Annotated in this window: 46 protein-coding genes; 26 read left to right on the top strand and 20 right to left on the bottom strand. The window is 40.8% G+C overall.

Annotation, left to right across the window (positions count from 1 at the left end; translation table 11 throughout):
- Window positions 1–169 precede the first annotated feature (169 nt).
- Both DFQ04_RS04400 and DFQ04_RS04395 read left to right on the top strand, forming a co-directional pair.
- On the top strand, window positions 170–475 hold the full coding sequence (locus DFQ04_RS04400; RefSeq protein WP_133553060.1) for a DUF2752 domain-containing protein: 306 nt from the start codon (window positions 170–172) through the stop codon (window positions 473–475).
- Window positions 468–845 carry a TM2 domain-containing protein gene (locus tag DFQ04_RS04395; RefSeq protein WP_133553058.1) on the top strand — a complete coding sequence of 126 codons (378 nt, stop codon included), beginning with the start codon at window positions 468–470 and terminating at the stop codon, window positions 843–845. The genes DFQ04_RS04400 and DFQ04_RS04395 overlap by 8 nt, the downstream gene beginning before the upstream one ends.
- Window positions 846–906: 61 nt before the next feature.
- On the opposite strand, the gene DFQ04_RS04390 is transcribed toward DFQ04_RS04395, so the two are convergent.
- Window positions 907–1,611 (bottom strand): hypothetical protein, encoded by a 705-nt coding sequence (locus DFQ04_RS04390; protein ID WP_133553056.1) that lies wholly within the window; start codon window positions 1,609–1,611, stop codon window positions 907–909.
- A gap of 47 nt (window positions 1,612–1,658) precedes the next feature.
- Here DFQ04_RS04390 and DFQ04_RS04385 point away from each other — a divergent pair, with 47 nt between their 5' ends.
- Together DFQ04_RS04385 and DFQ04_RS04380 are read left to right on the top strand one after the other, a co-directional pair.
- Window positions 1,659–2,180 (top strand): HEAT repeat domain-containing protein, encoded by a 522-nt coding sequence (locus DFQ04_RS04385; RefSeq protein ID WP_133553054.1) that lies wholly within the window; start codon window positions 1,659–1,661, stop codon window positions 2,178–2,180.
- 116 nt (window positions 2,181–2,296) lie between these two features.
- Window positions 2,297–2,857, top strand: coding sequence for a hypothetical protein (locus tag DFQ04_RS04380; RefSeq protein ID WP_133553052.1), 561 nt, complete (start codon window positions 2,297–2,299; stop codon window positions 2,855–2,857).
- Here the strand turns inward: DFQ04_RS04380 and hrpB are convergent.
- The 4 genes from hrpB to DFQ04_RS04360 form a co-directional block, all read right to left on the bottom strand.
- A complete protein-coding gene (gene hrpB, locus DFQ04_RS04375) occupies window positions 2,841–5,327 on the bottom strand; it encodes an ATP-dependent helicase HrpB (protein WP_133553050.1) in 2,487 nt (828 codons plus the stop codon). The genes DFQ04_RS04380 and hrpB overlap by 17 nt on opposite strands.
- Before the next feature lie 65 nt (window positions 5,328–5,392).
- Window positions 5,393–5,905 (bottom strand): DUF2911 domain-containing protein, encoded by a 513-nt coding sequence (locus DFQ04_RS04370; protein WP_133553048.1) that lies wholly within the window; start codon window positions 5,903–5,905, stop codon window positions 5,393–5,395.
- A 132-nt stretch (window positions 5,906–6,037) separates the two neighbouring features.
- Entirely contained in the window at window positions 6,038–7,186 is a 1,149-nt protein-coding gene (locus DFQ04_RS04365; RefSeq protein ID WP_133553046.1) for a Gfo/Idh/MocA family protein, read from the bottom strand.
- A 144-nt stretch (window positions 7,187–7,330) separates the two neighbouring features.
- Window positions 7,331–8,470, bottom strand: coding sequence for an MBL fold metallo-hydrolase (locus tag DFQ04_RS04360; protein WP_243739631.1), 1,140 nt, complete (start codon window positions 8,468–8,470; stop codon window positions 7,331–7,333).
- Window positions 8,471–8,657: 187 nt separating this feature from the next.
- Between DFQ04_RS04360 and DFQ04_RS04355 the strand changes: the two genes are divergently transcribed.
- Together DFQ04_RS04355 and DFQ04_RS04350 are read left to right on the top strand one after the other, a co-directional pair.
- Complete coding sequence (locus DFQ04_RS04355) at window positions 8,658–9,116, top strand: (2Fe-2S)-binding protein (RefSeq protein WP_133553044.1); 459 nt, start codon at window positions 8,658–8,660, stop codon at window positions 9,114–9,116.
- Between the two features lie 2 nt (window positions 9,117–9,118).
- A complete protein-coding gene (locus DFQ04_RS04350; protein WP_133553042.1) occupies window positions 9,119–11,281 on the top strand; it encodes a xanthine dehydrogenase family protein molybdopterin-binding subunit in 2,163 nt (720 codons plus the stop codon).
- 76 nt (window positions 11,282–11,357) lie between these two features.
- Here the strand turns inward: DFQ04_RS04350 and DFQ04_RS04345 are convergent, their stop codons facing one another.
- The 4 genes from DFQ04_RS04345 to DFQ04_RS04330 form a co-directional block, all read right to left on the bottom strand.
- Window positions 11,358–13,388: a glutamine--tRNA ligase/YqeY domain fusion protein gene (locus tag DFQ04_RS04345; protein WP_133553040.1), complete on the bottom strand. Its 2,031-nt coding sequence runs from the start codon at window positions 13,386–13,388 to the stop codon at window positions 11,358–11,360.
- 196 nt (window positions 13,389–13,584) lie between these two features.
- Complete coding sequence (locus DFQ04_RS04340) at window positions 13,585–13,932, bottom strand: hypothetical protein (protein ID WP_133553038.1); 348 nt, start codon at window positions 13,930–13,932, stop codon at window positions 13,585–13,587.
- Window positions 13,933–13,954: 22 nt separating this feature from the next.
- A complete protein-coding gene (locus tag DFQ04_RS04335; RefSeq protein WP_133553036.1) occupies window positions 13,955–14,686 on the bottom strand; it encodes an SDR family oxidoreductase in 732 nt (243 codons plus the stop codon).
- A complete protein-coding gene (locus tag DFQ04_RS04330; protein ID WP_133553034.1) occupies window positions 14,683–15,300 on the bottom strand; it encodes an NADPH-dependent F420 reductase in 618 nt (205 codons plus the stop codon). Before DFQ04_RS04330 ends, DFQ04_RS04335 begins: the two co-directional genes overlap by 4 nt.
- Window positions 15,301–15,411: 111 nt before the next feature.
- Here DFQ04_RS04330 and DFQ04_RS04325 point away from each other — a divergent pair, with 111 nt between their 5' ends.
- Together DFQ04_RS04325 and DFQ04_RS04320 are read left to right on the top strand one after the other, a co-directional pair.
- Window positions 15,412–15,762, top strand: coding sequence for a winged helix-turn-helix transcriptional regulator (locus tag DFQ04_RS04325; protein WP_133553033.1), 351 nt, complete (start codon window positions 15,412–15,414; stop codon window positions 15,760–15,762).
- A gap of 15 nt (window positions 15,763–15,777) precedes the next feature.
- On the top strand, window positions 15,778–16,938 hold the full coding sequence (locus DFQ04_RS04320) for a cysteine desulfurase family protein (RefSeq protein ID WP_133553030.1): 1,161 nt from the start codon (window positions 15,778–15,780) through the stop codon (window positions 16,936–16,938).
- On the opposite strand, the gene DFQ04_RS04315 is transcribed toward DFQ04_RS04320, so the two are convergent.
- The 3 genes from DFQ04_RS04315 to DFQ04_RS04305 are packed head-to-tail and all read right to left on the bottom strand — an operon-like array spanning window position 16,927 to window position 19,904.
- Window positions 16,927–17,520, bottom strand: coding sequence for a nucleotidyltransferase family protein (locus DFQ04_RS04315; protein ID WP_133553028.1), 594 nt, complete (start codon window positions 17,518–17,520; stop codon window positions 16,927–16,929). The genes DFQ04_RS04320 and DFQ04_RS04315 overlap by 12 nt on opposite strands.
- Window positions 17,520–18,635 carry an XdhC family protein gene (locus DFQ04_RS04310; protein WP_133553026.1) on the bottom strand — a complete coding sequence of 372 codons (1,116 nt, stop codon included), beginning with the start codon at window positions 18,633–18,635 and terminating at the stop codon, window positions 17,520–17,522. Before DFQ04_RS04310 ends, DFQ04_RS04315 begins: the two co-directional genes overlap by 1 nt.
- Before the next feature lie 9 nt (window positions 18,636–18,644).
- Complete coding sequence (locus tag DFQ04_RS04305; protein ID WP_133553024.1) at window positions 18,645–19,904, bottom strand: sterol desaturase family protein; 1,260 nt, start codon at window positions 19,902–19,904, stop codon at window positions 18,645–18,647.
- A gap of 152 nt (window positions 19,905–20,056) precedes the next feature.
- On the opposite strand from DFQ04_RS04305, the gene DFQ04_RS04300 reads away from it, so the two are divergent.
- The 4 genes from DFQ04_RS04300 to DFQ04_RS04285 are packed head-to-tail and all read left to right on the top strand — an operon-like array spanning window position 20,057 to window position 23,615.
- Window positions 20,057–21,571 (top strand): M20/M25/M40 family metallo-hydrolase, encoded by a 1,515-nt coding sequence (locus DFQ04_RS04300; protein WP_133553022.1) that lies wholly within the window; start codon window positions 20,057–20,059, stop codon window positions 21,569–21,571.
- Entirely contained in the window at window positions 21,571–22,716 is a 1,146-nt protein-coding gene (locus DFQ04_RS04295; protein ID WP_133553020.1) for a DUF819 family protein, read from the top strand. Before DFQ04_RS04300 ends, DFQ04_RS04295 begins: the two co-directional genes overlap by 1 nt.
- A gap of 3 nt (window positions 22,717–22,719) precedes the next feature.
- Window positions 22,720–23,136 (top strand): DoxX family protein, encoded by a 417-nt coding sequence (locus DFQ04_RS04290; protein ID WP_133553018.1) that lies wholly within the window; start codon window positions 22,720–22,722, stop codon window positions 23,134–23,136.
- Window positions 23,136–23,615, top strand: a complete 480-nt coding sequence (locus DFQ04_RS04285; protein ID WP_133553015.1) for a hypothetical protein — start codon at window positions 23,136–23,138, stop codon at window positions 23,613–23,615. Before DFQ04_RS04290 ends, DFQ04_RS04285 begins: the two co-directional genes overlap by 1 nt.
- Window positions 23,616–23,673: 58 nt before the next feature.
- Here the strand turns inward: DFQ04_RS04285 and DFQ04_RS04280 are convergent, their stop codons facing one another.
- Entirely contained in the window at window positions 23,674–26,730 is a 3,057-nt protein-coding gene (locus DFQ04_RS04280) for a VPS10 domain-containing protein (RefSeq protein ID WP_133553013.1), read from the bottom strand.
- Window positions 26,731–26,913: 183 nt separating this feature from the next.
- On the opposite strand from DFQ04_RS04280, the gene DFQ04_RS04275 reads away from it, so the two are divergent.
- The 8 genes from DFQ04_RS04275 (at window position 26,914) to DFQ04_RS04240 (ending at window position 37,673) form a co-directional block, all read left to right on the top strand.
- Window positions 26,914–27,654 carry a glucosamine-6-phosphate deaminase gene (locus DFQ04_RS04275; RefSeq protein WP_133553011.1) on the top strand — a complete coding sequence of 247 codons (741 nt, stop codon included), beginning with the start codon at window positions 26,914–26,916 and terminating at the stop codon, window positions 27,652–27,654.
- Window positions 27,655–27,749: 95 nt separating this feature from the next.
- Complete coding sequence (locus DFQ04_RS04270; protein WP_133553009.1) at window positions 27,750–29,072, top strand: sugar MFS transporter; 1,323 nt, start codon at window positions 27,750–27,752, stop codon at window positions 29,070–29,072.
- The gene (locus DFQ04_RS04265) at window positions 29,060–30,214 is read left to right on the top strand and encodes an N-acetylglucosamine-6-phosphate deacetylase (protein ID WP_133553007.1); all 1,155 of its coding nucleotides are present in this window, start codon (window positions 29,060–29,062) and stop codon (window positions 30,212–30,214) included. The genes DFQ04_RS04270 and DFQ04_RS04265 overlap by 13 nt, the downstream gene beginning before the upstream one ends.
- Before the next feature lie 9 nt (window positions 30,215–30,223).
- Window positions 30,224–31,561, top strand: a complete 1,338-nt coding sequence (locus tag DFQ04_RS04260) for a Gfo/Idh/MocA family protein (RefSeq protein ID WP_133553005.1) — start codon at window positions 30,224–30,226, stop codon at window positions 31,559–31,561.
- A gap of 3 nt (window positions 31,562–31,564) precedes the next feature.
- A complete protein-coding gene (locus DFQ04_RS04255; RefSeq protein WP_133553003.1) occupies window positions 31,565–32,683 on the top strand; it encodes an acyltransferase family protein in 1,119 nt (372 codons plus the stop codon).
- Between the two features lie 54 nt (window positions 32,684–32,737).
- Window positions 32,738–33,739 (top strand): Gfo/Idh/MocA family protein, encoded by a 1,002-nt coding sequence (locus DFQ04_RS04250; protein WP_133553001.1) that lies wholly within the window; start codon window positions 32,738–32,740, stop codon window positions 33,737–33,739.
- A 56-nt stretch (window positions 33,740–33,795) separates the two neighbouring features.
- Window positions 33,796–35,988: a S9 family peptidase gene (locus tag DFQ04_RS04245; RefSeq protein WP_133553000.1), complete on the top strand. Its 2,193-nt coding sequence runs from the start codon at window positions 33,796–33,798 to the stop codon at window positions 35,986–35,988.
- A gap of 53 nt (window positions 35,989–36,041) precedes the next feature.
- The gene (locus DFQ04_RS04240) at window positions 36,042–37,673 is read left to right on the top strand and encodes a M1 family metallopeptidase (protein ID WP_133552998.1); all 1,632 of its coding nucleotides are present in this window, start codon (window positions 36,042–36,044) and stop codon (window positions 37,671–37,673) included.
- A 51-nt stretch (window positions 37,674–37,724) separates the two neighbouring features.
- Here DFQ04_RS04240 and DFQ04_RS04235 read toward each other — a convergent pair whose 3' ends face one another.
- The 6 genes from DFQ04_RS04235 to DFQ04_RS04210 all read right to left on the bottom strand — a co-directional run bounded on the left by DFQ04_RS04235 (window position 37,725) and on the right by DFQ04_RS04210 (window position 48,159).
- Window positions 37,725–38,609, bottom strand: coding sequence for a glycoside hydrolase family 17 protein (locus DFQ04_RS04235; protein ID WP_133552996.1), 885 nt, complete (start codon window positions 38,607–38,609; stop codon window positions 37,725–37,727).
- A gap of 6 nt (window positions 38,610–38,615) precedes the next feature.
- The gene (locus tag DFQ04_RS04230) at window positions 38,616–40,961 is read right to left on the bottom strand and encodes an MFS transporter (RefSeq protein ID WP_243739630.1); all 2,346 of its coding nucleotides are present in this window, start codon (window positions 40,959–40,961) and stop codon (window positions 38,616–38,618) included.
- A 36-nt stretch (window positions 40,962–40,997) separates the two neighbouring features.
- On the bottom strand, window positions 40,998–42,263 hold the full coding sequence (locus tag DFQ04_RS04225; RefSeq protein ID WP_208110501.1) for a glycosyl hydrolase family 17 protein: 1,266 nt from the start codon (window positions 42,261–42,263) through the stop codon (window positions 40,998–41,000).
- A 24-nt stretch (window positions 42,264–42,287) separates the two neighbouring features.
- Window positions 42,288–44,042, bottom strand: coding sequence for a glycoside hydrolase family 3 protein (locus DFQ04_RS04220; protein ID WP_133552994.1), 1,755 nt, complete (start codon window positions 44,040–44,042; stop codon window positions 42,288–42,290).
- A 20-nt stretch (window positions 44,043–44,062) separates the two neighbouring features.
- The gene (locus DFQ04_RS04215; protein ID WP_243739629.1) at window positions 44,063–47,497 is read right to left on the bottom strand and encodes a hypothetical protein; all 3,435 of its coding nucleotides are present in this window, start codon (window positions 47,495–47,497) and stop codon (window positions 44,063–44,065) included.
- Between the two features lie 185 nt (window positions 47,498–47,682).
- Complete coding sequence (locus tag DFQ04_RS04210) at window positions 47,683–48,159, bottom strand: hypothetical protein (protein ID WP_133552990.1); 477 nt, start codon at window positions 48,157–48,159, stop codon at window positions 47,683–47,685.
- Window positions 48,160–48,298: 139 nt separating this feature from the next.
- On the opposite strand from DFQ04_RS04210, the gene DFQ04_RS04205 reads away from it, so the two are divergent.
- Both DFQ04_RS04205 and DFQ04_RS18475 read left to right on the top strand, forming a co-directional pair.
- Entirely contained in the window at window positions 48,299–50,317 is a 2,019-nt protein-coding gene (locus DFQ04_RS04205; RefSeq protein WP_133552988.1) for a M13 family metallopeptidase, read from the top strand.
- 288 nt (window positions 50,318–50,605) lie between these two features.
- Complete coding sequence (locus DFQ04_RS18475; RefSeq protein ID WP_133552985.1) at window positions 50,606–53,227, top strand: LuxR C-terminal-related transcriptional regulator; 2,622 nt, start codon at window positions 50,606–50,608, stop codon at window positions 53,225–53,227.
- Between the two features lie 97 nt (window positions 53,228–53,324).
- Here DFQ04_RS18475 and DFQ04_RS04195 read toward each other — a convergent pair whose 3' ends face one another.
- A complete protein-coding gene (locus DFQ04_RS04195) occupies window positions 53,325–54,152 on the bottom strand; it encodes a hypothetical protein (RefSeq protein WP_133552983.1) in 828 nt (275 codons plus the stop codon).
- A 534-nt stretch (window positions 54,153–54,686) separates the two neighbouring features.
- Between DFQ04_RS04195 and DFQ04_RS04185 the strand changes: the two genes are divergently transcribed.
- From DFQ04_RS04185 to DFQ04_RS18295, 4 genes are all read left to right on the top strand, one after another.
- Window positions 54,687–55,226 (top strand): HdeD family acid-resistance protein, encoded by a 540-nt coding sequence (locus tag DFQ04_RS04185; RefSeq protein WP_133552979.1) that lies wholly within the window; start codon window positions 54,687–54,689, stop codon window positions 55,224–55,226.
- 51 nt (window positions 55,227–55,277) lie between these two features.
- A complete protein-coding gene (locus DFQ04_RS04180; RefSeq protein WP_133552977.1) occupies window positions 55,278–55,856 on the top strand; it encodes a peptidylprolyl isomerase in 579 nt (192 codons plus the stop codon).
- A 73-nt stretch (window positions 55,857–55,929) separates the two neighbouring features.
- Window positions 55,930–57,282: a metal-dependent hydrolase family protein gene (locus DFQ04_RS04175; protein WP_133552975.1), complete on the top strand. Its 1,353-nt coding sequence runs from the start codon at window positions 55,930–55,932 to the stop codon at window positions 57,280–57,282.
- Between the two features lie 10 nt (window positions 57,283–57,292).
- A partial coding sequence (locus tag DFQ04_RS18295; RefSeq protein ID WP_166637248.1) for a hypothetical protein occupies window positions 57,293–57,671 on the top strand: 379 nt, incomplete at its 3' end.

Here is a 57,671-nt window from a genome sequence, read left to right as displayed (position 1 = left end):
GGTGAATAAGCCGGGATTATTAAGTTTTTTAAGCAAATAAACTGACTTTAAGCGTTCGTTATCGTACACTTTTTTGTTCGTTTATCATCCAAGGATTTTTTAGAAAGGCCCAAATTAGCCGTTTTAGGGCACATTGGTTTGCTGGCACCTTTTTCGTACTTTCCTTGGCATGAAAGAAATCAGCAAATGGATTCAGCAGGTTCCGCTGGAATTGATCTTCTGGATAGGTAGTTTAATCGCCATCCTGACCATCAATCCTGAAGCTAGTCAGCATTTCAGCCTTTGTCCTTTGGATAATCTGGGATTTTCCTGGTGTCCTGGTTGTGGGTTGGGAAGATCGATGAACCTGTTGGCAAGGGGAGAGATTCAAGCCTCTTGGTCGATGCATCCACTGGCAATGCTAGCATTTGCTGCAATCTTTCACCGTATCTGGACTTTAATTAAACACCTAAAAACAACACACAATTATGGCTAATGTATTGAGACACCTTCCAGAATTGGAAGGAATGGAACTGGGATATATCCAGGGATTGATGAAAAACATGGATGAGGATCAAGCTTCTTTATTTGCTCAAGTGTATCGGGCAAGAAGAAAAGACTCCCAAATGATATTAATCCTTACCCTGATTGGTTTCTTTGGATTTGCTGGATTACATAGATTTATCCTAGGTCAAGTTGGATTGGGGATCCTTTACATCTTGACAGTCGGTTTGTGCTTTATTGGTACCATCGTGGACTTGGTGAATTACAAAAGCTTGGCTTATGAATATAATGTGAAAATGGCTCATGAGACTTTAGCCATGATCTCTAATCATTTCCCAAGTTCTGGGTCTACCACTGCTTAACACAACTTATATTTTACCACTAACCCCACTTTGGCTCTGGATGACGGAGCCAAAGTTTTTTTTACCAATCCTCTTCTTCAGGTTTGTTTAGTCTCGAGTTAGTAGAAAACACTTTTTTCCCTTCCTCTGAAAAAATGATGTGAAAATCCGAAACAATGCTTCCGGCAATTTTCAATTCCTCAAATGATCCTGAACTCAAATGAAATGGCAACTCGATCAAATTTTTTGAATCTGAGGCAAAAGGTGGGGGGAGTTCGGATGAAAAGAAATACGCCCAGAGCGTTTTTGAGCAACTAATCCCCCAATGGCTTATTGGATAAGCTTCATGGTAAGAATTTAATCGCTCGTTGATTTCTTCAAAAAAGCGTTCTGTTTCAGCCAGTCTTATTCTCGATCCGGCTCTTGATTTTCCTTTGGTTTTCAGATGTTTGATTTGGGATTTTCCTTGCTTTTGTCTGACCATGTATGCTCTGAATACGCGGTGATCCAAGAGCGTTCCCCGGTGAAAATATCCCACCGCAGCTTGTCCTGCTTTGATAATTCCAAGCGCAAAATGGGGATCGGGATTCTCTTTTAAACCTTCTTTTTCTTCCCATTCCCAATTCCAGGAAAGATAAATTTTGGCCAGCCAAATATCCCCAGATTCAATAATCAATTGATGTCGAGAGGGCTCATAGTAAAAATTCAAATCCTTTTGCCTAATTTCTTGAAGCAATTGAAAAAGTGCCTCTCGAGATATTTTTTCAGTTTCGGGAATTCGAATCATGTTGGGGACCAATTCGGCCTATCTTTGTACAAATTAAGTTTAAAAACATGCAGGATGAAATTCAAAAGTTATTCGATAGAATGACTGACCCCAAGGAATCGGAGGCCTATCACTTTGCGGATAAGCTGGGTTCTTTGGCTGATGAAGAAATAAAGGATAAATTAATTGAGCTGGTAAAAGGGGAGGATTGGGAAGTTTCTTATTTGGCTTGCAGAGCACTTTCCAAAACCAAGTTTAACGAAGAAGCCTTAGACGCCATTTTTGAGAAGATTTTTGATAGAAATAACAAGGCCATTCAAGGTGCTTTTGTCCAGATTTTGGAAGAGTTTGATTTGAATAATCGGTTTGTGGATTTGTTTAGAGTGTATCTCTTCGGGAATTTCAAAGCATCTACCTTGGCAAAGGATTACCTAGACGGCATAGAATTTGACATTACTCCAAGGACAATCAAAAAAGCTGAAAAGCATTGGAATCATTACTTGCACAATCCTGAAGATGAGGGAAGCCTTGCCATCAAAAAAAGTGAAGTAGAACCGATGTTTAAGGAATTGAAAGATTTATTTGAGTGATTAAATAACAAAAAAGACTTTTCTTCATTTTATATATAGGTATGAGAAAATTAAATGTAATAGGGCTGCACAATTTGTTTTTGAATGAACATGGGTTCAGATTCAACTTGGCTAAAATGGCCTTTACAAAAAATTTCTCAGAAGGACAGCAGGTGGTTTTAGTGGATTTTGTAAAGTATCCTGACGAAAGCTATTTGGAGTATAGAATCGGGACCAGAATAAATGCAGTAGAGGAGTTGATTCAAAAATTTATCCCTGCAATTTCCGACCATTTCGAGCGCTCAATTACCTTGCTTCTCAAGCCAAGCGATATTTCTGAAACCATTCCTGAGCGATTTGCTGTCACCAATGAAGAAGAGATTCATCAAGCCATCAAAAAGATCGAAGAATTTTTTCTGAATTATGGATTTGACTGGTTAGACCAAATGAGTTATCCGGAGGTTTTAGAGGACTATTTTGCTAGAAGTAAAGAGCAGATTTTTCAGTCCAACCATTCTGTTTACAATTCCTTTAGAGGAGCAGTTTTGGCTAAACTTTATAATCCTGAGGATTATCCGGTATTAAAGCAGGTTTATTTGGAGCAAATCCAAACCAATACCATGACTCCATTTTCTATCGCATCTTTCCTTCAGTTGTTGGATTATTTGGAAAAGATGGAAATCAATATTTCTTCTTAACACCTCTTACCGCTTCTGCGCTAATCGGATCTTCAGGCCATTCGTGCTTAGGATAGCGTCTTTTCAATTCCTTTTTCACTTCGAAATATCCATTCGCCCAAAAGCTTTTTAAATCTTGGGTCAATTGAACAGGCTTAAATCCCGGAGATAACAACTCGATCAAAACCGGAATTTTGCCTTGATTGACTCTTGGAGTTTCCAAAAGTCCAAAAACTTCCTGAAGCCTTACCGAAATCAAAGGAGTTTCCCCATCAGTTTTGTAAATAATTTTTATTTGACTTCCTGAAGGAACTTGGAGTTTGTCTGGGGCTAGTTCATCTAGAAGGTTTTGTTGATCAAAACTCAAACTGTGAAAAAGGATATTCTTCAAATCGAGTTTTTTCAAATCCTCATTCTGTTTGATCGCATCCAAATAAGGCTCAAGCCAATCCTCAACCGAATTGCATAAATTCTCGATTGTCCAATCTGGCCTGTTTTGATCGGGATTCCAGATTTTAAGGGATTGAATCCTTGAAATGAGTTGGACTACCTCCTCATTCCAATCCAGCAAAAATTCGCCTTCTTCCTTCAATGCTTCAAGAATTGCAGCTTTAGCTTGGCTTTTATCAAAGTTTTGAAGAGGACGTTTTCCTAGGATTATAGCACCTATTCGGATTTCTGTATGAGCCAAAAGACCGCCTTTTTTCCTGTCCCATTCTAAAACTTCCTTTGTTTTCAGCATGGGAGCAAGGTCTTTAGGATTTAATGGTGCAGCCAACCAAATTTTACCCATTCCTTCTCTAGCATCCACATGAGCAACTGCCAGCCATGACTCATGAGCCAAATCATCCCTATGTCCAATTTGGGCGATTTTTCCATTGGAAAGCTGAAATTGAGCATTATTTCCCGGTCTCGCTGCTGCGATTCGTTCTGGATAGGCATAGGCCAAAAGTAAACCTGTAGCCCAAGGATCAACTGGATCATTCTGCGCTTCTATCCCAAACATCCTGCGGTATTGAGCTGCGATTTTTTCAATCTTTTTGATCCTAGACAAACTCACCCCACGACTTCTATATTTCCTTAGCGCCTCAATTCTAAGGTTTAAATCCACTCCAGAATCCGCAGGAAGAGGATCTCTTTCTTCCAAAATTGCTGCGATATCTGTAGCTGACCCCAACTGATTCATCCTTTTGGCATAGATCAGCATGTGCGCAATTCTGGGATGGCATGGCAGTTTATGAATCTCCTTTCCGTGCTCAGTCAATTTATCCTCCTCCAAAGCCTCGATAGATTCCAAAGTCTTTTCAGCCAAAACCAAAGTTCCTTTCGGTGGGGGAGTCAGCCAGGTCATGGAGCGGATATCATCTTTTCCCCAGACCTTCATGTCCAAAACCAATCCAGTCAAATCAGCTTCCATCAATTCAGGTATGCGGTATTCCTGAAGTTGGGCTTGAGTGGCTTTAGACCAAAGTCTATAAGAATGACCCGAAGTCAATCTTCCCGCCCGGCCACTTCTTTGATCTGCTGAATCCTTGCTGATTCTATGGAGAACCAGTTTGGATAAGCCTGATCTGGGATCAAAACGGTTGGATTTGGCAAAGCCAGAATCAACCACTACCCGAACCCCTTCGATAGTTAGGGAAGTTTCCGCTATATCAGTTGAAAGCACAATCTTTCGCTTTCCATGTGGATGAGGAAGGATTGCTTTTTGTTGATCGGATGGGCTTAATTGACCAAAAAGAGGAATAATCGCATCGGTTGATAAAGCTCTTTTTAGAATTTCTTCTGCCTTTTTGATTTCACCCTGCCCAGGTAAAAAAACGAGAAAATCTCCCGGATGACTTTTGGCAAGAGGGATAATTTGTCTTGCAGTATCCTCACCGATTGCATATTCATCCACTTCATTTAAATAATGGACCTCAACTGGAAATTGCCTTCCCTTGCTTTGGATTACTTGAGAATTTAAAAGTTGAGCTAACTGGTCAGCATCAATGGTTGCCGACATCAGCAGAATTCTCAAATCAGGCCTTAAAACCTGTTGGACTTCTCGGCAAAGTGCCAATGCAACTTCAGAATGAAGGTTTCTTTCGTGAAACTCATCGAAAATCACCAAACCTACATCCTGCAATTCATTGTCAGAATGCATCATTCTTGTCAGAATTCCCTCCGTGATCACTTCCAATCTTGTGCTTTTGGAAACAGCAGATTCGAAACGAATTCTATACCCGATAGTCTCTCCGGCTTTCTCTCCAATCATAAAAGCCATTCTTTCTGCGATGCTTTTGGTGGCTAATCTCCTCGGCTCCAGCATAAGGATTTTCTTTCCCTTGAGCCAAGGTTCATCTAATAGGTCAAGGGGTAAAAGCGTACTTTTTCCCGCTCCTGGAGGGGCCTGAATGATCAGAGAATTATGATTTTGGAGGTGATCCTTGACCTGAGGGATAATTTCATTTACTGGCAGGTCAAAAGAAGAGGGGTCGAAATTGCTCATGAGGGGACAAAAATAAAAAAGCCATCAGGATTTCCCCGATGGCTTGATCATGGAAAAGGAATTAATTACATCGAAGGAGCCAAAGTCGCCTCCGCTTTTCCGTATTCCCACATAATGGCTAGTTTGTTATTAGCCACTTCATATTTCAATCTTTCCTGCATGGAAGAAGTTTGCTGAGAAGGAACAGACACTCTCAATTGATCTTCTTTTGCATCATAGTTAAATGCGCCCCACTGCTTGGCTACTTTGTTGAAAATAAAAGTAGACTCGTACTCGCCTGGGATAATGAAGAAGCTATAGGTTCCAGCAGGAAGTTTTTTGCCCTGAACCATAATGTCTTTGGTAGTGGTAAAAGTGGTAGCCTCGTTAGCTCCAGCTCTCCAAACTTGGCCAAGTGGAACCAAATCACCCCAAATCACTCTGCCTTTTACAGCAGGAGAGGAATAATTCACAGTGATTTTCGCATCCCCGACAGCTCCTTCAGCGGTCATTGCCGGGCTTGGTTTTTCTTGAGAATAAGATGTAATGGCTGCAAAAGCCACTAAGGTTAGGGTTAATAATGCTTTCTTTAAGTTCATTTTTTTGTTGGATTAGGTTAAAGTTTTAATTGATTTAGAATTTCTAATTTCCAAAACAGGTTTTACAAGGTCTAAGTTCTCAAAAATAAAAAAGCCTTTCCAATTAATGGAAAGGCTTAATGTTAATAGACGTTAGATTTTCACCCAAGCCTGTTTTCTGTTGCTTTCTACGATTCTTTCTCCAATGATTAATTCTCTCAAACCATCAGCGAAAGTAGGGAAAGTAGGGCTTTCAGGCTGTTTGCCCGCTGCAACGGCTGCATATACTTCCTTAAACATTTGCTTGGAAGTATCTGGGAAGCCTTCATTGTGCCCTCCCGGGAAGCTGATCAATGAAGAAGCTTCTCTGTGGAATAAAGAAGGGTCTTTCATCAATTGTTCATTTGCCTTTTCTCTTCTTCCAATCCAAAGCTCATTTGGTCTTTCTGAATTGAATTCAAAATTGGCTTTAGAACCCGCAATTTCAATATTCAGTCTGTTCTTTCTACCCGCATTTACCTGAGATACAGTGATTGAACCTTTGGAGCCGTTATCAAAACGAAGCATAACCGTCGCATGGTCTTCGGTATTTATCGGAACCTCCTGGTAGTCGTCCATGGTCAACATTTTACCGGAATAGGTCTCAATTGGCTTCAATGGCTTTAATCGAGTCTTATGAACCGTTGAAAAATCAGCCATTACCTCGGTGATTTTAAGGCCTGTCACATATTCTGTGATATCTAATAAGTGTGAACCGATATCCGCAATAGCTCTAGAATCGCCAGACTTGTCCGGTTCCAATCTCCAGTTGTAATCTGTAGCTAGGTACAACCAATCCTGAAGGTAAGAACCAATGATGTTATACACCTCTCCCAATTCTCCTTTTTCACGCATCACCTTCATTTGGCGCACAACCGGGTAATAGCGAAGATTGAAATGGACTGCATTCACTAAGCCTGTGGCTGAAGCTAAACTGACTAATTCCTCCGCTTCATGAATTTTTACGGCAAGCGGCTTTTCACAAATCACATGTTTCTCTGATTCCAAAACTGCTTTTGCCTGTGAAAAGTGAAGGAAATTAGGAGTACAAATATGGACTACATCGATATCCGCCTGCTTGAGCATTTCATCGAATACATAAGCTCTTGGAATTCCGAGGAGTTGGGCTTTCTCGTTAGCTAGTTCTTGATTGACTTCAACAAGAGCTACAACTTCTACATTGGGAATTCTTCTTAGCGCTTCCAAGTGGGCCGGACCTATAAATCCGGTTCCTACGATCGCTGCTTTGATGGTTTGAGACATAGGTTTTAGGGTTTTTATTGTTTTATGAGGAGATGAAAATAGTCAAAATCACCAAAAGAGACTTTACTTTTTCCATATCCTATGATTCTTGGGATAAGAAAAAGAAGTCAAAAGCCAATCTTATCTGAGAAAATTGCCTGAAATTCAGGGTTTAATCCACCAAGTTTCTGTTATACGAGTCTCTGAAGAAAGCTCAATAAATTCTCCAATTTTCGGGACAAAGACATTTGCGCCGATTTCATTTGACCTTTTCATCACTCGCTCAACCGGATCTGTCCAGGAATGCATAGCCAAGGTAAAGGCGCCCCAATGAATTGGCATAAATGCATTAGCCTGTAAATCCAAACTGGATTGAGCGGTTTCCTCAGGCATCATGTGGATTTCTTTCCAATTTTCGTTGTATTGCCCGCATTCCAACATGGCAAAATCAAAGGGGCCATATTTTTCTCCGATTTCCTTGAAATGAGGACCATAGCCACTGTCCCCACTGAAATATAATTTGTCTGAAGTGCCTTGGATTACCCATGAACCCCAAAGTGTGGAAAATCTATTTCCGAGTCCTCTTCCAGAAAAATGCCTTGAAGGAGTAAAGGCAAAGCGGATAGAATCCAATTCCAATTCTTCCCACCAGGCAAATTCTTCAATGTCTTTTCTGTCTACTCCCCAACGTTCAAAATGTGCTCCCACACCCAACGGAACAAGATATTTGGCAGTTTTGGCCTTTAGTTTTTGAATGGATTCATAGTCCAAATGATCGTAATGATCATGGGAGATCAGGATCAAATCAATCTTGGGAAGCTTTTCTATTTCTATGGGGAGTTCTTTTGAAAATCTTTTCTTACCCAAAAGCGGATTTGGAGCAGGAACTTCCCCAAGCATCGGGTCGATCAAAATATTTTTTCCATCCAATTGAAGAAGGAATGCCGAGTGTCCAAACCAAACCAAACGAGTGGGAATGGAATCTTGCACCAATTCTAAACTATCCCGTTTTTCCAGAGGGAGCTCAAAATCAGGAAGTCGGGCAGGATCATTTTTAAAAAATTCAGGAAGCATTCGGATGGCTTTTCCTGTGTTCATATCCATGGTGGTTGGAATCAGGTTTGAAAATTTCCCTTCGGAATAGTAAGGATATTTGGAATATTCGGCCTTCAATTCATCACTTGATTCTCCTCCAAATTGAGGGCTGAATTGGATAAATAGAAAGCCTATCACAAAGAGGATAGAAACAAGTGAAATAAAAGTGATCATGATATACTTGAGGAGTTTTAGGAAAAATTTTCCCATATAAATTAGAGCTGGTTTTTGTCTGTAAAACTCTCAAACTCCAATTGAGAGAAAAAGGTGCAAAAGGTTTGAAAAAACACTAATCAGGCCCATTGGCTATTCATCAAAAAATCAGTCAACTAGAAAAGAAATCCGCATGAGACTAGGATATTTTTTTTACCTTATAACTCAAATCAATTAGCAACTCATGGCAACCTTTAACCTTAAAATCAACGGCAAAGCTCACACGGTGGATGTGGATGACGATACTCCTTTGTTGTGGGTACTTCGAGACCACCTAGGAATGGTGGGAACCAAATTTTCCTGTGGGATAGCGCAGTGCGGAGCCTGTACAGTTCATGTCAACGGAACTCCCACATTTTCATGTGTCACCCCTGTTTCCAGTGTAGGAAATTCAGATGTGACCACCATTGAAGGTCTTTCCAAAGATGGAGATCATCCGGTTCAAAAAGCTTGGGCAGAAGTCGATGTAGCTCAGTGTGGCTATTGTCAAGCTGGTCAAATTATGACTGCTGCGGCATTTTTGGAGTCAAATCCCAATCCAAGCATGGAGGAAATTGACAACGCGATGAACAGAAACATTTGTCGCTGTGGAACCTATCATAAAATTCGTGAAGCTGTAGCCTTAGCCGCTAAAACCAAATAACCATGAAGACGATAACTAGAGCAAGCAGAAGAGATTTTCTGAAAATAGCCGGTACCACAGCCGGTGGTTTATTTATTGGATTTAATTGGTTTGGCTGCGATTCTCCAAAAGTTGAGGTCTTGAGCACTGAAGAAATTTTAGCTCAAGCCAAATCATTTAATGCCTATTTGTCCATTTCTCCAACAGGAGATGTGGTGATTTATTCCCCAAATCCAGAATTGGGTCAAAATATCAAGACTTCCTTCCCGATGGTAGTTGCTGAAGAACTAGATGCGGATTGGGAAAAAGTGAGGGTAGTTCAGGCCAATTTGGATACTGAAAAATACGATCGCCAATTAACAGGTGGATCAGGAGCTATGCCTCATAGCTGGGAAAGATTGAGAAAAGCTGGTGCGACAGCAAAACATGTTTTGGTAGCTGCTGCTGCTCAAACTTGGAATGTTTCTGCTTCTGAAATCACGGTTGAAAAAGGAATTATATCTCATAAGGGTTCAGGTAAAAGTGGCCATTTTGGAGAATTTGTTGAATTGGCTGCAACAATGCAGGCTCCTGAGGAGGTGGCTTTAAAGGATAAAAATGACTTTAAAATCATTGGAACCCCCGTTAAAAACGTCGATGCAAAAGAGATGTACACCGGTGTTCCTTTGTATGGATTGGATTTTTACAGAGAAGGAATGATGCACGCCATGGTGCAGAGAGCCCCTTTTGGAATGAAAATCAAATCTTTGGATGATGCAGGAGCAAGAGCAGTTTCTGGAATTACTGACGTGATTACTTTCGGAACCAGTGTTGCAGTAGTTGGAAACTCCACTTGGCCATTGATGAAAGCGAAAAAACTTCTCCGTGTAGAATATGAGCCAGACGGAAATGTGGAAAGTACTGCCGATCACGACAGGATTTTCAAAGAACTGATCGCAAATGGAAAAGCTGAGGTCAGAAGAAAGGATGGTAATGTGGATGCAGCTTTTAAAAGTGCTGCCAAGATCGTAACAGCAGAATATCAGTGTCCTTTCTTGGCTCATTCTCCGATGGAGCCTGAAAACTTTTTTGCGCATGTGCAGGCAGATCGATGTGAGTTGATTGGACCAACCCAAACTCCGGATCGTGCAAGACAAGCTGCAGCGGATATTTTAGGAATTCCAAAAGAGAATATTTCTGTTGAGATCACCCGTTTGGGTGGTGGATTTGGAAGAAGACTTCGAGCTGACTATGTAGAGGAGGCTGTTCATATTTCTAAAGCAATCAATGCTCCGGTAAAGGTTACTTGGAATAGAGAAGATGAATTGACAGGTGGTGCTTACCGTCCTGCTGTTCGTTACAAATTTGAGGCTGCCTTGAATGAATCAGGAGAAATGGTGGGTTATAAGCTTCGAGGTGTCGGCATGAATGCCGGCAATAGCACCAGAGAAAATAACTTCCCTTCAGGTGCTGTAGATAATGTTTTGATTGAAAGTGTAAACTATGAGTCAAGCATTACTACCAATGCCTGGAGAGCTCCGATTACCAATTTCTTGGCTTATGCAGAGCAAAGTTTCTTGGATGAAGTAGCCTTAGAAGCTGGAAAAGATCCTGTGGCTTTCCGATTAGAATTACTCAAGCGAGCCAAAACCAATCCAGTAGGAGAGTTGGGCTATGATGTGGATCGAATGATTTCTGTAGTAGAAACTGCAAGAGACAAATCTAATTGGGGCAAAGACCCAAATGTGAAGCAAGGATTCTCTGTGTATTTCTCTCACAGATCTTATGTGGCTCAGGTTGCCAATATTGAGATGGTGAGCGGAACACCAACCTTAAAGAAAATCACTGCGGTGACTGATTGCGGAATTGTAGTCAACCCAACTGGAGCTAATCATCAGGTAAGGGGAGGAATTGTCGATGGTATGGGGCATGCGATGTATACCAATCTGACTTTCGAGAATGGAATGCCAAAGCAGAGAAACTTTGATTCTTATCGTTTGGTCAGACTTAAAGAGGTTCCTGAAATCGAGACTCACTTTGTTGATTCTGGATTCGATCCAACTGGATTAGGCGAACCTGCACTTCCTCCTACTGGTGGAGCAATTGCGAATGCAATTTTTGCTGCCACTGGAAGAAGATTGAGAAGTCAGCCGTTTATTGAGCAGAAAGAGTTTTCAGATATCAAACTGGAAATTCGAAGAGCATAAAAAATTGAATTTCACTTCTTAAAATAAAAAAAGGCAGGTTATCCTGCCTTTTTTTATTTGTGCTCTTAAGTATTTGTTAACCAGGCTTTTGAGCTTCTTCTCTTAGAATTTCATTTTCATCAGAAATGGCAGCTTCAAGGAATGAATTAATAGCCTCATTTCTGCTTTGACCATTTTTCAACAAAACTCCTAGGGAAATCGCCACTGCAATTCGGGTCCCGACTTTTTTCGCTGCGGTACCAAAAAGCGGCTCTAATTCCTCATAGCTGATTTCCTCAGCGAATTGGGCAATGGACTCTTTGGCAGCTTCCAGCTTTTCTCCGGAAAGATTGGTAATCTTCTTTCCGATTTGCTGAATCTCATTCAAAGCACTTCGTTTTCCTTGTTCCTGCTTAGGTTGTGGTGCCTGAGGTTTGGCTTCTGGAGTTACATTCTGCTTTGCCCATGAATCTTTCAGTCCTACAGTTTTATTGAAAATCAGCTTTCCGTCTTTAGAATCTGTATCCAAGGTGAAGTAGCCCAAACGCTGAAACTGGTATTTATCCTGAAGGCCAGCTTTACCTAAATAAGGTTCGCAAAAGGCATTTGGAATAACTCTAAGAGAATCCGGGTTCAAAAAGTCGAGAAAGTTTTTATCCTCATGTCCATCTGGAGATTCATCAAGGAAAAGACGATCGTATTCTCTTACCTCAGCTTGAATGGCGTGAGCAATGGAAACCCAGTGAAGCGTTCCCTTTACTTTTCTCATACTGGCTTCTGTTCCTGTTCCGGATTTAGAGTCTAGATCCGCTGTACAGTGGATTTCCACGATATTTCCATTGGAATCCTTAATTACCGATTCAGCTTTGATGATATAAGCACTTTTTAATCTTACCTCAGAGCCAAGAGAAAGTCTGAAGAACTTTTTGCTGGCTTCTTCCTGGAAATCTTCCCTTTCAATATATAATTCCCTTGAAAACGGAACCTCATGAGTTCCTGAATTAGGATCTTCTGGATTATTTTCCGCTTCAAGCATTTCCACTTTTCCCTCAGAATAGTTGGTAATGACCAATTTCACAGGATCCAAAACCGCCATTACTCGAGTGGCGATTTTATTCAAATCCTCTCGGATACAGAATTCCAATAAAGATACATCCGTCACATTGTCGCGCTTGGCAATGCCTGCCAGATCACTGAATTTACGGATTGCAGAAGGCGTATAGCCTCTTCTTCTTAATCCGGAAATGGTTGGCATCCTTGGATCATCCCAACCCGAAACATGCTTGTTTTGTACCAATTCGAGCAGTTTACGCTTGCTCATCACGGTATAGCTCAGGTTTCTTCTAGCAAATTCTCTTTGCTTAGGACGAAGTTTGGCTGGGTCTACAATCTGATCCAAATACCAATCATACAATTCTCTGTGTGCTTTAAACTCTAGCGTACAAAGAGAATGAGAAACCTGCTCGATATAGTCAGATTCTCCATGTGCCCAGTCGTACATAGGATAAATGCACCAGGCAGTCCCACTTCGATGGTGAGCCTTGTCGATGATTCTATACAAAATAGGATCCCGCATGTGCATGTTAGTCGAGGCCATGTCGATTTTGGCTCGAAGAACATAAGTGCCAGGAGCGAACTCACCGGCTTTCATTCTGGTGAATAAGTCCAAATTTTCCTCCACAGACTGGTTTCTGTGGGGACTATTAGTACCAGGAGTAGTAGGAGTGCCTTTTTGCGCAGCCATAGCCTCAGAAGATTGTCCATCGACGTAGGCTTTGCCGTCTTTGATCAGTTGAACAGCCCAATCGTAAAGCTGCTGGAAGTAATCAGAAGCATAGCACTCATTTGCCCATTTGAATCCCATCCAAGCCACATCTCTTTTGATGGCTTCCACATATTCATGCTCTTCTTTGGAAGGATTGGTGTCATCGAATCTTAGGTTGACAGGAGCATTGTATTTTTCTCCCAAACCAAAATTTAGGCAAATTGAGGCCGCGTGACCGATATGTAAATATCCATTTGGTTCTGGAGGAAAGCGGAATCTCAACTTTTCCTGAGGAAAACCATTGGCTAAATCTTCTTCAATTATTTGCTCGATGAAATTGAGCGACTCTGGAGCTTCTTTCATAATCAGTTTAATGCCCCAAAAATACTTCAATTACGAGGAATTGCAACCTAAAAACTGGGAAGACTGGAGATAGAAGATTGAAGACGGAAGCTGAAATAAGGCAGACTTAATATCGGAGATCCTATGCCCCAAAAGGATTTTTCAGCCTCCTTTCTTGAGTTTTGGGTTCTATATCTTGAGTCTAATGTCTAAAATTCTAAATCTCATCCATCTCTCGACTTGGCCAATAGGGACCTGTCAATCTGAGTTGCTGACTTTGAGGAAGGATTTCAAAAGTAACCTCCATTTGGTCTGTTTGCTTTTCATTTATTGCCAAACATGCATTGAAGTGAACAAGCTCAAATTCCAGTTGAATTATCCCAGAGGAGGGTGAGGAAAAAGAGGGGCTTTTGACCAGTTTGACATTTTCTGCAATTGCTCCCTGCTTTCTAAAATAATAGGAAAGGAAAATCCCCAGATCCTTCTTTTTGGAATTTAAAAAAGCATCCAAATCATCCTCAGTTTGGGTTTTCTGAATAAAATCAAAAGTCCAGGTTTCTTGCATGGCAATTTAATGAGCTGGTAATTTACCATGGATGTGGGCTACCGTCAAAATTCAAAAAGCTTCCAGTATCCTCTAAGCTTACTTTTTCGACAATATTTTCGATCAAATTTTTGACTGACTCCTCTGTGGTGAAAGTTGCTTTTTGTCCTCCCATTTGGGTTTTAACCCAGCCTGGATTGACATTGACGCAAATTATACCCTCATTCTTGAGTTCAAGGGCCATGGATTTATTCAGGACATTCAACAGATTTTTGCTTCCTACATATCCATAATGTCCTCCAAAAGAAAGTTGGCTGACGGAAGAAAGCCAGCTGGAAATATTGACCACTAATGGGTTTTCGCTTTTTTTCAAAAGAGGCAAAAAGTGCTTGACTACCATCAAAGGAGCTAAGCTATTGATCTGCATTACCTGGAGCATTTCTTGATAATCTAATTGAGCCAGGTAAAAAGCCTTTGCCATTCTGGATTTATCCGGATAGTCTTTTGGATTGATGCCTGCATTGTTGACAATGAGGTCAACTCTTCCAAATAGCTCAGTTGCCCAAGAGGCCAATTCTTCAATTTCCGATTCATTTGCTACATCCAAGGCTTTGGGATAAATGACCAAATCTTGTTGGTTTAATTCATTTGCTGCGTGCTGAGCCTGTTCTAGATTTCTTGCAGTAAGGATTACCTTATATCCCTTTAATCCGAGTTGATGGCACCATTCAAACCCAAGACCTTTTGCGGCTCCAGTGACTAGGGCTACTTTCATCGTTTTAAAAGTTTAAATCCGATTTCACGACCTTGGCCTTGGAACATCGCCAAATTGATCCAATACCAGGCAAATTGCTCTATGAGCTCAAATTTGTCATTTCCTCCAATCGAATAACATTCACCAAATCCGGCGTCTTTCGCGAGCTGGATGGCTGCTCTTTTTCCCAGTTCGCTATCTCCCGCCACAAACATATCAAGGGCAGTATTTCCATAAATTGGATTGACCATATTGTTGAAACCGGTTGTATTGAAGCATTTGACTACATCTAAGGTTTGCGTATTGGCTAAAATAGCCTCAGCCGTTGTTTTGAAGCCTTTTGGCCCCCGGCCCATCACGATATTCATGGAGTCGATGATGATTTTTCCTGTGGTATTTCCGAGGCTTTTTGCCACTTCTACAGCAGCGGTTGCTGGAGTAGCTACAAGAATTACATTGGATAGGCGAACAGCTTCTTCTATTGAAAAAACCTTGGTATTTGGGTTTTTCAACAATTCCTTTCCTTTAAAATTTGAGCTATCCTGCACGCCTAAGTTAATTTCATGGCCTGCCTTAGCCCATTTGGTTGCCAAAGCGCCACCCACATTTCCGGTTCCTATTATTGCGATTTTCATACCCATGGAATTTTTACTTATTAAAGATCGATTATTTACTTTCTAGAATTTGCTTACTTACCTAAGTTTATGATATGCACCTTTTGGTAAGAAATGGAAAAATGAAGCCTTATGCCTGATTTCTTGTTTAACAATAAGCTGTATTACAACCCGGTTGAATTCGCAATGGATAGAATCGGGGGTACTTGGAAGATGCCAATTCTTTGGAGATTAAAGGATCGGATCATGCGCTATGGAGAATTGAAAAAAGACATTCCCCATATCACCCATAAGATGTTGACCAGTCAATTGAGGGAATTGGAAGAAGAAGGATTTATAGTCAGAAAAGTTTATCCGGTAGTTCCGCCTAAGGTGGAATATTCCATCACGGAAAGAGGCCTTGCAGCTATTCCGATTATTGAAACCATTCGAAATTATGGTTTACAACTCATGGAAGACTTTGGGGTTGGTTATAAAAAATAAGCGAGATTTAGGATTATGAAGTATCCGGTTTACCTTGATTATAATGCCACCACTCCTTGTGCTCCTGAAGTAATTGAAGCTATGCTCCCTTATTTTGGAACTCACTTTGGAAATGCTGCAAGCAAAAGTCATCCCTATGGCTGGGCGGCAGAAAATGCAGTAGAGGAAGCTCGGGAAAGAATTGCTCAATTGATTGGAGCAAAAGCCAAGGAGATCATTTTTACCTCGGGAGCTACCGAGTCTATAAATCTGGGAATTAAAGGGATTTTTGATTCCTATTCTGGAGAAAAGCAGCATTACATCACTTGCCAAACCGAGCATAAGGCGGTTTTAGACACCTTTGCAGAATTGGAAAAAAGAGGAGCTGAAGTTAGCTACCTTCCTGTTTCATCTCAGGGAGAGATTGACTTGACATTGGTAGAAAAGTCTATCCAGCCTCATACCAAGATGATCTGCTTGATGTGGGCTAATAATGAAACAGGAATAATTCATCCCATTCAAGAATTAGCTGAAATCTGCGAAAAAAGGAATTTGGTCTTTTTCACTGACGGGGTCCAGGCAGCTGGTAAGGTTCCCGTTTCGGTAAAAGGGATTCATTTAATGGCTATTTCTGCTCACAAATTATATGGGCCAAAGGGCGTTGGAGCCTTATATGTCAGACATAACCATGATTTACCCAAACCAATGGCTCAAATCCATGGAGGCGGTCATGAGAAAGGCATGCGAAGCGGAACGCTCAATGTCCCAGGAATAGTTGGATTTGGTCAGGCAGCAGAGTTAAGGTTTGCCGAAATGGAATTAGAGGGAAAAAGATTGGAAATCCTTCGAAACAAGCTAGAGGCAGGCATTTTGAAGATTCAGGGTACAGCTTTGAATGGAAGTCAGAAAAACAGATTGCCACATGTTTCCAATATTTCATTTGCAGGTGTTGAGGGGGAAGAGTTACTAAAAAAAATCAATCTTAAACTGGCGGTAAGTTCTGGTTCTGCTTGCACTTCAATTTCTCCAAAACCTAGTCATGTTTTGAAAGCCATGGGTTTGGATTCAGATTTGGGAAGAGCATCCATTCGGTTTAGCCTAGGACGAGCTACCACTGAATCTGATATTGACTTTGCGATTGATTGGGTAAAGCAGGTGCTTGAGGAACTTAGAAGTCGCCAAAAATTACTCAGCTAGGATTCTTTTTAGCCTTTCAAAATCTTCTTCCGTATCCAAGTCAATGGCACCTTCTGGAAAATCCATAACAGCCACATCTTCCTGATTTTTGAGAATGACTTTTTTGGCTCCCTCAGTACTTTTTAAGGCTAAGAGTTCGGGAAAATATGCCTTATCAAACAATGCAGGAACGCCTAAAGTGTTGGAATAAGAAGAAGCAACAATTCCTTTTTTACTGCTGGAATGTAGAGCGATTAAGTCATTTATTGAAGAGGAAGTTACCAAAGCCTGGTCGCAAAGTAACAACACCACTTGGTCTGGATTTTCCTCATTCATTAGAAATTTTAATCCAGCTTGCATACTCGTCGCCATTCCTTCTTCCCATTCTTCGTTGATCACAAAAGGGATTTGGTTAGAATTAATGCCTCCTTGGATCAACTCTGGATTCCATCCTAATACTACAACCAAGCTACTGGCTTCACTTTTTAAGGCCGAATCAATGGTTCTTTGCAAAAGTGTTTTCCCCTGAATTTGGATCAATTGTTTGGGTCTACCTAATCGGGTAGAAGCTCCGGCAGCAAGGATGATTATTCCGGTTTTCATCAAGCTTTTTCATGAATTGGCCCATCCTTGTCTTTCAGGAAAATCGGTTGCTTCTTATTTAAAACAGCCTTGATTTCTGCTAAAATTGATAAAGCAATCTCCTCGGATGTTTCAGCCCCTATTTCTAATCCTACAGGTGCGAAGAAATTATCAGACGCCACTTGGATTCCTTTGGATTGAAGGCGCTGGATTAACTTTTCTGTCTTTCGTTTCGGACCCAAAATTCCAATGTAAGGGATCATGCAGGTAATCAACTTTTCCAACACGATAACCTCATATTCAAAATTATGCGTCATCAACAAGGCTACCGTATTAAGATCAGTTTCGATTTGTTCGATGACTTCTTCCGCCTGTCCTTGGATGATTTGTTTGGCTGAGGGGAAGCGTGCCGATGTAGCCAGATTTTTTCTCCCATCGATCAGGATCAACTCGAAACCTAAAATATCAGCGATTTTAGCTAGAGGAATGGTGTCATTTCCTGCCCCAAAAAGAAGGACTCTAGTATTGGGTTTGATCACTTCGAAAAAGACCGAAATCCCGTCCAGATCCTCATAGGTTCTGATTTCATTTTGAGGCTGATCAAATGTCTCCAGCTCATGTTTCAACCTTAACCAAAGCTGAGGCTCAATAAGCTGAGGATTTCCAAATTTATGTTCACCCTTCTTCAAATAAACTGTTCCAACCTGCTCAGACCTTGATCTTGGGATGGAGAAAATACTCAATAAAAGTCCTGTATTTCTATCTTTTAAAGCCTCTTTAATCAATTCAATTGGGTTGGAAGGATTCGCTAAATCAATCGGCTCGATCAGGACATGAATGATTCCATTGCAGCCTAAACCCACTCCGAATTTTTGATCGTCTTCATCCGTGGTGTCATAGGTGACCAACATGGATTTTTGTTGAAAAATGACGGACTGAGCTTTTCTCAAAGCGTCTCCCTCCAGGCAACCTCCACTGATGGCACCAGTCAAGTGTCCATCCTCAGTGACTAACATTCTGGCTCCTGGACGCCTATAGGCAGATCCTTCCACTTTGACCACAGTTGCCAGGGCGACATTTTTTTGTTCTTCTTTTGCTACTTCGTATGCTTGGAGTATAAGTTGAAGCTCCTTCATTTTGGCTAATTAACTGGCTAATTGATAGTCTTCTTTTTTCAGAGAAAACCAAATGGTTAAAACTACTGATACAAAAATGTATCCTACAAAAATGAAAAGTGAACCCGGTAAAAAGGAGTTCAGGCCAAACCAATCTCCGGTCGTAAATACAAAATACATCGCATAAACGGCCTTCAACACTTCCCATGCCCAGGCATTGGGATTTCTATCCATCAATTCTGTGAAGGCATAAACTGTCAAAAACACAAAGCCTCCGTAATAGAAAATTCCCGGGGAACCGATGTCAGCCAAATTCCCAAACAAATAGCTCAACAAAAGAAGCAATACGATCAATTGGGTAAAGGACCAAATCAACATTCCTTTGGTTAGGGAAGGATTATATTTTTCGAAATGATAAACATCCTGAATTTTATTCACCGGATATTTTTTGGCTACATCTTCAGGTCTCCAGCCTAAAGGCATAAACCAGATTTTCAGCTTATCTGACCATTTTTTTGCTCTCCAAGCATCTTTGATCAAGAGCCACAAATGCATGAAGTTGATCTTGATAGGATTCCAAGTTTGAACTGGTCTTGTAACTCCATAAACAGCTGGAATCTCCGGTGTTTCTTCTTTGTAAGTGCCAAACCATTTGTCCCAAAAGATGAAAATCTGTCCATAGTTTTTGTCCAGATATTCAGGGTTGATGGCATGGTGAACCCGATGGTGGGAAGGGGTTACAATGATTTTTTCAAGGAAACCCATTCTTCCAATATGTCTGGTATGATACCAGAATTGGGCGAAAAGATGCAAAGGAGCAACTATGGCGATTACCTGAGGAGGAACTCCCAAAATAGCTGCCGGGATCAGAAATACTGCAAAAATCTTAACAATGCTGGAGATACTTTGTCTTAATGCACATGCTAGATTAAACTCCTCCGAACTGTGGTGGATGATATGGTTATTCCAAAAGATATTGTACTCATGCGCTATTCTATGTGTCCAATATCCTGCGAAATCCAAAGCAAAAAATGCAAGTACATAAACCAGCCAAGTTGCTTCAATTTGAAAAAGACCGAATTTGGAAAACAACCAATCGTAGGAAATAACCACAATACTTAGACCTAAGACGTCTTTGGTGACATTGGTGATTCCTGAGCTTAAGCTGGATATCATGTCATTCAAAGGGACAGTGTCCTTACCCTTCCAAACGCCCCAAAATTTTTCGAACAATACCAGTATAAAAAACGCCGGCATCGCGATCAGTAAGATTTTACCGTAGGTTTCCATTTGAGTTTACTTTTCCAATCCTAAACTTATGCAATACCAAGAACGGATTCAATAAGTTTTAGATTTTTACTCCTTATTTGATTTGAGTCAAGGTATGTTCATTTTTTCATCCAACAAGAAGATTCTTATATTCCACATCCAAACCAGCCCATATGAAACAAATCTTCTTTGGAATATTATTTCTGTTTCTATACCAAATCACTTTCGCTCAGCTTAGTCGACAAGAAATAATTCAGGAATCCGAATCCAACTTGCGGGAAGCTCTAGAAAACTTTAATGCATTCCTGAAAATCCCTAATAATGGATATGTTTCTAAGGACATTCAAGCCAATCTAAATTTTTGTGATTCGGTGATGAAAGCCTTGGGTTACGAAACTCAGGTCCTAACCAAGGATGGAGTTCCAAATCTATTTGCACAAAAGCCTCCAATTCCCGGAAAAAAGACCATTTTGGTCTATTTGCAAATCGATGGTCAGCCAGTGGATAGCTCTGCCTGGAATCAAGCCAGTCCTTATATCCCCGCATTGAAAAAAGAAGAAGGGCCGAGTTTGACTGAAATTCCTTGGAGTAGTCTTAACCAAAAAATTGACCCGAATTGGAAGATTTTTGCCCGATCAGCCTCAGACTCTAAAGGACCAGCGATGATTTTTTTTACTTCGTTGAAAATCATGAAGGAAAGAGGCATCGAACCTGCTGTGAATTTAAAAGTGATCATGGATTTTCAGGAGGAAATGTCTTCTCCGACCTTGGCAGATGTAGTACAGGAAAACAAGGACTTATTCCAGTCTGACGGCATTTTAATCATGGACGGCACGCGTCATTTTTCCAATTTACCCAATTTGGCATTTGGAGCTCGAGGAATAGTAACGGCTACGATTAAGGTATTTGGGGCTAAAAACAATCTCCATAGTGGACAATATGGAAATTTTGCGCCTAATCCGGCTTTTCAACTTTCTAGACTGCTTGCAGCCATGAAATCCGAGGATGGTAAAGTATTGATTCCAGGCTTCTATGAAGGGGTAGAAATCTCTGAAGCTGATTTTTTGGCAATGAGTGCTATTCCTGAGGATATGGAAGAAATGGAAAATGAAATGGGATTTGCGGAAGCTGAAGCGGTTGGTAGAAATTACCAAGAGGCACTCCAATATCCTTCCCTAAATATCAGAGGTTTGAGATCGGGTTGGGTAGGAGATGAAGTCCGCACTTTAATCCCCTCCGAGGCGGTAGTTGAAATTGATATTCGGACTGTCCAGGAAACCCCCAATGAAAGGCAATTGGCCCTTTTGCAAAAATTTGTGATAGATCAGGGATTTTATCTCATCGAAGGAGATGAACCTACCGACGAAGAGAGAAAAACATATCCTAAAATAGCTTCATTCAAAACCCGAAATGGCTCTTTGCCATTCCGAGCGGCAATGGATTCTGACTTTGCACATTGGCTGGATCGAGGTATGGCTTTCGTTTTTGGAGAAAATTATATTAAAACGCGACAGACCGGAGGCTCTCAACCCATGGCTCCATTTATCAATGTATTGGGAATTCCGGCTGTGTCGGTACGTATTCCCAATCCTGACAATAATATCCACGGGCCTAACGAAAACATCCGAATCGGAAATTTTCAAGAAGGAATTCAAACATGCCTGAGCATTTTAAACCAGTCTTTCTGATGCCTTTAAATCCAGACATTCTTGCTTCTTTGATAGTTGCATTGACCGTATTTTTTGTTCTGAAAATCAATAAGGTAAGAAATCGAATTGTAGAGGGAATTTTGAATTGGTTTCCGGCAATTCTTTTCGCTTATGTAATTCCAGCAGGATTTACACACTTATTCGGTTGGGATCTTTCTGGAGTTTACTTGCATAGCTTGAGCAGGAACTGGATTATACCAATTACCCTGCTTTCAGTAATGGCTGCATTGCCCATAAAGCAATTGGCAATCGTGGGAGTCAAACCTTTGATTCTGTTTTTTGCAGGAAGTTTGTTTATCGCAACTTTGCCAGTTGTCTTGGTTGCGATTTCCGTTGGAGTTTCACCAGAGGCTTCGAGCGTTTTTCTGGATAATGACTATTGGAAAGGTTTGGTCCCGATAGTGGGTGGCTGGATTGGTGGAAGTACTTCTCAATTGATTTTAAAGGAATTGGCTCAAACTCCCGAAAATATCTTTCTCTCAGTTTTGGTTTTGGATAATATCCTGGTGAATATCTGGACCATTCTGATGTTTCAGTTTATCAAAAAAGGGGAGGAGCTAAGCAAATTGGTTGGAATAAAAGATTCTTTGCCCATTAATCTGGAAGGAGTTGATCAGGGTTCCGGCAAGAAAATTTATCCTTTGGTGATTTCTTTGATTTTTCTTTCTCTCGCAGGAATTAGCTTCCTTTTGGAACTTTCATTTCTAAATCTGGTAATTATTCTTTCCATTCTTGGGATACTTCTTGGTAACCTGATTCCATCCTGGAATACCCGCTTTTCACTTCAATTGGGCGGGATTTGTATTGTATTGGTCATGGCGATTTTGGGTCTTCGGCTGGATTTCAGCAACCTTACACTCCCTTGGATTTTTGTTGCAATCGTAATCTGCTGGCTTATTCTTCACTTTATGGGAATGCTTTTAGTATCCTGGCTTTTGAGATTGAATTTTATTTGGGTTCCCATAGCTTCGATGGCTAATTTGGGAGGCATATCAACGGCTCCTGCAGTAACGGCAGCTTATCGGAAGGATTTGATGCCTCACGCAGTGCTCTTGGCAATACTAAGTATGGTTACAGGAACTGGCTGGGGGATGCTGACGATTTATCTTTTTAATCAATTTTAAACCATGGAAGGCCGAAATTTATATCAAACCACATTCTTCAATTTGGGAGTTTTAATCCTTCGATTGGGTTTAGGGATTTACTTGCTTCGGGCTAGTTTCTCCTATCTTTTTGAAGGTAAAATGGAAGAACTCACCGGTTTTCTGACTTCTCTTGAATGGCCCATGCCTGAGTTATTCGCTCAACTCTCACAATGGGTGGAGTTTATTTCTGCGATTTTGATTCTATTAGGTTTTAGGTTTGGGGCTTTTACTATGGCTTTCACATTGGCCATTGCAGTTATTTTCGCTCATGGGGGAAGAATCTTGGAGGATGGAATGCTTCCTTTTACACTGAGCCTGTCCTCCTTTGCATTGGGTTTCTTGGGTTGTGGGAAATTTAGTTTGGACTTTTATATGTTGAAAACCAATTCAAAAAGCTGATGGAAATCCCCAGTCTTTCCCATATCAAAAAGGAACTCGGATACCTCTCTGAAAAGGAATTGATCGAGTTGATTTCTGACTTGGCAAAGTTCAGCCGAGACAATAAGGCTTTTCTATACTTCAAGCTTTATGAAAAAGACCAACCAACGCTGTTTGTTGATTCGGTCAAAGAAGAGTTGGAAGATGCCTTTCAAACTGCCAATACCAAGAACTATTACTTTGCCAAAAAGGCCGCACAAGCCATTCGGAGAAAGTTAAATAAAGCGCTCAAGCTCAGTAAGAATAAGGCTGATCAGGCTGAGTTGATTTTGTACTTTTGCGAAAAAATCAAGCTTTACGGCTATTTGAAATTCAGACATCCAGTCTTGACCAATCTTTTTCAAGTCCAACTTCAAAAGGCAGAAAAATTAATTGAGAAATTGGATGAGGATCTTCAATACGACCTTGGTGTAATTCTTTCAGAATTAAAAGAATCCTAAAGCAAAACCCCAAAAGCGCTAAACTTTTGGGGTTTTGAAATTTTTGAAATCAATTGGATTACTTTTTCTCCAATACGATTTTCTGGGGTAAAGTCGCATTTACACGCTTTAAATCAGTTTGTATTATTTGATTCAACTCTGCCAAATGCCCTTCCAATTCCTTGGATAATTCATCAAAGACCACATAGGCTGCATCCGTTGGCCGGGCTTGCCCAGTTTCCACACTTCGCTGAAGGGAAGCCAAACGGTTATTCAATTTGATTGGGAAATTCAAAGGATCCTGCGGACTCTGATTTCTTACCTGATAGAGATTTTCTTCTACCACTTCAAGCTTAGCAACCAGAGCATCAATACGCTTAATTGTAGCGCTATTTGATTTTAATTTGATCGAATCCGCCTGAGATTTAATCTCCCGAATTAAGATCACAGCCTCATTTGCCTCAGAAACTTTGTCCCGAATTTGAATGGCCAGATCAAATTGTTTTTGGATATCTTCTTTGGTCACGCCTTTTAGATTTGGATCCATTTCCAGTTTGAAGCTTGAGCTCTCCTCTTTTCCTAAGGCTCTAACCTTTACCTGATATTCTCCAATTGGAGCCAACGGACCACGCTGAGGCCTTGCACTCCAAATGATCATTCCGTCAAAAACAGTGGCTCCGGGATAGCGCATGTCCCAAGTAAAGGTATTGATGCCGGCTTTTGTACCAGGGCTGTTTCTTTTCTTATCGTCTTTTTTACCGGTATGCTGAGCAACCAAATTTCCTGATTTGTCAGAAATCTCAATGAGCACTTCATCCGCCTCTTCAGGAAGGTAATATTGAATTGCTGCATCATATACCCCTCTAATTGGATTTGCAGGTTCAAAGAGCATTAACTCTTTTTGGGCTAAAGCTTCTTGGGCATCTCGCAGTGGGCGGATATCATCCAATATCCAAAATCCACGTCCATGGGAGCCTAAAACCACATCGTCGTTTTTCAAAACCAAATCCCTAATCGGAGTGTCTGGAAGGTTTAATTGAAGTGATTGCCAATTAGCTCCGTCATTAAAGGAAATGTAAACTCCATGTTCGGTTGCCAAATAGAGCAGTCCCTTTTTCACCAAATCCTCCCGAATTGCTCTGGCAAAATGCCCGTCAGTAATTCCATTGATGATTTTGGTCCAAGTCTTTCCATAGTCAGAAGTCTTGAAAACATAAGGCTGACGGTCATCTACCTGATAGCGGTTTGCAGCTAAATAAAGTGTGCCCGGATTGAATTTACTTTCCTCAATGATGCTGATTCTTGAAAACTTTGGAAGTTCGGCTGGAGTGATATCCACCCAGTTTTTACCTCCATCTTGAGTGATATGGACTTTTCCGTCGTCCGAACCCGCCCAAATGGTATTGACATCATGATTGGATGGAGCTAAGGCAAAAACGGTTGCATAGATTTCCGGTCCATTCATGTCCATAGTGATGATTCCACCGGATTTACCTAAAGTTTCAGGATCGGCATAGGTTAAATCTGGACTGATTTTTTCCCAGGTTTGTCCGTCATTCGTAGTCTTCCAAACATGCTGAGAAGTGGTATACATGATTTTTGGATCAATAGGGGAAAACATGATTGGGAAAGTCCATTGCCATCTTTCTGGAAGGGCTGATGCAGGTTCTCCTGAGAAAAATCTAGGATACACCTGAATGTCTCTGATCTGTCCTGTCTTTCTATTGTATCGTGTTAATAAGGCTCCCTGACTTCCTGCATAAAAAATATCCGGATCTGTAGGACTTTGGGTGATCCATCCACTTTCTCCACCACCTACATCGTATTGCCATCCATGGCCCGGTCCCCGCGCAAGCATATGATCCCAACCTTCACTGGGCATAGCCAAGGTAGTGTTATCCTGTTGTGCTCCTGCCACATGGTAGGGAACATCTGAGGTGGTCATGACATGGTAAAACTGGGACGTCGAGTAATCTTCCTCAGTCCAGGTTTCTCCTCCATTGATACTTACTATTCCTCCTCCGTCATTGGAACTGATCATTCTCAAAGGGTTATTTGGATCGATCCAGAGGTCATGATTGTCTCCATGAGGGACTTGGATTTCCTTATCAAAAGTCTTTCCTCCATCGGTAGATTTCCAGAAATCTACATTTAATCCATAAACAGTATTTGGATCTTTAGGGTCAGCATAGATTCTGGAATAGTAAAATGCTCGCTGCCTAAGCTTTCTCTCGTTATTTACTTTTTCCCATGTCGAACCGCCATCATCCGAGCGGAAAACTCCACCCTCATTGGCTTCTACAATTGCCCAAACTCGCTGTGGATTTGCGGGAGAAACTGTTACTCCAATTTTTCCAATTGGCCCTTCTGGCATTCCCGGATTTGAAGTTAAATCCTTCCAAGTATCCCCACCATCTGTGGATTTCCATAATTTACTGTCTGGTCCGCCTCCCCACATTTTCCATGCTTTTCTATAGACCTGCCAAGTTGATGCATAGATTATTTTTGGGTTGGTTCGGTCGATGATCAAATCTGCTGCGCCGGCTTTATCACTGACGTACAATACTTTTTCCCAAGTTTCTCCTCCGTCCTTGGATCGGAAAACTCCTCTTTCTTCATTCTCTCCATAAGGATGGCCAAGAGCAGCCACATAAACCAAATTCTCATTTTCCGGATGGATTCGGATTCTGGAAATAGCTTGGGTTTCCTTCAGACCCATATGCTTCCAAGTTTTTCCGGCATCGGTTGATTTATAGACTCCATCGCCTTGGGTTATGCTTCCTCGAAGTTGTGTTTCACCACCTCCGATATATACCACATCGGGATTGGATTCAGCTACTGCAACAGCTCCAATACTGGAGGAGGAGATTTGACCATCTGTAACAGGGAACCATTCATTGCCTCCGTCTATGGTTTTCCATAATCCTCCTCCAGTGGCTCCGAAATAATATTCATTGGGTCTGCTGGGACTTCCTGTGCTTCCCAAGGAACGCCCGCCTCTTAGGGGACCAATATTTCTCCATTTGAAACTGCTGAAGTAAGCTGTGTCGACGGGGAGTTGCTGAGCGATAATTAGCTCTGAAGTGAAGGAGTAGAGGCATAAAAATGCCATACTCACTTTAAAAAGGCTTTTCATGAAATAAGGTGGTTGGTTGATTGAATAATTTACAAATCTTTAGGCTATACCAAAGGAATAGATTTAAATCATTGAGCACATTGAAAAATTTCCTTTGGAGTTTAGAAAAAAGACCTTGTTAGAAATTTGGAGAATCCTGATCTTTCAACAGATCCAAAAATTACTTTAAACCCAACCTAGCCTATGAATATCTCCATTAGTCCAAATCCCAAAGAACTTGGAAAACTTGCCGGAAAGATTGGTGCAGATTTGATTAGAAAAGCTTTGGCATCTCAGGGATATGCAAACTTGATTTTGGCAACAGGAACCAGCCAATTTGAGACTTTAAAGCAACTTCTGGAAGAAAAGGACATTGATTGGAGAAAGGTTACTGTATTTCATCTGGATGAGTACATTGGACTTCCAATAACTCATCCCGCAAGTTTTAGAAAGTATCTAAAAGAGCGATTCTTCAACTTGGTAGAATTAAAAGCTTATCATTTAATCGATGGAGAAAATGATCCTGAGAAAGAATGCGAGCGTCTATCTCAATTAATTCAAAATCATCCAATTGATGTGGCTTTTGTTGGGATTGGGGAAAATGGGCATTTGGCCTTTAATGATCCACCAGCAAACTTTGAAACTGAAGTCCCTTATCTGGTAGTGGAACTAGATGAAGCTTGCAGAGCCCAGCAATTAGGGGAGGGATGGTTTCCTAATATGGACTCAGTTCCCAAAAAAGCCATTTCCATGTCAATCAAGCAGATTCTCAAGTCAAAATCCATTATCTGTTCTGTTCCAGATTTGAGAAAAGCCAAGGCTGTTAAAGATTGTCTGGAAGGAGAAATAAGCGTTTGGCATCCAGCTTCAATTTTACAATCTCATCCAGCCTGTCAAATTTTTTTAGACCAAGACTCTTCATCCCTACTTTCTGCTAATTCATAGGAAAGCTCTTGTTTTGATAAGGTAAAATTTGGTATTTATAGAAATTCCAAATGTAGAATTTGGATAAACCCATTATCACCAACCCAACCTAGCCTATGGCTCAAAGCCCAGCAGCCGTTAAAGCGGAATCGCTTAGTTCCAGAGATACCTGGATTTCGATAGGAATCATCGGTATGCTTTTTTTCATTTTTGGTTTTGTTTCATGGGTCAATGCCATATTGATTCCTTACTTCAAAATAGCTTTTACACTAAGCAATTTTGATTCATACCTAGTTGCATTCGCTTTTTACATTTCCTATTTGGTGATGTCTGTTCCCTCATCTTATTTGTTGAAGTCGGTTGGCTTTAAAAAAGGGATGATGTATGGATTTTTCGCCATGGCAATTGGGGCATTTCTATTTGTCCCTGCTGCAATGTCAAGAACTTATGAGCTCTTTCTCTTGGGTTTATTCACATTAGGCACTGGATTGGCAGTTTTGCAGACAGCAGCTAATCCTTATGTGACTGTTTTAGGCCCTAAAGAAAGGGCTGCACAGCGGATTAGCATCATGGGGATTTTCAATAAAGGAGCCGGGATTTTGGCGCCGATCCTCTTTGCTGCAGTGGTACTAAGGGTAGGAGACAATGAACTTTTTCAGCAATTGGATTTGATGAGTCCAGAGGCTAAAGATGAGGCCTTGACCGAATTGATCCAACGGGTAATTACCCCATATACAATTGTTGGAACCGTGCTGTTCGGTTTGGGAATTTTTGTAAGGTTTTCGCCGCTTCCTGAAATCGACACGGAGCATGAGTCGGCGGAGGTTGCTGTCGCAAATTCAGGTAAAACTTCAATCTTCCAGTTTCCTCATTTGATTTTGGGAGCAATCGCAATATTCCTTCACGTCGGAACTCAGGTGATAGCAATTGACACCGTGATACCTTATGCAAATTCTTTTGGGATTAGCTTGTTGGATGCTAAAGTATTTCCATCATTTACCTTGGCCTTTACCATTTTGGGTTATTTGATTGGGATTTCACTGATTCCTAAGGTGATCTCCCAAGTCAATGTTTTGAGGATTTGTACGCTTTTGGGTACCATTTTGACCTTGTTTATTGTCTTTGCCGAAGGCCCAATTCAATTCTGGGGGATGACTGTGGACATATCCATACTTTTTGTGGTATTGCTCGGCTTAGCCAATTCCTTGGTCTGGGCGGGGATTTGGCCATTGGCTCTGGATGGATTGGGTCGTTTTACCAAATTGGGAGCTTCTCTGATGATTATGGGCCTTTGCGGAAATGCGATTATGCCTATGCTCTACGGCTATTTTGCTGATTTGTATTCCGTAAGATTGGCCTACTGGGTGTTGTTTCCTTGCTATTTGTACTTGGTCTTTTATGCAGTTTACGGACATCAGATCAGGTCATGGAAAAGGTAATTGCAAAATCTATATTCGATGACTTGTCCTATGAGCTTGTCATCTCGGATAATAAGATTCAGGATGTGATTCTTCTGAAAGAATCATTGGAGACTGATCGATGGTTTGGTCCCGGATTCTTTGATATTCAGGTAAATGGTTACGGAGGATTTGATTACAATAGTCTGCAAAATAACTTTTTGGATTTGGGTCAAATCTCCAGAATTCTCAGAGAAAAAGGGGGTTGCTATCACTTTCCAACAGTGATTACCAATAGTTCTGAGATGCTTATCAAGCTACTAAAGCAGATAATCCAATTGATTCATTCCGATCAGGAAGCCAAAGAAAGCATCCAAGGAATTCATTTGGAAGGGCCTTTCATTTCTTCTGAGGAAGGTCCAAGAGGGGCTCATTTTAAGGAATTTGTCCAAGCTCCGGATTGGTCACTTTTTCAAAAATTTCAAGATGCTGCAGAAGGAAATATCAAGTTGATTACCCTGTCTCCTGAATGGGTGGGAAGTGCTTCTTTTATTGAAAAATGTGTGGATTCAGGGGTCTTGGTTTCTATCGGTCATACCAATGCCAACCAAATTCAAATTCAAGAAGCCGTAAAAGCCGGAGCGACTCTTTCTACTCACTTGGGAAATGGGGCTCATGGAATGCTTCCAAGACACCCAAATTACCTCTGGTCCCAATTGGCAGAGGACGGCTTAGCTACATCTATTATTGCCGATGGGTTTCATCTCCCCAAGGAAGTAATCCAGGTTTTCAAAAAAGTAAAAGGAGATAAACTGCTTTTGGTAAGCGATTCTGTTGCCTTAGCAGGGATGGAGCCCGGAGATTATGAAACCCCAGTTGGTGGAAAAGTAAGGCTCACTTCCGAAGGCAAGCTCCATCTTCGGGAAAACTCTCAGACCCTTGCCGGTTCAGCGTTGAACTTGCTTCAGGGAGTGAATTTTCTAATTAGAAATCAATTAGCTAGTGTTTCCGAGGCTTGGAAAATGGCCTCCTTGATCCCTCATCAGGTAGTTCAGAAGAATTCCTATTTATGGAATCCTCAAACCTCTCCGGATTTGGTAATCGCACAAATGAATGAAAATTCAGAATTGGAGATTTTGAAAACCTTTCAAAATCGCAGGGAAGTCTATAGTCAAATGTCATAAACCCATAACATGTCCAGTAAATTTAACCGCAGAAATTTCCTCAAAGCAGCAGGAACAAGCACCTTAGGATTAGGGGCCTTAAGTCCAGCTTTTTCTTTCAATATTCTTTCTTCTTACCCCTTGAAAGAAAAATACAGATTGGCTGTGATTGGAGTCAATAGCAGGGGAAGTCAGCATATCCAGGCTTTGGCAAAAATTCCAAATGTAGAAATTGCATACATCTGCGATGTGGATTCAAGGGCTTTGGAAAACGGGATTTCTTTGGCGCTGAAGTCAGGAAGTCCAAAACCACCAGTCGGATTAAAAGATTTCCGAAAAGCTCTGGAAGATAAATCTTTGGATGCGGTGACTATAGCCATGCCAGATCATTGGCATACTCCCGCGGCGCTTTTAGCCATGCAAGCCGGAAAACATGTGTATATCGAAAAGCCAGGTTCGCATAATCCTGCCGAGGCTGAATTGCTAACTGAAGCCACTCAGAAGTATGGAAAAGTGGTCCAAATGGGAAACCAGAGAAGATCCTGGCCACGAGTTCAGGAAGCAATGAAGGAACTTCATTCTGGGGCAATAGGAAGGGTTTATTACGCCAGAGCATGGTATACCAATACCCGAAAATCAATTGGCTACGGAAAAACAGCCCCTGTTCCAGAGTGGCTGGATTTCGAACTTTGGCAAGGTCCAGCGCCTAGATCAGAGTTTAAGGACAACTTAATTCATTACAATTGGCACTGGTTCTGGCATTGGGGAACAGGTGAAATTGTCAATAATGGAGTTCACTTTTTGGATTTAGCCCGTTGGGGTTTGCAGGTGGATTATCCAACCAAATGCTATTCCAGCGGGGGCAGATATCATTTCCAAGATGATTGGCAGACTCCGGATACCCAAATTGCCAGCTATGATTTTGGAGACGGAAAATCCATTTTGTGGGAGGGTAGAAGTTGCAATGCAAGAGATATCAATGAAATGAGTTCTGGTGTTTCTTTTCATGGAGAAAATGGAACCTTAGAACTTCTGAACAATTCCTACAAGATTTTTGACAATTCAAATAAGCTAGTCAAGTCAGCCGAGCCAACATCCAACACGGTAGTGGATCAGAGAGGGGCTGGATTTGACATGGACTTCGATCATTTTACCAATTTCATCAATGCAATTGATCATGGGGAAAGCTTGATTTCTCCTTATCCGGAAATCAAGAAAAGTGTGCTCCTCTGCCATTTAGGCAATATTTCTTACCGAACAGGAAGATCTCTTGAGATCAATTCCCAAACAGGAAGGATTGAAAATGATGCTGAGGCAATGAAACTTTGGGGAAGAACTTATCAAGCTGGCTGGGAACCAAAATTGTAAGCCATGGATATCAGGATGCAGGAACCCTCAAATAGATTGGTATCGATAGATGCCTTGAGGGGATTTGATATGTTGATGATTTGTGGGGCTGACGCTTTTTTTAGAAGTTTTGAAGGGAAAACTAACTTGGTTTGGCTGGATGCTTTAGCCCTTCAATTTGAACATCCAGAATGGATTGGGTTTACTTTTTATGATTTCATTTTCCCGCTTTTTCTTTTTGTAGCTGGAGTTTCCATTCCTTTTTCTTTGGAAAAAGCCATTTCTCAAAAAGTATCCAAAAAGATAATCTATAAAAAGGCATTGGTTCGGATGCTCATTTTGATTGGCTTGGGAATGCTGGATAAAAATGCACCTTTCCCCTTTTTCGATTGGGAGCAAATCCGTTTGGGAAGTGTCCTTGGAAGAATTGGAATTGCTGGATTTGTGACTGTCTTTTTATACCTGAATTTTAATGCTCAAAAGAGGCTTTTGTGGGTCGGAGGGATTTTATTGGCGTATTATGCAGCAATCTTTCTAATTCCTGTTCCTGGATTTGGAGCTGGAAATCTGAGTTTTGAGGGAAATTTGGTGGGCTGGTTTGACCGAACTTTTTTACCCGGAAGATTACTTCAAGGGACTTTTGATGAATTGGGAATCTTGACCACATTTCCGGCCATTTGCTTAACCATATTGGGAGCTTATGCTGGGGAGATTTTAAGAAAAACCTCTCAGACCAAAGCGGAAAAGCTGCAAGCCCTAGTCTTGGTTGGGGTGGTTTGTATTGGGATCGCACTCCTATGGAATTTTCATTTTCCCATTTTCAAGCGAATGTGGACAAGCTCTTTTATCCTTTTGACGGGAGGGATTGCTTTTCTATTTCTGGCTCTGTTTTTCTGGATTATTGATATCCTACAAATTAAAAAGTGGTCTTTCTTCTTTGTGGTCATTGGGATGAACAGTTTGACCATTTACATGATCTATCGCTTTGTCAATTTCAGGTATACAGCAAGGTTATTATTTGAAGGACTTTACAGGCCTTTGGGAGAAGACTGGTTTCCCGTCATGGAAAGTCTCGGAGCGTTAGCCTTGGTCTGGTTGCTGCTCTACTTCTTGTATCAAAAGAAGATTTTTTTCAAAGTTTAAATCTTTATTTATTATTTACTTGAATACTTACTAGTAACTCTATTTCAATTACTTATGAATTATAAAAGAAGGTCATTTATAAAGAAAAGTTTGGCCGCTGGAGTGGTTACCGGTATGGGCACATTGCCTTTTTCTGTATCAGCAAAGTCCAAAGCTGATCCTATCAAAATCGGAATCATTGGACTAGACACTTCCCATTCTCCCGCATTTACCAAACTTTTTAATTCGGAAAATCCTAGACCTGAATTAGCTGGTTTTCGGGTGGTCGCAGCTTATCCCTACGGAAGTAGAGATATTGAATCCAGCTACAAAAGAATTCCAGATTATATCAATCAGGTAAAGGAATTTGGAGTGGAAATCACTGAATCGATTGAGGACCTTTTATCAAAAGTTGACGTGGTTCTGTTGGAGACTAATGATGGAAAACCTCGCTTAGAACAGGCCAGAAAGGTGATTCAGGCTAACAAACCATTTTTTATTGATAAGCCAGTCGCTGCAAGTTTTGCAGATACCCTCACCATTTACAAAGAAGCAAAACAAAATCAGGTTCCGATTTTCTCAGCTTCTTCACTTCGCTATATGAGCAATGCTCAGGCAGTGAGACATGAAGGGAAAATCGGGAAGGTTTTGGGATGTGATGCATTTAGTCCGGCAACTCTGGAGCCTGGGCATCCCGATTTATTCTGGTATGGGATCCATGGAGTGGAAATTTTATTCACCGTTATGGGCTCTGGCTGTGAGTCTGTCAGTAGGATTACTTCTCCAGATGAAGAATTGGTTGTTGGAAAGTGGAAAGACGGAAGAATCGGAACATTCCGGGGAATGCGAGCCGGAAAGCATGAGTATGGAGGAACGGCTTTTGGTTCGGACGGAAATCTAGTTTTGGGTAATTATGAAGGCTACGAACCTCTGGCTGTAAAAATTGCCGAGTTTTTCAAGTCAGGGAAATCACCTGTGGATGCAGCAGAGACTTTAGAAATCTATGCCTTTATGGAAGCTGCCGAGGAAAGCAAGCGCAAGGGAGGAGCCAGCGTTTCCCTTCCAACCATCCTTTAAATTGAGGTATATATCATTCATTTCGATTTATTAGGTTTTAGACCTATTTTGCTACCATGATTTTACGAAAAAATACCCCCCTTAAGTGGCTCTTTGTAGTCCTGCTTTTGATTTCCGTCCATGTATCGGGACAATCAGTTCTCTGGGAAAAAGATGGCAATTCTTACTTCCAAATTGAAAAGAATCAGATCGTTCGCTATTCTCTTCCTTCAAACCAGCCAGCTGTCTTTATTTCTAGTTCAGATCTGACTCCAGCTGGAAAAAGTCCTCTGGTGGTTAGAGATTTCAGCTTTTCTCAAGATGGTAAAAAAGCTTTGATCTATACGAATACCAAAAGAGTTTGGAGATTGGATACCCAGGGAGATTATTGGGTTTTAGATCTACAGACCAAAGAACTCAAGCAAGCCGGAAAAGGGCTTCCTGAATCTTCTTTACGTTTTGCAAAACTCTCACCGGGCGCTTCTCAAATCGCTTATGTAAGCGAATTCAACTTATATATTGAGAATTTGGCCAGCGGTCAAATAACCCAATTAACCAAGGATGGAAATCGGAAACTGATCAATGGAACCTTCGATTGGGCTTATGAGGAGGAATTTGCCTGTAGAGATGGATTTCAATGGAGCCCTGATGGGAAAAAGATTTCTTATTGGCAGATTGACGCCAATCAAATCCGGGATTATTACATGATGAATTTTACGGATTCGGTTTATTCTCAGGTTGTTCCAGTGGAGTATCCTAAAGTAGGTGAGTCGCCTTCTCCTGCCCGAATTGGGGTGATTGATCTGGCAAGCCAAAAAACTACTTGGTTGAATATCCCCGGGGATCCACAACAGCACTATCTGCCTAGAATGGAGTGGAATAATCCTGATTTGCTTTTGGTTCAGCAACTCAATCGCAAGCAGAATCACAGTAAAATCTATGCAGTAAATGTTCCTCAAAACGAAGCTAAGGTAATTTCTGAGGAAATTGAGGAAACCTGGATAGATGTACTATCCAACTGGGAAAATGTCTATGGTTTAACCTATAGGCATGAGTTCAAATGGCTAAACGACAAGAAGGAATTTCTTTGGTTCAGCGAAAAAGACGGTTGGAGACATGTCTATAAAATCGGATTGGATGGCAAGGAAACTCTACTTACTCCAGGGAATTATGATGTGATCAACCTACTTCATCTGGACGAGAAAAATAAGGTTGCTTATTTCCATGCTTCTCCAGAAAATGCTACCCAGAAATATTTGTACAAAATCAAATTGGATGGAAAAAGCCAAGCGGAACGGGTAACTCCATTCCTTTTTGAAGGAACCAATACCTATTCCATTTCCCCTTCCGGGCAATTTGCATTGCACCAATTTACTAATTCCTTCACCCGTCCTTCCATGGAGTGGATTGAATTGACCAAACACAAGCCTTTGGATCCAGCTACCAGCATCGAAAGTAACTTGGCTAAAAATCAAGGGCCTAAAACTGTTGAATTCTTCAAAATCAACACTGCAGACGGTACCGAAATGGATGGCTGGATGATCAAGCCAAACAATTTTGATCCTTCTAAAAAGTATCCGGTAGTCTTTTTTGTCTACACAGAACCTTGGGGAGCTAATGTCAAGGACACATACGGCGTGGGAAGAAACCGAAATTATGAGGGCGATATGGCGGCTGATGGATACATCTACATTTCGATAGATAATAGAGGAACACCAGCTCCAAAAGGAAGAGCCTGGAGAAAGAGTATCTACAGAAAAATCGGTCGCTTGAATATTTCTGATCAGGCTGAGGCAGCTGCTCAGATTGTCAAATGGGATTTTGTAGACGCAGAAAGAGTTGCAGTTTGGGGACACAGTGGGGGAGGATCAGCCACTTTGAACCTGATGTTTAAATACCCAGAGATTTACAAAACAGGGATTTCTTTGGCGGCTGTGGCCTACCAGCTGACTTACGATAATATTTACCAGGAGCGATACATGGGACTTCCTCAGGAAAATCTGGAGGATTTTATTGCTGGATCACCGATCACCCATGCTAAAAATCTTCAGGGAAATTTACTTTACATCCATGGTACTGGGGATGATAATGTGCATTACGACAATGCCGAGATGTTGATCAATGAATTGATCAAGCATGGAAAGCTGTTTCAGTTTATGCCTTATCCCAACCGTTCTCATGGAATTACAGAAGGTGAGGGAACCACCGCTCATTTGAGAAAACTTTATACAGATTACCTTAAAAAACATTGCCCTCCAGGCGGAAGGTAAGTGTAGCTAAAGGTTAATCGTTAAAAGTTATTTGATCCAAACACAGCCTCTTTATGAGATCAGCACTACAGCTTTCATTATTACTTTTCTTTCTTTTCACCTCTCAGGGTTTTTCCCAAAAAAGTTACACCCGGGCAGATACCCTCAGAGGAAGTATCACCCCTGAAAGGGCCTGGTGGGATTTGGGGTTTTATCACCTGAAGGTGGAAATCTTTCCAGAATCCAAGTCGATCAAGGGTTCAAATCTCGTTCGATATCAGGTAAAAACTGAAAACCAAACCCTGCAGATTGACCTTCAGGAGCCTTTGAAGATTACTTCAGCCGTTCAGGATGGTCAAGCTTTGGAAGTGAGAAGGGAAGGAGCTGCCCATTTTATTACGCTAAAGAAAAAGCAAGTTCCGGGAAGCGTAGAGGAGGTATTAATTTCCTACGAGGGACAACCCAAAGAGGCCATTCGTCCGCCTTGGGATGGAGGAATTACCTGGAATAAAGATTCTAATGGCAAGCACTTCATCGCTTCTTCCAATCAAGGAATAGGCTCGAGTGTTTGGTGGCCAACAAAGGATCATCCGGCGGATGAGGTAGACAGTTTGAAGATCAGTGTGACTGTTCCAAAAGGCTTGATGGATATCTCCAATGGGCGATTGGTCAATATTGAAAGGGGACCAACCACAGACACTTTTCATTGGTCTGTGGTCAATCCAATCAATGATTATGGGGTAAATATCAATATCGGGGACTATGTTCATTTCGGAGAAAAATATGCCGGAGAAAAAGGGGAATTGGACATGGATTACTTTGTCTTGAGAGAAAATCTCGAAAAGGCCAAAGTTCAATTTCAGGATGCCAAGCGAATGATGCAAGCTTTTGAGCATTGGTTTGGGCCATATCCTTTCTATGAGGACGGCTATAAGTTGGTCGAAGCACCTTATCTGGGAATGGAGCATCAAAGCTCAGTCACTTATGGCAATGGCTACCAAAATGGCTATCGAGGGCGTGATTTGAGCGGAACAGGCTGGGGCTTGAAGTTTGACTTTATCATCATCCATGAATCCGGGCATGAATGGTTTGCCAATAACATCACCTACAACGATGTTGCCGATATGTGGATCCATGAAAGCTTTACCAATTATTCGGAAAGTTTGTATTTGGATTACCATTTTGGAAAAGAAGCCGGTCAGGAATATGTGCGAGGAACCCGCATGAGTATCGCCAATGATATTCCAATCATCGGGAAGTATGGGGTAAATCAGCGCGGTTCGGGTGATATGTATTACAAGGGGGGGAACCTTTTGAATATGCTTCGGGAGATTTTAAATGACGATGAAAAGTGGAGAGGGATTCTGCGAGGCCTGAATAAGGAGTTTTACCACCAAACTGTGAATACCAAACAGGTTGAATCGTACATTTCCCAAGCATTTGGGATAGATTTAACTCCAATTTTTGACCAATATTTAAGAGATGTCAGAATTCCGATTTTGGAATACTATTATTCCGATGAGCAAACATTGAATTATCGCTGGATTAATTGTTTGCCTAGTTTCACTATGCCAGTTGATGTGGAAATTGGGGGTGAAAAAATGAGGCTTTCAGCAAAAACTCGATGGTCTCAGCTACAAGTCAAAGAATGCGCAGACATAAAACTGGATTTGGACTATTACGTGGGAGTTGAAAAGATGAGATAAAAGAATATAAAAAAAAGGCCAGCAATGGCCCTTTTTTGTGTCTATAGAAATTTAATACTTCAAATTTTCATCCTTATCCCAAATTCCCCAGTAAGCCCCAACATCGCCCTCGGCACCTACTTTCCAGGATTCATCAAAGGAAGAAAAGTAGAAAATGTCAATATCTTCCAGTTTTGACCAGGTTTGAATATTGATAAAGTATTTCATAAAGTTTTCATCTGAAGGAATAGCTCCATACAAAGGTGTTCCTTGACTTGGCCAGCCGGTTTCAGTGATAATAACTTTTTTGCCTTTGCCTGCTTTTAAGGCTCGATTATACATATCCTTGATGTACAAAAGGGAATAATCCAAGACACAGCCCTCCCAATACGGATAGCAATTAGCCAAGATCAAATCGCAAGCCTCGGTGATTCTAGGGCGGTGTTCAAACTCGTAATAGGCATCCACATAGCCCACAGGCGTTTTTGGAATTTCTTCTTTTACTTTTTCGATAAACTCTACCAGCTGGTCCTCTGAAAGATCTTTTCGATACATAACCTCGTTCCCTACGGCTGCTATATCCACGTAACCTTCTTTTGCCAACTTGATCAATCCCGCAATTTCGGCTCGGTTGATTTGGTCATCCTTTCCTAGCCATGCACCCACCAAGGTTTTCATCCCCATTTCTTTAGCGATCATAGGAATGAGTTCATTTCCTTCAGTACAGGAAAAAGAACGAATCCACTTGGTATAGGGCCGGAGGATTTCCAGCCTTCTCCGAACTTGTTTTTCGGTAAGCAAATCACCCGGTTTTTGCCCTTCCTCATAGGGACTGCTGCATATTCCGTGCAGGCCATCCTGTAGCAATTCACGAAAGGATTCTGCTAATTCTTGTTTACTGAGTCCGTTCAGGTTTTTTCCGGCAAGTGCCAAAATTTTATCCGCGTTGAAAGACATTTTTTATCAATATTTTAAGTTCTCGTTTTTGTCCCAAATTCCCCATCGTTGGCCTACTTCCCCTTCATGGTGCACTTTCCAAGGTTCATCGAAGGAAGAAAAATTGAATAAGGCTATATTTTCCTGCTTCGCCCATTCATTGGAAGCGGTCAGGTATTTCATTGTGTTTTCAGGAGATGGCACAGCTTCCTGCAATATTTCCCCTGAGTCTGGCCAGCCTGTTTCCGTAATGATCACCTCCTTGGTTCCTGCGGCTTTTTTGACTATTTCATACATTTTTTGCAGGTAAATCGGGGCCTGGTCAATGCTGCATCCCTCCCAGAAAGGATAGCAATTGACCAAAATCAAGTCACAATTAGCCATAATCTCCGGACTCTGAGAAAGAAGGGAGTATGTATCCACATAGCTGACTGGCACATTGGGCAATAACTCTTTCACCCTTTTCAAATAGCTTAGAACTTCTTCTTTGGAAAGTTCATTTCGAAGGATCACCTCATTACCGACAACGGCAATGTCTACCAACCCGTCTTTTGCGAGTCGGACGAGCTGCGATATTTCTGCTTCATTTTTTGACTTATCGGTACTCAACCAGGCGCCGACCATCGTTTTTAAACCCTTTTCTCGAGCTAATTTGGGGATCATCTCGTTCCCATCAGTGCAAGAGAACGAACGCACCCATTGTGTATGGGGAGCAATGATTTCCAACCTTCGCTTGATCTGCTTTTCAGTAAGGGTGTCTCCGATATTTTGCCCTTCCAAATAGGGGCTAAAGCATAAGCCATGGAAACCAGCATTGAATGTGTTTGTAAACATGGCCTTTATTTCTCCATTTGACTTCCCTTCAAACCTACTTTTGTGCTTTGCTATCGCAAGCTTGTCCACCTCAGAAAGAGAGATGGAATTTTCAGTAATAAATCCGGAATAATAAGGTTTTGGATTCAGTTTGGCTTGTTTACGCTTTTGAAGTTCTGCACGGATTTGATTGGCTTTTTCTTCATCCACATCGTAATCATGCATGAGATACATGGCTGCGATCGTACCCAACATAGGTAGCCCTGAGAAGAACAAACGGAGGCCAGTTACGGCTCCTTCCGGTTGAACAGCAGCATTGCCATCAAAACCCACTACTGTCAAAATCAACCCACTCAAACCTCCGGCGATGGCAAATCCAAACTTTACCATATACCAATAAATAGCACCAAATACCCCTTCTCTTCGAACTCCGTAATTCAATTCATCCAGATCGATCACATCGGCAGTCATGGACATCATCAAGACAAAAAGACTACCGATCCCGAACGAGTGGAATGGAAGTGAAAAGATGAACAACCATGGCTTGCCGGGTACAAAAAGAAACCATAAGGAAGTATATCCTATTAAAGCGATGCCCTGGGATACCATGAAGGCATTTTTCTTTCCAATCCTTTTGGACATTGCTGCCACAATAGGAATCACAATAAACGTAGTCACCAAGGCTCCCACACTCCCGAATATTGGAGTCCAATAGCCTGCCGCTCCTGCATCGCCATTAAACAGATGCCATACCACTATAAAAAAGACAAAACCGGCTACCGTATTGAATGCATTAAAGATGAAAAAAGTAGAAATACAAAGTTTTCTAAAGGGTGTTGAAGAAAAGGCCTCTTTAAAACCTTTGACAATTTGTGCAAAACTATCTCCAATTGCATTGAAAGTCAGGGGTGAGAAATTTTCATTCTTGGTTGATTTACTGGGAATAAAAATAGCAGGAACCATCGCGCACAAAGCGAAGATTATACCTACCCAAACCGCTAGCTCACGGGTTGCGGCTTCCGGGCTGGGAAACCAGGTTGGTTCATACATAATCACCCAAAACCAAGGAGCAATTACCCAAGCCCATTGCCCAATCCACTGAGCAATGGCCATGATTTGAGTTCTCTCATGGAAATCCTCGCTCATCTCGTAGCCCATGGCCACATAAGGAACACTGAAAATGGTCAGACCAATGTAGAAGGCAAAAGAGCCCAAAAGGAAATATATGAAGTTATAACTCACACTATTTTCCCCATAAAGCTGCCACATCACTGAGAAAGTGACTCCCATCACGATAGCGCCGAGGAAAACGTATTGCCTTCTTCTTCCCCATACTGATTTGGTATTATCCGAAATGAAACCCATGATTGGGTCGGTAACGGCATCGAGGACACGTGGCAGAAAGTACACGATTCCCCACATCCAACCTGGAAACCCCAGGTTTTGAACGAGCACAACCATAAAAATCCCAAGTGAAGCAGGAAACATCTGATTGGCTAACATTCCTACACCGAAGGCTATTTTTTGGCCCATCGGTATAGTTTTGGTGGTTGATGACATGGTTATTAGGGTTAGGTGGTTAATTTATTTTTAAAACTATTTAGCAGGTGGAGCCATGACTTCCTTTAGAAGACTCTCTTTGTCACCGTTATAGGTTTTTACAATAGGATTCCCGTCTCGGGTAAGGTTTTGAAAAATTCCTTTATCCACTAAATCCCATAGGGCAAATTTTGCCTCGCCTTTTAGTCCAAAGAGGCCAAAGTGATTTTCAGAACCCACAGGATTTTCTGAATCTTTCCACTGCTCGTTAAATGCTTCAAAATAAAACATGGAAATTCCTGCCTGATCCGTCCATTCTCTCATGTGTTTGTAGTAGAGGCCTTCTTTATATTCATCTGCTGCACGGGAACCTTCCTCTCCATAGAATCCATCAGAAACGCTCGCCCAACCAGTTTCACCAATATGGATAGGTTTGTCCACTCCGATACTTTTCATGTAGTTGGCCACAGAGTCATATTGTGATTTGGCAAAATCACGGGCTCGTAGCATTGCTGCATTTACTTTTTCCAGTTCGGTCAGTTTGGATTCCTCCACAGGTACTCTCCAAAAATTCGGATTGTAATGAGTATTGTGGTAAGGATAGGTATGGATAGAGATATAATCCACCGCTCGAGCCAAATTGGCTAAGTCCTCTGTATGATAGCTGGAATCTGCTCCTCCCCAAGATGAAAAATCATCCGAACTGGTAATCCATAGATCTTTTGGCAGCTTACCATTTGCCTTCATATCCTGTAAATAGTTTACCCATTTAAGAATTACTGAAGGCTGTACAAAATAACTGGTAGCCCATCTGACCATCGCTTCATTGCCTACAGCAAGAATTTTGACGATGTCGGGATACTGATTGATTAATGCCACAGCCCGCTGGATTTCCCCTTCATTTTGTTCGCTTTCTACATTATGATCAGGCTCCATTTCAGTCCAGGCATTTTTACAATCGATCCATGCACCCAGCATTACATACATTTCAAACTCCGGATCTTCATCCTTCATTTCTCGAATGGCCTTGAGAAGGGTACCTGCATGGGCGAGCTGAACATTATACGTCCGTACGATTTTGATATCCATTGCTGATAAAATTCTCAAATCCTCTTTGAGCTGTTCGACGGTAGGCTGAATGTCTCTGGATTTTTCTCGGTAGCCTTCATAACAGATGGCCTGATAATCTGGATTTCCTAAAATTTCTTTTGCAGTCACTTCTTTACGTTTGGTTGATTCCACTTCAGTTGATTTTTCATTGCATGAAAATGCCGCAAATACGGCCATTCCTAGAAAAAGGGATTTTAAATAAGTTATTTTCATAGCATATAGGCTTTGTGATATAATCTATTCATTTGATTTTTTTGCTTGATATGTCAATCCAAATCCCAAAGGGAAAAGCGGGATAATTGATTCATCCCAAAAGTTTGGGCCGAATTTCCCTTGAAAATCTTCTACAGATTTAGGCCAGGAGTGGGGTAATTTTCCTTTGAAATCAAATAGTCCAAAAAGCACTTCAGCTACTCCATCTCCTTCAGAACCTGGTAACCAAGCAGCTACAAAAGCATCACTTTGCTCGATTTGTGGAGTAACGACCAGCGGTCTACCAGAAATCAAGACTACTACTGTTTTGATCCCCTTTTCGGAGTAAGCATTAATCAAGTTTTGGTGCTCTTCGGTAAGGGTCAGTTGAAATAGGTTCATTTCACCATCGATATCCCCGAAAAACTCTGCATATGGATTTTCCCCGACTACAATCACTGCCACATCCACATCTTCGATATCCACCTTACCCTCAGCATCATATTTCACTTCACTTTGAGCAAACTTTTGGATTCCCTCCAATAAAGTGGTGGCACCTTTATAGTTTTCTGTGGTCCCTTGCCAATTGACTGTCCATCCTCCTGACTGTAATCCAGAATTGTTCGCAAAAGGACCTACAACCACTATTTTGGAATTTGGCTTTAGAGGTAAAGCTTGATTTTTGTTTTTCAAAAGAACCAAGGACTCCCGAACCGCTTGTCTAGCAACTGCCCGATGCTCGGGAATTCCGATCTGGTTAATCAAACTTTTATCTGGGAATGGATTTTCAAAAAGTCCAAATCGGAATTTCTGCCTTAGGATTCTTCTGACGGCATCATTGATTCGTTCTTCCGGGATAGAACCATCCAAAACCCCATTCTTAACACCTTCCTGAAATCCATCCAAATCCCCATCCACGGCCATAACCATGTCGATTCCAGCCTTGATGATATCATTTTGCCCAAATCTTGAATAAGCCTTCCAATCCGAAACCACTATTCCATCAAACCCCAGCTGTACTTTCAACAAATCTGTAATCAGCTCCTTGTGAGCATGCATAGGTTGGCCATCCAGCGAATTGAAAGAAACCATAATCGAGGCAACTCCAGAATCAACGGCAGCCTGATAGGGGGGAAGTAAGCGCTCAATGATTTCCTCCCGACTAAGAGAAGTAATTCCTCCCTCTTTGCCGAAATCAGTCGCTCCATCACCAATAAAGTGTTTGGCAGTGGCCATCACTCCCAGATTGCCACTTTTCTCCTGATGGCCTTTAATCGATGCTTCTGTAAGCTTCGTGGTGATTTCTGTACTTTCAGAAAAAGCCTCGTAAACCCGTCCCCATTTTTCATTCATGGGAATGGCCACACAGGGAGAAAAAACCCAATTAAATCCCGTGGCTTTTGATTCAATGGCAGTAATCGCCGCGGCTTGCTCGACTAAATCTGGATTTCCAGCTGATCCAAAACCAATATTATGCGGAAATATTGTGGCTCCTTCATAGGTGTTTTGTCCATGAACCGCATCTACTCCAAACAAAAGTGGGATTTGAAGTCTGGTTGATAAAGCTTGTTTTTGCAGTTCAGTAAATTTCTCCTGCCATTCCTCGGCACTTTTACCGGGAACCGGTCCCTGAGTATGGATGACCGAGCCTATGAATTTGGTTTGGATATCTTCTTGGCTAATGTCGTCAAAATGGCGAACCTGAGACATCTGGCCTATTTTTTCCTCCAAAGTCATTTGCGAGAGAAGCCTTTCGATTTTCTCTTCAGCCACAGGATCTAACTTGAATTTCTTTGACATATTCCGATCGAATGGGCTTCTTATTTTACCGTATCCTTGCTGAGATGAACCAACAGCTTCTTGACTTCTCCTGTACGGTTAAAGATTTTTTTACTTGTTTCAGAATCTAGCACCAATGATCCTTCCTGAACAGTTTTGATTCCCCCTTCATAAAATACTTCTATTCCATTCTTATCAGATAATTCATAAATAACCGGAACTTGACAAAAGGTGAAGCATAGCGAATTTTCAAAGACCTTTAATTCATTCTTTTGCCCATTTACATCTATATAGCCAAACACTTGGCTCTTGGTCAAAAACTCAGATCTTTTCAACATGAAAGGAAAAAAGAAAAGCTTACTGTCTTGGATGACTAGACCTAACTCTCCAAATCTAGAGATAATATCCTCCTTGACTTGACCTGTCATTCCTGGTTGCTGAGCACCTTTTCCTGAAGGAGTGTGGGAGTAAGGATCAGTTGGGAAAGCCCCATAGACTTTAGGGCTTTTATGAACCCCGATTCCTTCACATATTTCGTAGTAATGCTCAATGAGTTTATTTAAGATCTTGTCTGGAGCTTTCTCTCTTGCAGCCTTTTCGGAGCATTCCCATACAGCTAGCTGAAGTTTGGAGACCATGTGCCAATAAATCGATCCCAAACCTTCATATCCGTAAAAAGTCCCTGAGCGACCAGTAAATGCCTTATGGTTGAATACTTTTTCAAATACCTGAAGAGCCTCTTTTTTATCTTTCTCCGACAATGGGTAGGTATTTGGATCTAATTCCACTAAGGCTTTAGCTAAGTCCGTGGAATTTTTAAAGTTCCCATTGAAATGATACTGTCCATCCACATCCTGCTCTATTATTCTTTTATCTCCTTTTAGTACTAATTTGGACAATAGGGGCGAATTGGCGACATCGAGCTCAGGAATGTTATTTTTCTCCAAAAACCCTGGTAATTCTTTGTTGGGATAAAGGAGATAGCTATTTTGATCTTCCCGATATAACTTACTGCAACGCAATGCATCCAAGGTCTGCAATGCTTCTTCCGAACTCAAATAACCAGAACTCAACACGGCCACCTGACCTTCGAGCATTTCACTGAGATAGGAGATGGATACTTCCGCTTCATTTTCTACTGTCATTAGATTATAGGCATGATAGAGATTATCCTCACGTTTATTGGCATCGATGGTGTGTTCCAAATAGCTTTGGGCTAGTTTGAAGAATTCAATCAATTCCTGAACGGAAAGGCTTTTTCGCTCACTGCTAAAAGAATCCTGGTAGATTTTTGACCGATATTGACTTGCCGCTTGGCCTAAAGAATCCAGTACTGTTTTTCTGTCTTTGTCGGTAAATTTTCCGGAAAGTAAATGTTGGTGGGATTGAAGAGCCTCATGAGTTCCTTGGAAAAATTCCACTAATTCTACAGATAAATTTGCCTCTTGGCCTGGATTTTTTAGGAGGTTTTCAGTGAAAAAGACCAAGAATCGTCTCAAATAATAGAGGGTAACCATGGATACCCCATTGCCTACCAAGGCATTGTTGGCATCATTCCATTCCGGTCTTTGAGTATTCATCCAGATTCCTCCTTCAGGAATGAAATTGGAAATTTTGGCAAGAACCGATGCCAAAACCTTCTCCAAAAAATTAACCTGGTGAATAGCTCCGCTTTGGTTCTGAAGTAATGCCGCATCCGAACCCAGCTTAGTCCATCTTTTCTGGATAGCTTGGTCTAAAGAGTGGTCAAAATCTATTGTATCCTTAGGGCTTTTCAGAATATCCTCATAAGGTTTGATTTTGTAGGGGACATTAGCATAAACAAATAGATCCTCATTGAAATAGGATGCAAGTCTTCCCGGAGCATAACTCTCCGTGAACTCAAGGAATTTCAGTAAGTAAATGATCTGATGGTCTCCCCAATATCCGATATATGACCAAGGATCATCTGCCTCAATTCTTTCCCAATCAACTCCATTTTTGGTGATTCGGTAAGGATTATAACCATCAAATGTTGAAGCATTTAAGAACTTTAATATCATCCCTTCAATGAACTCAGGGTAGGAGAGTGCCAAGGCTTCCCAATTTTGGAAGATGTCTCTCCAGTTACCTGCATAATCCAAGACTTTTGATCCGTCTGCCTCATTTTTGGTATTGATTGAAAATTGATTCCAAGGTCGACTTGGATCCCCATGTCTTCTGCTGAATTTTAAAGGCAAGTACTCCAGGCAAATTCTCTTAAAGGTAGAGTCATCGGAAGTTTGGACGAGTTCTTTTAAAGTAGATAAGTAGAATTGCTCGGGAAGAGAATCTAAGGTTTTTGAATGTTTGGAGAAAATTTCCCGGTTGGCATTAAGGATATTGGCCCTCAAATCCGCCTTTTCAATTTGATAGTTGCTGTCAAAGATTCCTCCACGCATGATGTTAAACATCGAATTGGCGAAATGACGGGTGTCCTTGAGGAAATCCGCAGTAAGTTGCAGTGCATCAGCTGCCGCATTCAATTTGATCAATTCCTGTGTCCCTTTCTCGATGTCCTGTTGGACATGGAGCATAAGCTGAGGATCACTTTTGATAGCATGTGCCAATGCTCTGATTTGGGAAACATTTTGATTGATATCCGCCAAGATCATCCACTCCTTGCTTTCTCCTACTGGCAAATCAATTTCAGAGGATACGAAATAGGCTCCTTTTTTGGCTTTTATATCGGTTTCCTCTTTTGGATTTTCTCCTTTTCGGAAAGCGTCCAACTGGGAAGAGGAGAGGAGACGGGTTGGATTTTGCAAGCCAAGTGACCAAGCGATGTTCGCTTTAAGCGCCTCACTGGGCTCTGCTTTGTCCACAATGATGGCACTCAATGCAAAAATCCCTATGCCGCTATCCCGATCCAGTTCATTTCTTTTATAGGCATCAACCAAGTTGCTTCTCATATTCTGAAGAGCACTTCCCACCCCTTGAGGCATGATATTTTGGATCCCATCCAAAAAAGAAAGATGGATTGAATTTCCTGAAAGGTTACTTATCCGGCTAGTTTTGACAAAACCAAATTGCTCGCTGGTAGACCATTGGTACTGAAAACTGAGTTGCAAGTCAAGATTTTCCTCCTCAAATAGGATCTTGTTTCCGTAAATGTTTTTGTAAAGGTTTCTTCTCAGTTTATACTGATTTGCGAAATGAATTGAAAATGGTTCCCAGACGAAAGTTTCAGACTCCTTTTGAATTCTTAAAATAGTTTTGGACCCCGTGATTTCTGAAGATTCAATAATTTTATCATCTGTGTAGTAAGGAAAAAGTGCGTTTTCAGGGTCTTTTCTTCCGGCACTAATGCCACCATTGCTACCGACGAACAGCCAATGGTTGGAAGGACTGATGATACTCATAAAAAATGCAGACATCTCGTCTACGTCGGAAATTTTTAAAAATTTTTCTTCTCCAATAAATACTTCAAGAAGCTTGGGTTCTTTAATTTTTGACACGATTGATTTTTAAAGTTTAGTCAGGTAATTACAAAATTTTCTCGAATTCCGATAGAATTTTGGATAAATGAAATTAGGAAGCCAACCCGACAATAGAAAAAAATGGAATACATCAATTCTTTCACATTACTACTACAAATCTTTTTTAAAGCAATAATTGAGCATTTCAAAGCTATTTTACTCAATCATCTACCAGGTTTTTTTTCTTTCTTCGATAATGGAATCAATCGGCCATCTGGCAAGAGTAAATACCTGTTCTTTCCTATTTTTAGCCATTGGGGATTAGCTCTCTGAGATGGTAAAGACTTTGAGTTTGAATTCTCTTTATTTCTAAAACTAGCCTGTGAAACAACTGATAGAATGGTTGTTGGTGTGGGCCCTGAGATTATTCCAGTAAGAATGGAATGGTTTCCATTTGGGTTAACCAAAATTTTTGTAGCCCCATGATCAATCAGTTGACTGTGGGTTCCGTCAGGATTGACCAAGGTTTTTATATTTCCGGTACCTAATAAAATCGAATGCGTTCCATTTGGATTGACAATTACCTGGGTATTACCATGATCGTGGATTACTGAATGGGTACCATCAGGATTGACAATGACTGACTGGGCCTTCAGTGCAGTGGACCAAATAAAAATGAAGAATAGGATCGGGTATTTCATTATCGCTTTCTACTGAAATGTATTAGCTAAGGTTTTAGGAATTGCCAATTAAGAATTATCCAGAATTACTCACCTCATTATAGGAACGGATTTTCTGTCTTAATTTTTTCTCTTAAATTCCCAAAAACCATTTCCAGCTATGAAAAAGCTCTTTTTGATTCCTTTAGCCCTGATTTGGGCTTGTGCTTCTCCAACCTCTCCTGATCCTGAACCCCGAGTTTTTATTGACTTGGAAGGAATCGATTCTACCATCAGACCAGGGGACAATTTCTTCATGCACGTCAATGGAAAGTGGTATAATTCAGCCGAAATCGACGCGGATCAAGTGGGGGTAGGGTCTTATTCCTTTTTGAATATTCCCCAGAAAAAACTTCTTGAAAGCATTCTCGAAGAGATTTCTGCTGGATCTCATCCAAAAGGCTCAATAGAACAAAAAGTAGGAGATTTTTATGCTTCTGGCATGGATACTACTGCGATCAATGCTCGAGGATTTGAGCCGATTCAACCCATTTTGGATCAAATTGACCAGATTTCAAGCCTTGGTGATCTAGAGAAGTTTATTGTTTCAGAATTGAAACATTCCAATCAGTCTATCATTGGGTTGAGAATTTCTCCGGATGACGAAAACAGTACGATCAACATCATCCACTTGAGTCAAACTGGCATAGGACTTCCTGACCGGGATTACTATTTCAAGTCGGATTCTTCCACTTTGGGAATTCAAAAAGCCTATCAAAAATACATTTCGACATTATTTGAATTAACTGGCAATTCGGCCGAGGAATCTCAGAAAAATGCCGAGAAGGTTTACACAATTGAAAAGCAACTGGCGGAATCTCACAAAACCAGAATTGAGCGCAGGGTAGTTAAAGAAAATTACCACAAGGTGGCAGTGGCTGTTTTGGATCAAAAACATGGAAATATAGCCTGGAATGAGCTTTTTCAAGGTTTAGGACTTAAAACTGATTCCTTGGATATCAGACAACCCGCCTATTACGATCGACTGAATTCGATGTTGAAACCTGTTCCTTTAGCCGATTGGAAAACCTATCTCAAAGCGCATGCTTTGAGTGAATATTCCAATTATTTGAGTTCTCCTTTCCAAAAAGCAGCTTTTGAGTATTCCAAGGTAGTTTCTGGACAATCCAAGCAACTTACCAGAGCTCAGGAAATGGTGCAGCAGGTAGATCGGCAATTGGGTTTTGACTTGGGACAATTGTATGTGAAGAGATATTTCGATGAAAATGCCAAGCAAAAAGTTCTGGACTTGGTGAATAATCTTCAGAAAGCCTTTGAGCAACGGATCAATAACCTGGACTGGATGAGCGACAGCACGAAGACTCAGGCTAAGGAAAAATTGTATTCAATCACCAAGAAAATCGGCTACCCTGATAAATGGAGAGAATATCCGGTAAGCATTGATCGGGAAAAGTACTTTGAAAATGTATTGGCTCTAAGAAAAGATGATGCCCAATACCAATTCAATAAATTCGGAAAAGCACCGGATAAAACAGAGTGGGGGACTACTCCTAGTACGGTGACGGCGTATTACAATCCGTCCTTAAATGAAATTGTCTTTCCCGCAGGGATTCTCCAATATCCTTATTTCGACCCCAATGCAGATGATGCCATCAATTATGGAGGAATCGGGATGGTGATTGGCCACGAATTAACCCATGCTTTTGATGATCAGGGAGCTCAATTTGATAAAGATGGAAATCTAAAGAATTGGTGGACCAAAGCAGATTATGAGAAGTTTAAAGCAAAAACTCAATTGCTGATCGATCGGTATGACACCTTTACGGTTTTGGATTCTGTGCATGTAAAAGGTGCAATGACTATCGGAGAAAATACTGCAGACAACGGTGGAATTTATATTGCCTACGATGCTTTCAAACTTACCCAACAAGGTCAGGATACAACCCAAATTGACGGATTTACTCCAGACCAAAGATTCTGTTATTCTATCGCCAGAATCTGGAGAGTGAAAACTCGGGATGAATACATGCAAACTTACGTGAATACCAATTCCCATTCCCCGGCCATGTGGAGGGTCAATGGACCTTTGATGAATTTTGAGCCGTTTTATACTGCTTATGGGATTCAAGCGGGTGATGCTAATTATAAAGCACCTGAGGAAAGGATAAAGATTTGGTAATGGATTAAGAACAAAAATAAAAGTGGCGAATCTTGAATATTGCTTGTTGAGCAAAGAGCGTTTGCTCCCAATCAATTCAAGTAATAAATGATAACATGTGGTAGTTACTCTTTTAGAAAGAATTATTGAGATTCTTTCTAAAAAGTTTTCCCTTTTGGACCCCATTTATTCCATTAAACTTTGAATAACTCCATTAATCCTTGTTTCTGCCACTTTTTTTTTGTGCAAAAGTTTTATCTTCATTGCAATAATATCCCAATTTGGGAACACCTTTTTTTCAATTGATTCATGCTTAGCACTAAACTAAATAGTCCTACTTTATCTAAAGATCTTTTACACAGAACTGATCTGGTTGAAAAGTTGGAAGAAAATAGTCTAATGCCTCTGATCCTTATATCTGCTCCGGCAGGTTATGGGAAGAGTGTGTTGGTAAGTCAATGGCTCAACTACTACCAAAAAGATTTTTCCTGGCTTTCTTTGGATGAAAGCATGAATAGTACTTCTGTTTTCATTACCTATTTGATTGATATTTTAGAGAAAATTGAGGGTTCTAAGAAGATTCAAAACATTTTTAAAAATAAACAAGAACTTCATTTCCTTTCCTGGGATGCCCTTATAAACAGAATCATCAATTCTGTAAACCAACTTCAGAAAAATTTCAGGTTGGTGCTGGATGATTATCACTTGATTAAAAATCCAGAAATCCACCAATTGGTAAAAGCATTGATCAATGAGAATTTAAGCAATTTACAGTTGGTTATAATCACCCGCTGGGACCCTCCATTTCAGTTGAGAGCACTGAGATTATATAATAAAATGTTGGAGCTCCGTATGCGTGATCTAAGATTTGAAAAATCTGAGATTCATCAGCTATTATCTACTGCTGATGACATTAGAATCAAGGATTCGGAGATTAACTCGCTTTTAGAAAATACGGAGGGATGGATTTTAGCGATTCGGATGTTTTTATTGGTAAAATCCTTTTCGGATCCTTTTTATGAAAACAATGAAAATGAAATATTAGCCAATGATCTTGATCGCTTGATGTTTCATATTAGTGAAAACATTGACCCGAATTTTTTTAGGTTAATGCAACTTTGTGCGCTTTTTGATCAATTTGACAAAGAGCTGATCAGTGCTATTTGTAGGATTGCTTTTCCCGATTCCTGTTCGGCTGAGACTTTCCTTTCCAAACTTGTCGAATTGAACTTTTTCTTAATCCCTATCAGAGATTCGCACGGAAAATTCAGATTCCATCATTTAATTGGCGATATTTTAAAAAGGCAGTTAATAAAGAGTGAACCAGCTTTAGCCAATACACTTTATAATGAAATAAGTGAATGGTATTCAGATAATGGCCTTGTTGATGATGCGATGAATTATTCGATCAAAGCTAATAACTACACTTTAGCCTGCAATCTGATAAAGACCCATAGGGGAGTCTTTCTGGAAAAAGGACAATGGTGGATTTTACAACGCTGGATAAAAAGCATACCACGGCAAATCCGTAATACCCATATTGATCTCTTACTTACAGAATTACTTATATGTGAAGAAACATGGAATCTTGATGATTTTTCTTCGATCCTGAACTTGTTAGAATCTATTGGGATTGAAAATTCTGACCCAGAAAATGTTTCGCGATATCTGTTTCATTTAGGCTACTATCTGACCTATGTCAGCCCAGATCCTAAAAAAGCAGAAGAATGTCTAGAAAGGTCAAAAGCTTTATATCAAGACGAAAGTGGTTTGTTTGGCGCCAGAAGGGAATTAATATTAGCCACAAGTAGACAGATGCTCGGTAATTCTGATGTTTCCTTGAGGGTACTTGAGAATATTCAAAAAGAATTTGATCATTCTTCAATAATGCATACTCGTGCCATTCACGGTAAAGTAATTGTTCACTTACTCTCAGGAAATTTTGAATCAGCAATTAATCAAGTAAAAAAGTTGCATTTTCTTGTTCAGGATACCGATTTTAATTTTTCAGAAGGATGGTGTCAGTATTTTTTTGGGAACTTTGCTTTTCAATCTTACCTACAGGATGAATGCGAACGGGCGTTTAAACAAATATTGGATTTGGAGGGCAGGTTACATTTCAGGGTTTATTTTGATGCCCTAAGTGGATTGGCTCTATTTAGTTCTTTAAAAAGAAATATGGAGGCAACTAATTCATTTCTAGAACAAATGAGTCAATTGGCCTCGAACCTAAATAACCCGAAGTTTCAAGATTACTCCGATTCCATTAGAGCAAGGGTTCTATGGCATAATGGCAAAGGGGAAAAGAAGTTAGACTGGGCATTGAACGATTGGGCGAAAGTACAGACGGGTAATTATTTATTTTTAATAGACGTTCCTGAACTAACAAAACTTCGAATCATTGTCACTCACGGATCCATTCAATTGGTAAAGGAAGCAATGGAGGTACTTAAAACTCTTGAATCATCCCTAAATGAAATTTATAACAACTACCACACTGTCGATATATCACTTTTGAAAGCAATAGCAGAATATCGCTTAGGTAATTTTGTGTCTGCAGAAAAGTCACTGGAAAAAGCCTTATTATATGCTGATAGAGATCAAATATCAAGGCCGATAGTTGAAGTATATCAAGTTTTACCAGAATTATTTAATCTCATTAGATCTTCAAGTGATTCTTTCCATACACTTGCTCGATTAGGCCTCAGCAAATCCACAGCTGTGAGAAATCCAGAAAAATTGATTTTTCAAGAATTAACCATAAGAGAACAAGAGATTGTAAAGCTTATTTCTGATGGACTCAGAAATAAAGAGATAGCCGATCAACTTAATATCTCTATCGTAACCGTGAAAAGTCACTTGACAAATATTTTTAAAAAGCTAAATGTCACCAGTCGTACTTCAATGCTTAGCACAATACGGAATATGTAATGAATACACATTCAGTATATTAAGTTTGGAGTCTTGCCATTAATTTTTTCTAAATCTATTGATTTGACTTAGATAAGGATTTTGAATTAACCCAGTCTTAGTTCACTGGCTTTTTTAAATACTGAGGTGTGAAAATTGTGACTCCAATCTCTAATCGAGCACCAGAGGATCCATCAAAAGCCCTGCCGTAGCTTATGGCTGGTACTATCGTGTTATTCGGTTCCCAACGAAATCCAATTTTGTACTCTGGTTTAGAATAAGCAGAGCCAGCTGTCCCATATACTTCTCCTACGATAGCTGATTTGGGAATTATCTTGTAAACTGCAATTCGGGTAGAATAAGTAAATCCTAATGCAGCCTCATTAATATCGGTATTGCTCCAATCTAATAGTGCTCCTGGCATAAGATCCCACGAAATGGTTTTATTAAATAAAACAAAAGTAATAGGGACAGCCGTCCAAATGCTTCTATGGGATTGTAAAAACTCAGTTTCATCCCAATATCCTGGAGACCTACCAAATCCCAAAAAAACAGCCCCACCACCATCATTTTCTTTGTTTACCCAAAACATGTATTTGGCATAACCCTGTAAATTGAAATGCTGTGGCACTAACTCTTTTTCGTTTTCCCAAAACAAGGAAGTTTGTACAAAAAACTCCCAATTAGGAATCAAGGCAAAAGACAATATCGCCCCGGAATTTCTTCCTCCTGCGGTCATCGTTACCGTCGTGGTTCCATGAGACATGGTGAGATAGTTGTCCGTATTAAATTGTTGTGCTTTAGTCTCTTTTAAGTTGAAGAAAAAACTAAAGATTAAAATGATAGCAACCCCCCATTTTTTTAGTAGGATCAAATGAGTTGTAACCATTAGAGTGTTGAATTTTTGCTCCAAATACAGCATGAAGTGTTTATTAGAATCATTCAAGTTACTTATGTTCTATGATCAGGACCCATTTTTCCTTTAAGGCCTTAAACATAAGAATCAAACAGGCCAATTATCCGCCAATATCCGTGCTTTAAACCAAATAAGTACCAGTCATCTAGTCGAATAAAGACCATAACCCTACTTTTTTGCGACTTAAGTCGTAGGAATAGTAAGATTCTCCCTTCGTAGCTTGGCTAAATGATAAGGGACGAAATAATTGATTTTAGGAAAATTATACCCAATGAATCCTCTGTCTATCAGATTAGGATTTCGGGTAAGGCCACCTCAGCTCTTTTAGCCATAGCCGGTGATATGCAAATTCAAAAGCAACCTGGAAAAGATGAAATTAATCTTATCGGTTGCTTTCCAGACCAATCTGCTCTTTTAGGGCTTCTTAATGCTTTAAATGACATTCGCCACGAAATACTATCAGTACGCATTTTAGAAACTGACTTATAGTTCGTTAACAAAAGAATTCAATCTCAATATATATCGGCGGTCAAATCCAAACAATAATAAAACTCAAACTAAAAAATGAAAGCTTTACAAAAACTATGGTGGCTCACCTTATTAAGAGGAATTATCCTTGTACTTCTCGCATTTTTTGTATTTCGACATCCCGTCGAGGCTTTGGTTGGAGTTGCACTCTATGTAGGAATTAGCTTACTGGTCACCGGAATAGTAAAGGCTGGGGCTTCATTTTCACTCAGAAATACGATTCCTAACTGGGGATGGGGATTGGCAGGAGGTCTCATTGATATTTTATTTGGTTTTGTCCTCCTTTCCAATCCTGCATTAACAGCAGCTTCTCTTCCTTTCGTGGTTGGTTTTTGGATTATCGTATCCGGCATCATGTCACTAGCTGAAGCATTTCAAAGCAGAAAAGAGGCCAACTCCCTTTGGGGATTCGGTATGGTGAGCGGCCTGATCTCAATAGTAATTGGCTATTTCATTACCAATAATGCACTGGTTGGTATGCTCACAATCACCACTTGGATGGGGATCGGTTTTGCAATTGCAGGCATAGTAAATATCATGATTGGCTTCAAACTCAAAACATTGAAGGATTTTTAGAATCAATCGAATAACTATTCAAAAAACATTTATCAATAAACTATTTATACTATGGGAGAAACATTTCAAACTTTAGAAGACAGCACAGGAGAGCAGTCAGTTGCTGTAATTCTGAGCACATCTCTTGGAGATATTGAAGTTGTGGTATATCCTCAACGAGCCCCCTTATCTGCAGGGGATTTTTTGGACTACGTGGATCGCGGGTTATTCAAAGGAGCGGCATTTTACAGGGTAATCCGTCCTGACAATGATGCCGGTTCGCCAATTATTGAAGCCATACAAGGTGGATTACTAACAGAGTCGCCTCCGACCGAATTCATTGCTCATGAATCCACGCAACAAACAGGCATTAAACACCTCGACGGAAGCCTCTCGCTAGCCCGTCGAGAAGTGGGTACTGCTACCGCTGCCGCCTTTTTTATAATAATCGGAGATCAGCCCAGTATGGATTTTGGGGGTAGTCGTAATGCTGATATGCAAGGCTTTGCCGCTTTTGGACGCGTGGTGAAAGGTATGGATGTAGTGCGGGCCATTCAGCAAATAAGGGAAACATCCGACGAAGGCCCTTTTGTAAAAGGTCAAAAGTTAAGTAATCCAGTTGCGATTGAATCAGTAAAACGCAAAGATTAATCCCTTTCCTTAGGATCTAAAGAACTCCAAATTAGATGAAATTAATTAGTAATTATCACGAAATAAATAAGTTATGAATTTAAAAAAGCAACTACTGGTATTAATTCTATGCCAGTTCAACTTGATGCTATTCGCACAAGAAAAACCCAAAAAGATTACACTTTTTACGAATGTACAAGTGTTTGATGGCACATCAGATAAGCTTATTAAAGCCGATGTTTTGGTGGAAGGAAACTTAATCAAACAAATATCCGCAGAACCTCTAATGGTAGCGCAAACCGATAATGTAACCATTATTGATGGGGGAGGGAACACCTTAATGCCAGGCATGATCGAAGGACACGGACACGTGATGTTCGCATCTGATTTGCCTAAATTATTAAATCAGGATGAGTTTGAGCAGGGTATCAATGCAGCAAGACGTGCAAATGACTATCTCATGCACGGTTTTACTACCATTCGTGATGCAGGCGGAAACGTTTTTGGTGTAAAACGTGCCATAGATCTGGACATAATTTCCGGACCCAGGATTTACCCAAGTGGCGCAGCCATAGGACAAACATCCGGACATGGAGATTTTAGATCACATGTAGATGGTCATCCCTATTATGATGGTGTAGATAATGGTGGAGTGGTAAACAAGTGGAAGCATACTTTAATTGCTGATGGTACTGATGAGGTACGCCGTGCTGTTCGTGACCAGTTATTTCGCGGAGCATCACAGGTTAAACTCCATACCGGAGGTGGAGTAACGAGCTTTACCGATCCGCTTCAAGCGGCACAGTATACGCCAGAAGAAATTAAGGCTGCCGTTGAAGAAGCAACAAGATACGGAACGTATGTGATGACACATTCGCAGATGAATAATAGTGTGGAAGCCGCACTGGATGCAGGCGTAAAATCCATAGAACATGGTCTTGTTCTTGAAGAAAGTACTGTAAAGCGAATGGCTGAACTTGGTGTTTTTTATTCGCCACAGTTGTTTTTACCATTACAGCCTACTGCAGGGAATCCAATGTTTCAAGACCCCATTCAGCAGGCCAAATTAAAGATTGTTGCAGAGGGCACGCGAGATGCCATTGCACTGGCAAAGAAGTATAAGCTTACGATACTTTGGGGAACTGACGTATTTTTTGGCAGTGCTCCATTCAATGCATTTGTTCAGGAATTCGCCTATCGTGATGAGTTCTTTACACCTACAGAGCAACTCCAACAAATAACAGGCAACAATGCCAAAGTTCTGGCTTTATCGGGCCTTAAGAATCCATATCCAGGTGCTGAACTTGGGGTGATCAAAGAAGGCGCTTTTGCAGATATGATCATTATAAAAGGAGACCCTACCAAAGACATCAAATTACTTATGGATGCCAATAACATTGGGTTTATAATGAAAGACGGTAAGATTTATAAAAACACTATCAAGTAAGGATGTATGTATGGAAAGGAGAAAATTTATTGCACTAGCTGGTTCTGCTAGTCTTGCTGCAGCATCAGGACCTTTACTTTCCTGCTCTAGTAAAAATGAAAAAGAAATGAATGAAGATCGAACTATTCACGACAAGATGATTGTGCTTGACGGCTGCTGTCCCCTCCTCACCTGGGGTATTGATCCAATGTCGGGCAGGGTAGATAAAGCGACTTTTGGCAAGGGGCCTGCTCTTTATATTGAAGGTGGCGTCACTGCAGCCGGGGCTTCGGTTGGGGGTACCCGTACCCCTGTGGAACTCACAAGAACTTCCCTCAAGCTCCATAATCAAATGATCGAGGACAATGGCTGGATCAAAGTAAAAAGCACCGCTGATATTCTACGTGCCA

Source organism: Algoriphagus boseongensis (assembly GCF_004362805.1).
Lineage (GTDB): Bacteria > Bacteroidota > Bacteroidia > Cytophagales > Cyclobacteriaceae > Algoriphagus > Algoriphagus boseongensis.
The sequence above is the reverse complement of the archived record's forward strand: the minus strand, read 5'-3'. Positions and strand labels throughout refer to the sequence as shown.

What these genes read in the sequence shown, in the direction of transcription:
- DFQ04_RS04230 (WP_243739630.1), bottom strand. Translation starts at nt 40,961, where the DNA reads ATGTCATCAACCACCAAAACTATACCGATGGGCCAAAAAATAGCCTTC.
- DFQ04_RS04300 (WP_133553022.1), top strand. Translation starts at nt 20,057, where the DNA reads ATGAAACAAATCTTCTTTGGAATATTATTTCTGTTTCTATACCAAATC.
- DFQ04_RS04285 (WP_133553015.1), top strand. Translation starts at nt 23,136, where the DNA reads ATGGAAATCCCCAGTCTTTCCCATATCAAAAAGGAACTCGGATACCTC.
- DFQ04_RS04185 (WP_133552979.1), top strand. Translation starts at nt 54,687, where the DNA reads ATGAAAGCTTTACAAAAACTATGGTGGCTCACCTTATTAAGAGGAATT.
- DFQ04_RS04240 (WP_133552998.1), top strand. Translation starts at nt 36,042, where the DNA reads ATGAGATCAGCACTACAGCTTTCATTATTACTTTTCTTTCTTTTCACC.
- DFQ04_RS04245 (WP_133553000.1), top strand. Translation starts at nt 33,796, where the DNA reads ATGATTTTACGAAAAAATACCCCCCTTAAGTGGCTCTTTGTAGTCCTG.
- DFQ04_RS04380 (WP_133553052.1), top strand. Translation starts at nt 2,297, where the DNA reads ATGGCCTTTACAAAAAATTTCTCAGAAGGACAGCAGGTGGTTTTAGTG.
- DFQ04_RS04315 (WP_133553028.1), bottom strand. Translation starts at nt 17,520, where the DNA reads ATGAAAACCGGAATAATCATCCTTGCTGCCGGAGCTTCTACCCGATTA.
- DFQ04_RS04225 (WP_208110501.1), bottom strand. Translation starts at nt 42,263, where the DNA reads ATGAAAATAACTTATTTAAAATCCCTTTTTCTAGGAATGGCCGTATTT.
- DFQ04_RS04400 (WP_133553060.1), top strand. Translation starts at nt 170, where the DNA reads ATGAAAGAAATCAGCAAATGGATTCAGCAGGTTCCGCTGGAATTGATC.
- DFQ04_RS04260 (WP_133553005.1), top strand. Translation starts at nt 30,224, where the DNA reads ATGTCCAGTAAATTTAACCGCAGAAATTTCCTCAAAGCAGCAGGAACA.
- DFQ04_RS04320 (WP_133553030.1), top strand. Translation starts at nt 15,778, where the DNA reads ATGAAGTATCCGGTTTACCTTGATTATAATGCCACCACTCCTTGTGCT.
- DFQ04_RS04350 (WP_133553042.1), top strand. Translation starts at nt 9,119, where the DNA reads ATGAAGACGATAACTAGAGCAAGCAGAAGAGATTTTCTGAAAATAGCC.
- DFQ04_RS04335 (WP_133553036.1), bottom strand. Translation starts at nt 14,686, where the DNA reads ATGAAAGTAGCCCTAGTCACTGGAGCCGCAAAAGGTCTTGGGTTTGAA.
- DFQ04_RS04205 (WP_133552988.1), top strand. Translation starts at nt 48,299, where the DNA reads ATGAAAAAGCTCTTTTTGATTCCTTTAGCCCTGATTTGGGCTTGTGCT.
- DFQ04_RS04270 (WP_133553009.1), top strand. Translation starts at nt 27,750, where the DNA reads ATGGCTCAAAGCCCAGCAGCCGTTAAAGCGGAATCGCTTAGTTCCAGA.
- DFQ04_RS04345 (WP_133553040.1), bottom strand. Translation starts at nt 13,388, where the DNA reads ATGAAAGAAGCTCCAGAGTCGCTCAATTTCATCGAGCAAATAATTGAA.
- DFQ04_RS04395 (WP_133553058.1), top strand. Translation starts at nt 468, where the DNA reads ATGGCTAATGTATTGAGACACCTTCCAGAATTGGAAGGAATGGAACTG.
- DFQ04_RS18475 (WP_133552985.1), top strand. Translation starts at nt 50,606, where the DNA reads ATGCTTAGCACTAAACTAAATAGTCCTACTTTATCTAAAGATCTTTTA.
- DFQ04_RS04235 (WP_133552996.1), bottom strand. Translation starts at nt 38,609, where the DNA reads ATGTCTTTCAACGCGGATAAAATTTTGGCACTTGCCGGAAAAAACCTG.
- DFQ04_RS04210 (WP_133552990.1), bottom strand. Translation starts at nt 48,159, where the DNA reads ATGAAATACCCGATCCTATTCTTCATTTTTATTTGGTCCACTGCACTG.
- DFQ04_RS04325 (WP_133553033.1), top strand. Translation starts at nt 15,412, where the DNA reads ATGCCTGATTTCTTGTTTAACAATAAGCTGTATTACAACCCGGTTGAA.
- DFQ04_RS04265 (WP_133553007.1), top strand. Translation starts at nt 29,060, where the DNA reads ATGGAAAAGGTAATTGCAAAATCTATATTCGATGACTTGTCCTATGAG.
- hrpB (WP_133553050.1), bottom strand. Translation starts at nt 5,327, where the DNA reads ATGAGCAATTTCGACCCCTCTTCTTTTGACCTGCCAGTAAATGAAATT.
- DFQ04_RS04365 (WP_133553046.1), bottom strand. Translation starts at nt 7,186, where the DNA reads ATGTCTCAAACCATCAAAGCAGCGATCGTAGGAACCGGATTTATAGGT.
- DFQ04_RS04280 (WP_133553013.1), bottom strand. Translation starts at nt 26,730, where the DNA reads ATGAAAAGCCTTTTTAAAGTGAGTATGGCATTTTTATGCCTCTACTCC.
- DFQ04_RS04330 (WP_133553034.1), bottom strand. Translation starts at nt 15,300, where the DNA reads ATGAAAATCGCAATAATAGGAACCGGAAATGTGGGTGGCGCTTTGGCA.
- DFQ04_RS04290 (WP_133553018.1), top strand. Translation starts at nt 22,720, where the DNA reads ATGGAAGGCCGAAATTTATATCAAACCACATTCTTCAATTTGGGAGTT.
- DFQ04_RS04385 (WP_133553054.1), top strand. Translation starts at nt 1,659, where the DNA reads ATGCAGGATGAAATTCAAAAGTTATTCGATAGAATGACTGACCCCAAG.
- DFQ04_RS04175 (WP_133552975.1), top strand. Translation starts at nt 55,930, where the DNA reads ATGAATTTAAAAAAGCAACTACTGGTATTAATTCTATGCCAGTTCAAC.
- DFQ04_RS04340 (WP_133553038.1), bottom strand. Translation starts at nt 13,932, where the DNA reads ATGCAAGAAACCTGGACTTTTGATTTTATTCAGAAAACCCAAACTGAG.
- DFQ04_RS04360 (WP_243739631.1), bottom strand. Translation starts at nt 8,470, where the DNA reads ATGGGAAAATTTTTCCTAAAACTCCTCAAGTATATCATGATCACTTTT.
- DFQ04_RS04275 (WP_133553011.1), top strand. Translation starts at nt 26,914, where the DNA reads ATGAATATCTCCATTAGTCCAAATCCCAAAGAACTTGGAAAACTTGCC.
- DFQ04_RS04370 (WP_133553048.1), bottom strand. Translation starts at nt 5,905, where the DNA reads ATGAACTTAAAGAAAGCATTATTAACCCTAACCTTAGTGGCTTTTGCA.
- DFQ04_RS04390 (WP_133553056.1), bottom strand. Translation starts at nt 1,611, where the DNA reads ATGATTCGAATTCCCGAAACTGAAAAAATATCTCGAGAGGCACTTTTT.
- DFQ04_RS04180 (WP_133552977.1), top strand. Translation starts at nt 55,278, where the DNA reads ATGGGAGAAACATTTCAAACTTTAGAAGACAGCACAGGAGAGCAGTCA.
- DFQ04_RS04305 (WP_133553024.1), bottom strand. Translation starts at nt 19,904, where the DNA reads ATGGAAACCTACGGTAAAATCTTACTGATCGCGATGCCGGCGTTTTTT.
- DFQ04_RS04220 (WP_133552994.1), bottom strand. Translation starts at nt 44,042, where the DNA reads ATGTCAAAGAAATTCAAGTTAGATCCTGTGGCTGAAGAGAAAATCGAA.
- DFQ04_RS04355 (WP_133553044.1), top strand. Translation starts at nt 8,658, where the DNA reads ATGGCAACCTTTAACCTTAAAATCAACGGCAAAGCTCACACGGTGGAT.
- DFQ04_RS04255 (WP_133553003.1), top strand. Translation starts at nt 31,565, where the DNA reads ATGGATATCAGGATGCAGGAACCCTCAAATAGATTGGTATCGATAGAT.
- DFQ04_RS04310 (WP_133553026.1), bottom strand. Translation starts at nt 18,635, where the DNA reads ATGAAGGAGCTTCAACTTATACTCCAAGCATACGAAGTAGCAAAAGAA.
- DFQ04_RS04295 (WP_133553020.1), top strand. Translation starts at nt 21,571, where the DNA reads ATGCCTTTAAATCCAGACATTCTTGCTTCTTTGATAGTTGCATTGACC.
- DFQ04_RS04250 (WP_133553001.1), top strand. Translation starts at nt 32,738, where the DNA reads ATGAATTATAAAAGAAGGTCATTTATAAAGAAAAGTTTGGCCGCTGGA.